The organism is Xanthomonas axonopodis pv. maculifoliigardeniae, assembly GCF_041519315.1.
Lineage (GTDB): Bacteria > Pseudomonadota > Gammaproteobacteria > Xanthomonadales > Xanthomonadaceae > Xanthomonas > Xanthomonas euvesicatoria.
In genome coordinates this window covers 1,490,388-1,546,534 of record NZ_CP167998.1, presented here as the reverse complement: position 1 = coordinate 1,546,534, position 56,147 = coordinate 1,490,388, and the positions used below count along the sequence as shown (strand labels likewise).

Here is a 56,147-nt window from a genome sequence, read left to right as displayed (position 1 = left end):
AGCAGCTGTATGCGCGCATCGTCGACCGGGCGCTGGCGTGGTCGGTGGTGTTGATCCACAGCGAAGAGATCGACCGCATCAATATCTACCAAGCGACCATGCTCGGCATGCGGCGCGCGGTGGAAGGCGTGGCGCATGTGGCCGGGTTCGCGCGCATCGATGGCAACCGCGTGCCCAAAGGCCTGCCCTGCCCGGCCGAGGCATTGATCGGTGGCGACGCGCTGGACCGCGCCATCATGGCCGCCTCGATCGTGGCCAAGGTGACGCGCGACCGGCTGATGCACGAACTGCACACGCGGCACCCGGAATATCGCTTCGATCAGCACAAGGGCTACAGCACGCCGGTGCATCTGGCCGCGTTGCAAACCCACGGGCCATGCCCCCAGCATCGGCGCAGCTTTGCGCCGGTGCGCCTGGCGCTGGAAGGCCGCAACCCGGGGCCCGGGACCCGGGACCCGGAACAGCTGCAAGTGGGCCGGTTGGTGGTGCCGCTTTAGAGGTCGGACCCGGGACCCGGAAAAGCACCAGCACAGCAACAGCAAAGAAACGACGAGTGGCGTCCCGCCACGTCTTCCCGCTTTGCTTTCCCGGACCCCCGGTGCCGGGTCCCGGCTCCTCAAGCCTGGCAGGCCCCCAGGTCCCGCCCCCAGCTGTCAAGCCTTGTTCGCCCCCGCCCCCGCCGGTACCCTGACCTCGCATTATTCCGGTCCCGCATGTCCACTTCCCGCTTCGTCCATCTGCACGTCCACACCGAGTTCTCGCTGGCGGATTCCACCATCCGTGTGCCCGAGAAACCGGATCAGGCTGACCCGAAAAAGGCCAAGCAGGCCAACCTGCTGAGCCGGGCAGTCGAACTCGACATGCCCGCGCTGGCGGTCACCGACCTCAACAACCTGTTCGCGCTGGTCAAGTTCTACAAGGCGGCCGAAGGAGTTGGCATCAAGCCGATCGCCGGCGCCGATGTGATGATCGCCACCCCGGACATGACGCCCTGGCGCATGACCCTGCTGTGCCGCGACCGCGAGGGCTACCTGAGCCTGTCGCGGCTGCTCACCCGCGCCTGGATGGAAGGCCACCGCCCCGAAGGCGGCGTGGCGATCCATCCGGAATGGCTGCAGGCCGGGCACGCCAACCTGTTTGCGCTGGCCGGCCGCGACAGCCTGGCCGGGCGCCTGTTCAACGAGGGCCGCGCGGACCTGGCCGAGCAACAGCTGGCCGACTGGCAGCGCGTGTTCGGCGATGGCCTGCACCTGGAGCTCACCCGCACCGGGCGCGAGGGCGAAGAACGCTTCAACCAATTCGCCCTGCACGCCGCCGGCGTGCGCGGGCTGCCGGTAGTGGCCAGCAACGACGTGCGTTTTCTGTACGCCAGCGACTTCAATGCGCACGAAGCGCGCGTCTGCATTTCCTCCGGCCGCGTGCTCGACGACCCCAAGCGCCCGCGCGAGTACAGCGACCAGCAGTACATGAAGTCCAGCGAGGAGATGGCGGCGCTGTTCGCCGACATCCCCGACGCCATCGACAACACCCACGCGCTGGCGCAGCGCTGCAACATCGAGATGCGCCTGGGCACCTACTTCCTGCCCGCCTACCCGGTGCCGGAAGACGAGACGCTGGACAGCTGGATCCGCAGCCAGTCGCGACAGGGTCTGGCCGCACGCCTGGAAAAGAACCCGATCGCGCCGGGCAAGACCCGCCAGGACTACGTGGACCGGCTCGAATTCGAGCTGGACACCATCATCAAGATGGGCTTTCCCGGCTACTTCCTGATCGTGGCCGACTTCATCCAGTGGGGCAAAAACCAGGGCATTCCGATCGGCCCGGGCCGCGGTTCCGGTGCCGGCTCGCTGGTGGCCTGGGCGCTGCAGATCACCGACCTGGACCCACTGCCGTACAACCTGCTGTTCGAGCGCTTTTTGAATCCAGAGCGCGTGTCGATGCCCGACTTCGACATCGACTTCTGCATGGACCGCCGCGACGAAGTCATCGACTACGTGGCGCGCAAATACGGCCGCGAACGCGTCAGCCAGATCATCACCTACGGCACCATGGCCGCCAAGGCGGTGGTGCGCGATGCCGGGCGCGTGCTGGGCTTCTCGTATGGGCTGGTGGACAGCGTGGCCAAGCTGATCCCCAACATCCTGGGCATCACGCTCAAGGACGCGATGGGCGAAGGCAAGGACTCGGAGATGGCCTCGCCGGACCTGATCCAGCGCTACCAGGTCGAAGACGACGTGCGCGACCTGATGGACCTGGCGCGCCAGCTCGAAGACCTCACCCGCAACGCCGGCAAGCACGCCGGCGGCGTGGTGATCGCCCCCGATCCACTCTCCGAGTTCTGCCCGCTGTTCGCCGAACACGACGAAGATGGCCGCGGCAAGAACCCGGTGACCCAGTTCGACAAGGACGACGTCGAAGCGGTGGGCCTGGTGAAGTTCGACTTCCTCGGCCTGCGCACGCTGACCATCATCGATTGGGCGGTCAAGGCGATCAACGTGCGCCACGCGCGCGCCGGCATCGACCCGGTCGACATCACCGCCATTCCGCTCGACGACGTGCCCACCTACAAGGGCGTGTTCGCCTCGGGCAATACCGGTGCGGTGTTCCAGTTCGAATCCTCGGGCATGCGCCGCCTGCTCAAGGACGCGCGCCCGGACCGCTTCGAAGACCTGATCGCGCTGGTGTCGCTGTACCGCCCCGGCCCGATGGACCTGATCCCGGACTTCAACGCGCGCAAGCACGGCCAGCAGGAGATCGTCTACCCCGATCCGCGCACCGAAGTCATCCTGAAAGACACCTACGGCATCATGGTGTATCAGGAGCAGGTGATGCAGATGGCGCAGATCGTCGGCGACTATTCGCTGGGCGGCGCCGACCTGCTGCGTCGCGCGATGGGCAAGAAGGTGCCGGCCGAAATGGCCAAGCACCGCGAAATCTTCCGCGAAGGTGCGGCCAAGGGCGGCGTGAGCGCAGCCAAGGCCGACGAAATCTTCGACCTGATGGAGAAGTTCGCCGGCTACGGCTTCAACAAGTCGCACGCCGCCGCCTACGCGTTGGTCAGCTACCAGACCGCGTGGCTGAAACGGCATTACCCGGCCGAATTCATGGCCGCCACGCTGTCCTCGGACATGGACAACACCGACAAGGTGGTCGGCTTTCTCGATGAGGTGCGCAACCTCGGCCTCACCGTCAAACCGCCGCGCGTCAACGAGTCGGCGTACATGTTCGAGGCCGCCAGCCCGGACACCATCCAGTACGGCCTGGGCGCGATCAAGGGCGTCGGCCAGGGCGCCTGCGAGGCGATCGTCGAAGAACGCCAGCGCGGCGGTCCCTACACCACGCTGCTGGATTTCTGCACGCGCGTGGGCACCGCAAAGCTCAACCGGCGCACGCTGGAAGCGATGATCAATGCCGGCGCGATGGATGGGCTGGGCAAGAACCGCGCCTCGCTGATGCTGCAGCTGCCCGAGGTGATGAAGGCCACCGAGCAGATGGCGCGTGAGCGCGCCTCCGGGCAGAACTCGCTGTTCGGCGGGCCGGACCCGAGCGCCCCGGCAATGCGCCTGGACCTGCCCGAAAGCAAGGAATGGCCGTTGGGCCAGCTGCTCACCGGCGAGCGCGAAACGCTGGGCTTCTACCTCAGCGGCCACCCGTTCGACCCGCACCGCGAAGAAGTGCGCGAGCTGGTTGGCTGCGACCTGGGTGCGCTGGAAAAGATCCTGGCCTCGCAACAACGTGGCGGCGGTGGAGGCGGCGACGGCGAAAAACGCGCCTGGCGCCCGGAAGTGAGCGCGATCCTGGCCGGCCAGGTGGTCGGCGTACGCCGCAAGGGCGACAGCCAGGTGTTCGTGCAACTGGAAGACGGCCGCGGCCGGGTCGAATGCAGCGCGTTTTCCGATGCGATGGCCGAGTTCGGCCACCTGCTCACCCGCGACCGCATCCTGATCGTCAAGGGCGGCCTGCGCGAGGACGAATTCAACGGCGGCTACAGCCTGCGCATCCGCCAGTGCTGGGACTACGAGCAGATCTGCGCCGACCACGCGCAGCGGCTGTCGCTGCGCCTGGACCTGCGCGAAAAGCAGGCCTTCAAGCGCATCGACGCCCTGCTGGCCAAGCACCGCCCCGGCAAGACGCCCCTGCGCCTGGACTTGCTGCTACGCGCGCCCAGCGGCGGCGTGGCCGGCATGCTCGACCTCAACGGCAACCACTCGGTGCGCATCGACCAGCAGCTGATGGACGGCCTGCGCGCAGACCCGGCGGTGCGGACGGTGAAGATCAAGTACAGCCCACCGTGGGCGTGAGGGGCCGGGATTGGGGATTGGAGATTGGGGATTTGTAACGGCAGTCTACTGGCACGTCGAAGCCGCGATAGTGCTCTTGCGAATCCCGGATCCCCAATCCCGGCCATGCAACCGCACGGCTGCGTACGGGCCAGCCACACCGCTTCAGCTACACTCCCCGCCTTACGTTGACGACGCCATTGCATGAATCCTAACTACCTCGACTTCGAGCAACCCATCGCCGATCTGGAAGCAAAGATCCAGGAACTGCGCAAGGCCAGCACCGGGCCTGCGGTCAACGTGGAGACCGAAGTGCGGGCGCTGCGCGACAAGCTGCGCGTGCGCACCGCGCAGATCTTCCGCGATCTGTCGGCCTGGCAGGTCTCGCAGCTGGCGCGTCATCCGCAGCGCCCGTACACGCTGGACTACATCGACACCATCTGCGACGAATTCCAGGAGTTGGCCGGCGACCGCGCCTATGCCGACGACAAGGCCATCGTCGGTGGCCTGGGCCGCATCGACGGGCGCCCGGTGGTGATCATCGGCCACCAGAAGGGCCGCGACACCAAGACCAAGGTGGCGCGCAACTTCGGCATGCCGCGCCCGGAGGGCTACCGCAAGGCCTTGCGCCTGATGAAGCTGGCCGAGCGCTTCCGCCTGCCGCTGCTGACCTTCATCGACACCCCCGGCGCCTACCCTGGCATCGGCGCCGAAGAGCGCGGCCAGAGCGAGGCGATCGCGCGCAACCTGCTGGAAATGGCCGAGCTGAAAATCCCGGTGATCTGCACCGTCATCGGCGAAGGCGGCTCCGGCGGCGCGCTGGCCATCGGTGTGGGCGACCGCACCCTGATGCTGGAATACGGCACCTATTCGGTGATTTCGCCGGAAGGCTGCGCCTCGATCCTGTGGAAGGACGCGGCCAAGGCCAAGGACGCCGCCGAACAGCTCGGCCTGACCGCCAAGCGCCTGAAGGGCCTGGGCCTGGTCGACAAGGTGATCCGTGAACCCACCGGCGGTGCGCATCGCAATCCCGAACAGATGGGCAAACGCCTGAAAGCGGTGCTGCTCAACGAGCTGGACGCGCTGGAAAAGATTCCAGTGGATGCGTTGCTGCAGCAGCGCTACGAGCGCCTGCGCAGCTATGGTGCCTACGAAGGGCATTGATTCGCACGATGGCCGGCCGCGCCCAGTGCGCGGCCATGGAAAGGACGCCACACCCGCATGTCTCCGCTCCTGCTGATCTCGCTGCTGCTGCAAGCCGCCTGCTGCGTCCACGTCGTGCGCAGCGGGCGGCCCCTGTACTGGATCTTCCTGCTGCTGGCGTTTTCGCTGCTGGCGGTGCTGGTCTATGTGTGCGTGGCGGTCATCCCCGATCTGCGCAACGACCCCAATGCACGCCGTCGCCTCAAGCGCGTGCGCAGCACCCTGGATCCGCAACGCGAACAGCGCGATGCCTCGCGCCGACTGGATGTGGCCGACACTCCGGAAAATCGCCGCCAGCTCGCAGAGACCTTGCTGGCGCGCGGCGATTACGCCCAGGCCGCCGAGCATTACCAGGGCGCGTTGCGCGGCTTGTATCGCGATGATCCGCACCTGATGCTCGGTCTGGCCAAGGCCCAGTTCGGGCTGGGCCAGCCACAGCAGACGCGGCAGACCCTGGATGCCTTGATCGCGGCCAATCCCAGCTTCCGCTCGCATGACGGGCATCTGCTGTATGCACGCGCGGTCGAAGGCAGCGGCGACACCGAGGCTGCGCTGCACGAGTACGAAACGCTGGCCCAAGGCTATTCGGGCGAAGAAGCGCGCGTGCGCTATGCACAACTGCTGCAGCGCATCGCACGCAATGACCAGGCCAGGGCGGTGTACGAACAGGTGCTGCGTCACGCCGCCGCCTCGCCCAAGCATTACCAACGCGAGCAACGCGCCTGGGTCGACCTGGCACGCAAGGGCCTGCGCGAGCTGGACACCAGCGCCTGAGGGCCGCCGACAAGACGCTCGCAGCTGCAGGTCACATGCATTGAATCGCTCGGCAACGAATCGCTCGGCACCTGATCAAGGCCATCAACGTGCAAAGGAAGCCTGAAATCGAGGCAGTTCTGAAAGCCGAGATCGATCATCTGCTGGAGCAATCCACACAGCGGTTTCGCAGCGGCGCCCTGGCGGAATCGCTCGCCCTGGGATTACAGGCGTGGGCGCTGATCCCCGAACCCAAGGCGAACTGGGACTATTACCCGCAAAGCCTGTCTGCAAGTTTCGTCAAGGATTACGCCGACCTGCACGATCAGGAAAACGTGCATCGATGGATCGAGGTGATGGCGCTGATGTACGACGACCCAGACCACACCGATCATCTTGTGCTGATGACCGAAGGCGAGGCGATGCTGCAGCTCGGCGATGAGGCACGTGCCTGCGCTGCCTTCGGCAAAATTCACGCGCTGTACGGCAAAAAGGGATTTGCCGGACACCAGAAACAGTATCTGGAGATGCTGCTCAAGCCACACCCGACCGGCGCATGAATTCATATCCGCTCTAGCGCGGCCTGCCGGATTCATCGACCCTTGCCCCGGTGCGCACATCGCGACGTCACTGGCCGTCCCATCATGAAGCACCGCAGGCATTCGCGGTGGGACACCGGAATGCCCCGCATTTTTAGCAGTGGCAGCTGTGGGCACCTGCGCGCCGAAGCCGTCGGGCGTACGTAGATGCGGTGCGCAATGCGCTCAGAACGGCTTGGCCAGCACCAGCCAGATCACGCCGACCAGCAGGATCACCGGTGCTTCATTGAACCAGCGCAACGCCCGCCCGCTGGGCACTGCACGCCCCTGTTCGGCGCCTTTGACCCAGCGGCCGGACACGATGTAGTGGGCCAGAATCAAGGCCACGGCAAACAGCTTGGCGTGCAACCAGCCGCCAGCGACCATCGTCGGGAAATCCGGAATGACCCGGTAGCCCTGCCATAGCACCGCGCCCAGCAGCAGCGCCAGACCGAGCATGCTGTGACCGAATGTGTAGAGCCGCCGCCCCATCAACACCAGGCGCGCGCGCACCGCGGTGTCGCTGCCGGCTTCGGCGATGTTGACCAGAATGCGCGGCAGGTAGAACACCGCGGCCATCCAGGCGATCACGAACAACAGATGGAAGGTCTTGATCCACAAATACAGGGTCATGCGCTGGCTCCGCTGGCTCGCGTAGGATGGCCCGCATTTTCACCTATCCGCGCGCGCGAAAGCAGCCAAGCCCATGCAGCAGTCCGCCTCCAAACAATACGACGCCCACTATTTCCGCCGCTGGTATCGCGATGCCGGCCTGGCCGATCCCGCGCGCCTGCGACGCAAGGTCGCACTCGCCGTCGCACAGGCCGAGTACTACCTGGAACGACCGATCCGCAGCGTGCTCGACGTCGGCTGCGGCGAGGCCGCGTGGCGCGCGCCGTTGTTGGCGTTGCGGCCGAAGCTGAGCTATCTGGGTTTCGACAGCAGCGCCTATGCGGTGCAGCGTTATGGCCGCAGCCGCCAGATCCACCCCGCCCGCTTCGGCGACTTCGCCTGGTTGCGCCCGTGCGCACCGGTGGACTTGCTGATCTGCTCGGACGTGCTGCATTACGTGCCCACCCGCGAATTCAACCAGGGCCTGCCTGGATTGGCCGAGATGTGCGCAGGCGTGGCGTTTCTGGAAGCCTTCGCCGAAGAAGATGCGTTCGAGGGCGATCACGACGGTTTCCAGGCGCGACCGGCGCGCTGGTATCGCAAGCGCTTCGCCAGCGTGGGCTTCGCTGCGCTGGGGTCGCACTGCTGGCTGTCGCCGCAGCTGGCTGACCAGGCATCGGCGCTGGAGCGCGGCTGAGCGGGATGGTGGCTGCCAGCGAGCAGCGCGTGGGGGTATCGCGTCGCCTGGAGCCATCGCTGCGTCGATCGCCCAGCACCTTCTCCCCCGCTCCGCGCCCTGCCCGCGCTTGCGGCGGGGCGCTCAAGGTACGCGTCAGGTGGTGCGCAAGGCCTGTCGTCGCGCCCCGCAGTCAAGGCGCTCGCCTTCCAGAAATCGCTGCCACAGCGCTGTGACAGCCTCAACCGTCCGCAGCCCCATTAAGGTGCAAATGCGCCAAAACCGGTATGCTGCGCGGCAGCAAAACCGCACGGATGGGTGGAATGCTTTATCAACTGCATGAGCTGACCCGCAATCTGCTAGCCCCCTGGGTGCATCAGGCCCAGGCGAACGCCAAGATGTTTTCCGACCCCGACAGCCTGTGGGCCTCGCTCCCGGGCGCCGAGCGTATGGCCGCCAGCAACGAGCTGTTCCACCGTCTGGGCAAGGAATACGAAAAGCCGGCCTGGGCGCTCGACGATGTCGAGGTCGACGGCCATTCGCTGCCGATCATCGAACGCGAAGTGCTGAGCAAGCCGTTCTGCCGGTTACTGCGCTTCAAGCGTTTCAGCGACCACGTCGAACTGATCGGCAAGATGAAGGAGCAGCCCGCCGTGCTGGTGGTTGCGCCGTTGTCCGGCCACCACGCCACGTTGCTGCGCGACACCGTGCGCACCCTGCTGCGCAACCACAAGGTCTACGTGACCGATTGGGTGGATGCGCGCATGGTGCCGCTGGAGGCCGGCGCGTTCCGGCTCGAGGACTACATCACCTACATCCAGGAGTTCATCCGCCACATCGGCGCCGAGCGCCTGCATGTGGTGAGCGTGTGCCAGCCCACCGTGCCGGTGCTGGCGGCAGTGTCGCTGATGGCCAGCAACGACGAGCCCACCCCGCGCTCGCTGGTGATGATGGGCGGTCCGATCGATGCGCGTCGTAGCCCCACCCAGGTCAACAACCTGGCCACGGAAAACGGCATCGAGTGGTTCCAGAACAACCTGATCCACACGGTGCCGTTCCCGTATCCGGGCCATGGCCGCCAGGTGTATCCGGGCTTCCTGCAGCACGCCGGCTTCCTGTCGATGAACCCCAACCGGCACGTGATGTCGCACTGGGATTTCTACACCGACCTGGTCAAGGGCGACCTGCAGGATGCGCAAGCGCACCGGCAGTTCTACGACGAATACAACGCCGTGCTCGACATGCCGGCCGAGTATTACCTGGACACCATCCGCGTGGTGTTTCAGGAGTTTTTGCTGCCCCAGGGCAAGTGGAAAGTGGACGGCCAACTGGTCAAGCCATCGGCGATCCGCAATACCGCGCTGCTGAGCATCGAAGGCGAACTGGACGACATCGCCGGCCTCGGCCAGACCGAGGCGGTGCACGATCTGTGCACCGGCATCGATGCGGCGCATCGTCGTCACCTGGTCGTGGAAGGCGCCGGTCACTACGGCATTTTCAGCGGCCGCCGCTGGCGCGAGGTGGTGTATCCGCAGGTGCGCGAATTCATCGCGCGCTACGATGCGGATCCGGTCGGTAGCCGCGACCTGGCCACCGTGACCCCGATCCGCAAGCGCGGCAAACGCGCCTGAGGTACCCAAGAAAATCCCCGGCAATGCCGGGGATTTTCATCTTGATCTGCGTGCAACCGCCACAGCGCGTCATGCCAGCGGCAAGTACCACCATCGACCTGCGCACGCTGACATCTAGGCAAGGCGCATCACGCAGCCGCCTCTCCGCTCCTGACCAGCAGTTGCTTGGCGAACATGCCGTGCAGCTTGCCGAACGCGCGTGCCAGATGCAGCGTAACGAACAACAACAGCACGCCCACCGCGAACAACGGCAGCGTCAGCCAGGCGCTGGTGATGTCCAGGCCATCCCACGTCAGCACGGCGACCTGGTCGAACAACGCCGCGATCGGTGAAGCGGCCAGGCCCAACGACAGCGATAGCAGCGTGCAAAACACGGTGAAATACACAATGCCCAGCGGCAGCATCAGCAGGAAGTACAGCATCGTGCTCCAGGTCCGAGCGTCGGTGAACATCGCGCCGATGCGCTGCAGCCAACCGCCTTGCAGGCCCGGGTGTTGGGGGCGACGCGGCATGCGCACGCCCAGCAACGTCTCGACCACGCGGCCTTCCACCAGCGACAACACCCGCACCGAGCCGAAGAACAACACCAGCAGCGGCACGCCGATGATCAGGATCAGCATCCCCACCGACAGGCTGGCGCCGGTCACGACCCAGGTGAAATAGAACACCCCGGTGAGCAGTGACAGCAGCATGTAGAACAATGCGCCATAGGTGCGCGGGTCGGCAGCCACGCCGAAGAACGTGCCGATCCACGATGCCCGCTGCGGTGGCACCGGGGGGCGCAGTGCGCGTGCCACGGTCACTTCGGTTTCGCGGTAGATCTCTGCCACTTCCTCCGGGGCGCCGTAGCTGCTGGCCACGCCGGCAATGACCTCGGCCTCGCTCTTGCCTTGCTGTTCTGCCAGTTCGGAACGCAGATACTCTTCGGCGTCGTACAGCGCGTCCTGGATCATTGCCGGATCTGCCCCGGACAGCGCCTGGCGCAGCTGCAGCAGATAATCGCCAATGGTGGTCGGCAACGGGTGTGCCTGTGCAATTGTGTTCATGAGTGGGTCCCCTCCAGCACGGAATCAACGGAATCTCGGGTGGCACGCCAGGCGGCGGTCCAGTCGCGCAGGCAGTCACGCCCGCTGTCGGTGATGCGGTAATACCGCCGCGGCGGCCCGGAGGCCGAGGGTTCGACATGGCTGTGCAGCAACCCGGCCCCTTCCAGATTGCGCAGCACCGGGTACAGGGCACTCTGCTTGCCGCTAAGCACGCCCTCCAGACGCTCGAGCCGCTTGGCGATGAGGTAGCCGTACAGCGGTGCATCGGCCTGCGCCAGGACGGCCAGCAAGGCCAACGACACGGTGCCCGCACTCAGTTCCTTCTGAAATTTGCGTAGGTGGATATCCGGCTCGCTCATCGGCCATCTCCGCTAGGTTGAAGGTGATGCTATGTAGAACCTAGCTATAGTGAATGTGCCGGTAGTCACGGGCGGGATTGGGGAGTCGGGATTGGAGATTCGCGAAAGCAAGAACAAAGGCGTGGTCGCCAGCTTGTGTGAGTAATTGTCAGCATCGCAGCGAACTCCACCGCAAAACGCAGCGCCGCCGTTGCGAATCCCCAATACCGAATCCCGACTCCCCGCCCCGCTAGCGCCCGCCTGCGTAAACCCAGTGCGTTCATGAGCTTAGAACCTTTGGGTTACTGCCTTTCTGGCACGGCTTTACTACAGTCGGTGTCCCCCCTGCCGATACCTTTCGCCTAGGGGTTTTCACTTTCGACGGGGAATACGATGCAAATGACACGCTTGGCGCAGCCGGCCATGGCTGATACTTCCTTTGGTGCCACACGGCGCCTGTGCCTTGCGATCGGGTTGGCGCTGCCGGGCCTTGGCCTGGCGCAGGTGCAGCCGGCGCCGACCAATGCCGAGCAGGCGGTCGCCGAGCCGGCCAAAGCGCCGGTCACCGCCGCACCGGCAACCGCCAAGGGCTATCCGCTCGAAGCGCAGGGTTGGGGTGCCAAACAAGGCGGCAACATGTGGCAGGTGCGCTGGGCCGAAGACTGGTCGTATCTGAAGGACCCGTCCAAGCGCAAGAGTCCGTTCGATCCGCTCAAGTACATTCCGCTCAACGACGACGGCGATGTGTACGTGTCGCTCAGCAACGAGTTGCGCGTGCGCAGCAATACCATCACCAATCCGGGCCTGATTCCCGGCAGCCATTCGCAGCAGCAATATCTGCTGCGCGCCTTCTTCGGCGCCGACTTCCATGTAGGCGAGCACTTCCGTCTGTACACGGAATTGGCGCATGGCAGCCTGGACGGGCGCAACGAAGGCACCAAGACCGGCACCCAGGAAAACAACGCGATCCTGCAGCAGGTGTTCTTCGACGTGAAAGGCCGGATCGGCAGCGCCGACACCGGCTTGCGCGTCGGCCGCCAGGTGTTCGTCGATGGCCCGACCACGCTGATGGCGCTGCGCGACAACACCGATATCTTCGTGACCTTCAACGGCGCGCGCGCCTGGGCAATTGGCGACAGGACACGTGTTGACCTGTTCGATTTCAATTTCAACATCGATGGCACCGAAGGCCTCGGCGATGATCGCATCGACCGCTCGCGGCACTTCCGCGGCGTGGTCGGTGGCTACCGCCTGGCGACTGCCAAGCCGATGTACCTGGAGCCGTTCTTCTATCAGTTCCGCAACGACAACCAGGTGTGGGGCCGCCAGACCGCGGAAGAAAACCGCAATTACTACGGCCTGCGCCTGTGGGGCAATGTGGGCAAGCTGCGCACCGATTCGTTCGTGACCGTGCAGCGCGGCAGCTTCGGTGGACGCGACCTGCGCGCCTACATGGCCAGCACCTCCAATGCCTGGTCGCTGAGCGAATCGGGCTGGAAGCCGCGCCTGGGCTTCCATAGCGAAATCGCGTCCGGTGGCGGCGGCACCTCCGGCACCGGCACATTGCGCAACAACAACTTCCTGTACGGCAACACGATCTACTTCAGCTGGGCCACGTTCTTCGGCCCGGTAAACCTGGTCACGGCTGCACCGACGTTGACGTTTTCGCCGACCTCCAAGCTCACCGTGAACCTGGAGTGGGAAACGCTGTGGCGCCAGACCACCAGCGATGCGATCTACAACAACCAGGCACGCGCCTACGCACGCACCCAGAACACCGGCGAGCGCCGCATCGGCACCATGCCGCGCATCAACGCCACCTGGAACATCGACCCGAACTGGTCGGTGACCTTCCGCGCCGAACATCTGATGGCCGGGCCGGCGTTGGAGAAGGCCGGCTACGGCGATTCGACCTTTGTGATGGGCTGGTTGAACTTCCGCTTCTGACCACAGCCGTTGGGTGCGTCATGCATCCCCAATAGGCAGTGGCGTCATCACATGCCGCGTCCCGCAAGGACGCGGCATGTTGTTTTTTACGTGCGGGCATGCCGATGACAGCGAACAAGGCAGACACAGACGCGCGCGCTGCATTCAAGGCGTAAGGTCGTCCTGACCTCCGGCCGCTTCAGGCAACCAACGCACCACTGCGCAGATACCAGGCAGGCGTGGCGGATGCTTCGCATCGGCATTGCCACGCACGCTGATACATGCGCGCCTCCGAGCGCACCTGGCGACTGCTCGATCCGATTGACTGCTATCCGTCGGAGGTCGCCAGGCAGCCGCTGCGGATGCAAGCATTGCGCATGCAAGCGCAGACCGCCTGCACCAGCGCTGCGACCTGCGCCTGGCGATGCGGAAGGCGTCTTGTTTTAGTGAGCCGCTGAGGCTGCCTGTGTGGCCGCGATCGCACTGCCTGGCAACGGCCAGCGATCATTGCCCGCCACGCCCTCCGGTCGTGCGTACTGCCGAAGCGTCAGGCTCTTGCCGTCGTTTCCGGTGCCTAGCGGGCGCACCTGTCCACGCAACGCAGGCGGTAGCGCGGCGATCTGCTGCGCCAGCGGCGTTGTCGGCGCAGGATGGTCGCGCAACCACTGCAGCGCCGACAGCGCGCGCAATGCAGCGGCGGTGTCCTGCATCTTGTGCTGATAGTTGACGTAGTCCGGATGCGACACGCTCGCCAGCAAACACCCGGTTGCATTGGCGATGCAGGCCACCGATGCGGTCTGGGGCAGCGGGATCAGCGTTTGCGGAACCGGCCGATCCTGCGCCAGCAAGGTCCGCACCCGCGCGCTGCAGGCCCAGGTAAAGGTGGGCGCCAGCAAGGCCTGGGTGCGTTCGTCGTCCAGCAACCGCAACGGGAAGCGGTCTTGCCAGGACGATTGGCTGCCTTGCGTCAACGCATCCTCCTGCAGCATCGCAAACACCATCCGCGATTCACCGTGCAATGCGTGACACAGCGCGATCTCATCCACCGGCAGCGGCGCAAAGGCAGCGGCGCATTGCGCGGGCAGCGGATGCTGCGCCGGCAATTCGGCCAGCATGTCGGCAAACAGGTGCGCATTGCCGCGCAACATCGCCGCGCCGATCATCGTGATCGCCAGATTGTCGCTACTGCGCATCAGGACACGGGCCACCTGCGCATCGGTGCAGACACCGGACAAGGCCTGGGTGGTGCGCCCCTGGACAAAGTCCAAGGCGCTGGCCGTCATCGACAAGGACATGCGCGGCAGTTCGGGCAACGGCGTATCGGCGCGTGGACGGAACGGGCTGCGGTAGTCGGCGTGTTGCGCCAACGCCCGCATCCGCGCCAGCATCGGTGCCTGTGCGGCCAGCGCAGCGGCATAGGCCTGCGGTTGTTCGCGCACGCGCTGCAAGCATCCGCCAGCGCTGGCCATGCATAGCGCAGGCGCGCCGGATGGCCAACCTGGCAAGCGCCGATAGCCTGCAGCGGCGCTTTGGAATGCCGCATGCTCCGGCAACCGATTGAATCGCGCGAGGTCTTGCGCCAGCACTGTCTCGCGCTGCGCCTCGGGAATCGCGTACGACAACGACCACAGCGCCCCGAACATGTTGCTCCCGCGCAACGGTGGAAGCGGCTGGCGCAGCTGCGCCAACGCCTCACGCTGCGATTCGGGAATCGGCCAATGCCTGGAGACCGTATACAGCGCCAGCACCGCTGCGATCAGGATGCAGACACCGAGCAAGGCGGCTTTGAGAAATTTGGCGAGCACGTGCGAAAGATCCATCCCTGGGAGCTGCGCATCTTAGTGCCATCTGCGCAGGCCTGCGATGGGCATAGACGCATCGCGTGCCTTGGGGCTACAGACCATCGGCAACCGTGTGTCTGGCGGCCCGCGCAACGTTGGGCAATGACACCGCGCGCTGGCGATGGGCGGTGGTCTCAATAAGTAGTTGAAAGAATCCGGGTGCTGGCAGACCTCGCCCCACCTTTCATCCGCGCTGCGCGCCATGGTTGCCAACGGCAGGAGGGCTGTACGAGCCGAACGGGTTGCCCGCTGCCGCTGGGCTGCGGGTACCGCCAGGTCGATGTCGAGGTAAGTACAGGAATCATGGGATTGCAGCGGATCGCGGCACGCGAAACACTCTTGCCAATCGCGAATGCCTGCTGCCAAACCCCGCCCCCAGCTCCACCGAGCATGGCCGAATGCCTACACTATGGCGATGTCCGAATCCCCCACTCCCCACGTCCGCCCTTCCCTGCAACGGGTCTTTCTGACCGGGTTGCTCACCTTGCTGCCGGTCTGGTTGACCTGGGTGGTGGTGAAGTTCGTTTTCTCGCTGCTTTCGGGCATCAGCAGCCCGTGGGTGGTGCCGCTGTCCGAACGCATCGCTGCCTCGTTCCCCGATTACCTGGGCTGGTTCAAGGCGCTGTGGGTGCAGAACACCATCGCGTTGATCGCCACGGTGGCAGTCATCCTGTTCGTCGGGATCCTGAGCCGGCGCGTGATCGGCCAGCGCTTGCTGCGCTGGTTCGAGGCCATCATGCGGCGCATTCCGCTGGCCAGCGTGGTCTACGACAGCGCGCGCAAGCTGCTGGACATTTTGCAGACCCAGCCCGGCAGCACCCAGCGCGTGGTGCTGATCGATTTCCCACATCGCGACATGAAATCGGTGGGCCTGGTCACCCGCGTGATCAAGGAACAGGGCACCGGCCGCGAGCTGGCCGCGGTCTACGTGCCCACCACGCCCAACCCCACCTCCGGCTACCTGGAAATCGTGCCGGTGGAACTGCTCACGCCCACCGACTGGAGCGTGGATCAGGCAATGAGCTTCATCATTTCCGGTGGCGCCGTGGCGCCCGAATCGGTTCCCTTCACCCGGACTGCGGATCGCTGACACCATGTCCCATGTGCGCACCCTCGACGATCGTGCGGTCCGCCTGTTCATCGCACTGGCGGCCTTCTTCTGCGTCAACGCGGCGCTGGCCGAGTTCATTGGCGTCAAGATCTTCGCGTTGGAAGACACGCTCGGCATTGCGCCACTGAACTGGAATCTGTTCGGCCAGCGCGGCTCGCTCAGCTTCACCGCCGGCACCTTGCTGTGGCCGATCGTGTTCATCATGACCGACACCATCAACGAGTTCTTCGGCAGCCGCGGGGTGCGTTTCATCTCGTGGGTGGCGGTGGTGCTGATCGGCTATGGCTTCGTGTTCGCCTTCGCGGCCATTGCGCTGGCGCCGGCGGGCTGGTGGGTCACTGCGGCGCAGAGCCAGGGGGTGCCCGATTACCAGGCCGCATTTGCGGCAGTGTTCGGACAAGGGCTGTGGACCATCGGCGGCTCGCTGGTGGCATTCCTGTTCAGCCAGTTGATCGATGTCTCGGTGTTTCACCGCATCCGTCGCGTCACTGGCGAAAAACACGTGTGGCTGCGCGCCACCGGCTCCACTGCGGTCTCGCAGGTGGTGGACAGCTTCGTGGTGATCTATATCGCCTTCGTGCTCGGCCCGCAGCATTGGTCGATCGACCAGTTCCTGGCGGTGAGCACGCTCAACTACATCTACAAGATGGGCTTTGCGATCTTGCTGATCCCGCTGCTGTATCTGGCACGCCGCGGCATCACCGCGTACCTAGGCGCCGAGCGTGCCGAGCAGCTGCGCGAAGAAGCCGCTGCCGACTGAGCCGGGCTGTCTCCCAGCCAGGGTCATCGCAACGCAATGGGTTGCGGCGGCAACGTCTGGCCGCCAGTGGTCCTGATCGCAGCGCTGCGAGCCAGCCCACCGCGGTGTGACTTGGACGCAGCCTTGCCGGTCATGTCGCAGCGCACCACATCACCCCAGGCGCAGCACCGCGCCCATGCGCCGCATGAATTGCCGATAGGCGGTATGCCCCCAATGGGTGGCCGTAACCGTGCGGATCGGGCAAGCTCCCCGCTCGCTTGTTTCCGGAGCCGGTAATGCCCCTCAGCTTTTCCCGCCTGCTGTCCCTGGCCATGGCCGCCCTCGTGAGCCTGTCGCTGGCGGCGCCGGCCGATGCTGCCAAGAAGAAGACCGCCAAGGCACAGACCACGCAAACGCGCGCGAAGGCGAGCAAAGGCAAGAAGACCGCCAAGCCGGCAGCCAAAAGCACCAAGGGCAAGGGCAGCAAGGCCGCCAAGGTCAGGCCACGCACGGTGGCCGCGCCGGTGGTGCTGACCAAGGCGCAGCAGCTCAACCTGCTGTACGACCAATACTGGGACGCCTCGCTCAAGCTCAACCCGCTGCAGGCCACCTTCCAGGGCGAGAGCCGCTACAACGACCAGTTGCCGAACTTCCTGTCGCCGGCATTCCGCCAGCAATCGCACGATTTCACCGTACTGTGGCTGGGCAAGGCCGAGGCGCTGGGGCCCGATGGGCTGAGTGGGCAGGACCTGCTCAGTTACCAGATCTTCGTGCGCGATGCGCGCAGCGCACTGGCCGCCGAGCAGTTTCCCAGCTGGATGCTGCCGATCAACCAGTTCTACAACATCGCCAGCATTGCGGTGGTGCTGGGCTCGGGCACCGGCGCGCAGCCGTTCAAGACGGTCAAGGATTACGACAACTGGTCGCGGCGTGCGCTCGGCATTCCCGACCTGTTCGAGCAGGCCATCGCCAACATGCGTGCCGGCATGCAGGCCGGCGTGGTGCAGCCCAAGGTGCTGATGCAGAAGGTGCTGCCGCAGCTGGACGCGATCATCGCGCGCAATGCCGAAGACAGCCTGTTCTGGGGGCCGGTGCGCAACCTGCCCGCCGACATGCCCGAGGCCGACAAGCAGCGCATCACTGCCGAGTACAAGCGCATGATCGAAGTGCGCATCATGCCGGCCTACCGCGCGTTGCGCGGCTTCATCGCCACCGAATACCTGCCCGCCTGCCGCGATAGCGATGGACTGGCGGCATTGCCCAATGGCGCGGCGTGGTACGCCTATGACGTACGCCAGAGCACCACCACGGATTTGACCCCGGAACAGGTGCATCAGATCGGCCTGGATGAGGTCGCTCGCCTGCAGGGAGAAATCCAGGCAGTGGCCAAACAGGTCAAATTCCGCGGCAACCTGCCCAAGTTCTACAAGTTCATGCAGACCGACCGGCGCTTCGGCTTCCGCAGCGACACCGAGTTGCTGGGCACGTACCGCAGCCTGCAGGGCCGCGTGCAGCTGGCGGTGCCGCGGCTGTTCAACACCCAGGGCATGCCGGCGCTGGAAGTTCGTGCGGTGGAACCGCAGCGTGCGCAATCGGCCGCCAGCGGCTCGTACATGCGCCCAAGCGGCGACGGCAGCACGCCGGGCATCTTCTACGTCAACACCTCGGACCTGCCTTCACGCAAGACCTGGGAGGCCGAGAGCCTGTACCTGCACGAAGCGGTGCCCGGCCACCACTACCAGCTGGGGTTGCAGCAGCAGTTGACCGACCTGCCCAAGTTCCGCCGCCTGGGCGGTGAGACCGCCTACATCGAAGGCTGGGGCCTGTATGCCGAATCGCTTGGCCGCGAGCTAGGGCTGTATGACGACCCCTACAACTACTACGGCTATCTGCAGAACGCCTTGTGGCGCTCGATTCGCCTGGTCACCGATACCGGCCTGCACAGCAAAGGCTGGACGCGTAGCCAGGCCATCGACTACATGGTGGACAACTCTGCCATGAGCCGTGCCGATGCCGAAGCCGAGGTCGACCGCTACATGGCCATCCCCGGCCAGGCGCTGGCCTACAAGGTGGGCGAGATGAAGATTGCGCAATTGCGCGAGCAGGCGCAGCGCGAGCTGGGCCCACGCTTCGATGTCCGCGCCTTCCACACCGAAGTACTCAAGGACGGCTCGGTGCCGCTGGATATCTTGCAGGACAAGATCCAGCGCTGGATCGCCACGCAGAAGGGATAAAGCGTACGGCTACGGTAGTTGGACGCTGCTGACCCGTTACTGCGGGTAGGCCTTCGATGCGCGCGCGTTCGCAGGTCGGGTCAGTCCAGCGCACGCGCCGCCGCCAGCGCGGCGATATCGCGCGGTGCGGTGCGGCAGCAGCCACCGATCAAGCGCGCGCCAGCCGCCAGCCAGTGCGCATGCTGGTCGGCCAACGTGAGCGCAGCCCCGTGACCGGCATGCCAGCGCTTGTCGCTGGCGTCGTAGTGCTCGCCCGAGTTCGGATATACCACCAGCGGCAGCGCAGTCAACGCCGCAAGGCTGTGCAATGCAGCGCTCGCCTGATCCAGTGCAATGCAGTTGATGCCCACCGCAATCACCTGCGCGCAGGCATCCAGCGCCGGCACCACCTGCGCCAGCGGCGTGCCGTCGCTCAGATGCGCCGCATCGCGCAAGGTGAAGGAAAACCAGGCATGCAGCTGCGGAAATTCGTGCTGCAGCAACTGCCGCAGGGCCACGATTTCGCTGGCCGATGGCAGCGTCTCGCAAGCCAGCAGATCCACGCCCGCCTCGGCCAGCGCGGCGATGCGCGGGCGATGGAAATCCATCAACTGCTCGATCGGCAGCACGTAGTCGCCACGATATTCCGAGCCATCGGCCAGATACGCGCCATACGGCCCCACCGAGCCGGCCACCCACAGCGGCGCCGCATACGGGTGCAGGGTCAGATGATCGGCACGCGCCTGCGCCGCCAGCGCCACGCTGCGAGCGATCAACGCCTGCGCTTGCGCAGCATCCAGTCCGCGTGCGGCAAATCCCAGCGGCGTGGCCTGATAACTGGCGGTGATCGCGCATTGCGCACCGGCAGCGAAGTAGTCGCGATGCACCTGATAGATCAGCTCCGGCTGCTCCATCAGCACGCGCGCCGACCACAGCGCATCGTTGAGATCGCAGCCGCGCTGTTCCAGCTCGGTGGCCAGCGCGCCATCCAGCACCACATAGCCATCGTGCTGCAAGGCCTGGCTGAAAGGTGCGTTGGCGCGCGGCTGGCGTGGAAGAATCGTCATGCGTGCAGTCTCCGGGCCGCAAGCCATTGAGTCAGTGCGTAGGCGCCATAGCACAGCGCGACGAACGGAACACCGCACCACAGCGCAATGCGCTGCTGCGGATCAAATGCCAGGCCGATGCAGGCGAGCAGACACAGCGAAAAGCCCAGAATTGGGGTCCATGGGTACCACGGCGCGCGATACGCCAACGTTTCCAGCGCAGCGCCATCGCGCAGCAGTTGGCGACGGAAACGGTAATGCGCCGCGCAGATGCTCAGCCACACCACCACGACCGCGAATCCCGAGACCGCCGAGATCGCAACGAACACCGTCTCTGGCGCATACACGCCGGTGAGCAGCGCCAGCAAGCCGCCCAGCATGCTCAGCGACACGGCACGCAGTGGAATGCCGCGGCCGGTCAGGCGCGCCAGGCCGCTCGGCAACGTGCCTTCGTTGGCCAACGACCACAGCATGCGCGCGGCCGCATACAGACCGGAATTGGCCGCCGACAGGATCGCGGTGAGGATCACCGCATTCAAGATGTCGGCTGCATATGGAATGCCCAACAGCTCGAAGGCGCGCACGAACGGGCTGGTTTCCACCGCCGCTTGTTTGGCGGGAAGCAGCGCCGCAAGCACCAGCACCGTGCCGACGAACAGCACCACCAGCCGCACCAGCGTGGTGCGGATTGCCAGCGGAATCGCGCGTGCAGGCTGGGCGGTTTCGCCGGCCGCCACACCGATCAACTCGGTGCCGGAAAATGCGAAATTCACCGCCACCATCGTCATCAAGATCGGCAGCGCGCCATGCGCAAACCAGCCCTCGGCGCGCAGATGGCGCAGCCCCGGTGCGGGCGAACCATCGGCCAACGGCAACAGACCGATCACCGCCGCGCCGCCAAGCACGATGAATACCAGGATGGTGACCACCTTGATCAACGAAAACCAGAACTCGCCTTCGGCAAACCAGCGCGCCGAGACTGTATTCAGGCCGAAGATCAGCGCGCAGAACAGCAGGCACCAGGGCCACGCCGGACTGTGCGGAAACCAGTACTGCATGCAGAACGCTGCGGCAGTCAGGCTCGAGCCCAATGCCACCGTCCAGGTCAACCAGTACAACCACGCCACCACGTAGCCGGTCGCCGGGCCGAGGTAACGCGCGGCATACACGTGAAACGCACCGGTTTGCGGCATCGCCACCGCCAGCTCGCCCAGGCATTGCATCACCAGGTACACCACCAGTGCGCCGATCAGATACGCCAGTACCGTGCCAAGCGCGCCGGTGCTGGCAATGATGTACCCGGTGTTGAAAAACAGGCCGGTGCCGATCACGCCGCCCAGCGACAGCATCACCAGATGGCGCACCTGCATGCTGCGCTGGAACTGCGGCGCGGTGGCAGACGACGATTCGGGCATGGGTGCATCTGATCGGGGGGAAGCTTTATCCTGCCACGCGCAGCCAGACGGGCACAGCCGTGCGCAAGCCAGCCGTGGGCGAGGGCCCGCCTCTGACTGGCGGGCGGTGATGCTGCCGATCGGTTCGTTCGCCGTGCCGGTCAGGGATCGAGCCGGCAATAGGCGCCCGGTATGTAGCCGAAGCTCTCGCTCATCGCTTTGCGAAACTCGGCGAATGTGAAGTCGGTCGCCACTCGCATCAACACGCCGGCATAGGCACCGCCGGTTTTGCCGTTGCTGCCGGTGCCCCACTGCACCTGCCAGGTTGCGTAGGTATTACCGTCGTGGGCCTGCGCGCGCTGCAGGTCCACACGCAGGCCTTTGACCAGTTCCATGCCCGAAATCACGCCTTCGCTGTTGGCGTAGCTGGCGGGGACCTGGATCACGGTACCGTCGTTGACATCGCTGCGGCGGATGCCGAGATGGTTGGCGATCTTCGCCGCCAGGTAGTCGTCGAGCACATGCTTGCGGATCGCGTTGCTGGCACTGCCGAACGTGCCGGTGCCGTTGTTGGTGTAGGTGGTCATGGAGAAAGTCCTCTGGTGTTGGGTGGATGACCGGATGGGCGACGGTGCCGGGCCGGTCAGAGTTGGTGCAGGCGTTCGATGAACCGCGTGCGGTCCTCGATGCGCTGGTCGGTGGCGATCAGCGGCCTGCCCTGCCAGGTCGCCTTGCCGACGCGGGCGAGGGTTACCTGGGCATCGGTGAGATCGGCGGCCTTAACCTCCACGCTCTCGGTCAACTGCGCATAGCGGATCAGCAACCGATCACGTGCGATGTAGACCACCTGGCTGGACGTCGCCGTGCCCATATTGATCTCGATCTGCTCCACCAGCGCCGGCAACCGGTGCGATGTCAGCAGTTCGAGGCGATTGACGCTGCAGATGCACGACCAGCCGGCAAACATGCCGTCCTCGGTGAGCAGGGGAGCAAATTGCGGCAGCCAGGCCAGCGAAAAGCAGCTATCGACGACCAGCGCCGGCGTGCGGATGCCGATGGTGACCAGATCCTCGATGAAGCTCGTGACCTTTTCGACACCTGTGCAGTCGTTTAACTTGGTCGGTGCTCCTTGGTTGTCGACATCGCCATGGCCGCCGCCGATCCACAGCGTGTCGTAATGCAACTGCGGCGTGCCCTGCTCGGTGCGCGGCAAGGCCGCGACGATGGCGTCGCGATCGGGCAGCGTGCCGGCCGGGTGCCGGATCACATGCACGCCCTGGGGGATGGATTTGAGATGCTGCGGCTGGAACGCAAGAATGGACATGGGCAGGCTCGGTTGGCATGGAAGGACGATGCCGCGGCGGCGTCATGCAAACGCACACCGGTACGACATCGGTGTCCAGCATCGGCGGCGGCGACAGTGCAACCCATCGGCAAACCCCTGACATCGGCCTGCCACGCGGAGGATGTGGGCGGACAGCGCCGCGCTGCCCTTCCGCATCTGCGGCCAGGAATCGCGCATGCGGCACTGCAGGTCCGTGCAGGGGCCGTTGGCAAATCAGCCGTGCTGTCGTCCTTGATGTGCACGCACGGGCGCCGCGTTACGCGCATTGCATCGCTCCCGCCGGATTTCGATTCGGCCATCCTGCGACCGTGCGCAAACGGGCACAGCCGTGCGCGCGCCGTGAACCAGGGCCTGCGGCTAACGAGCGGGCGGTTATGCTGCCGATTGGTTTCTGCTGGTCCTCTGACATGCCGCACCATTACCTTCCATCTGCGCAAGCATCCGTGCACTGCCTGCCCACAAATCTGCCAAGGCCACAGCACGCTGCGTGCGATAGCGGTGCTGCGTCCTGCATCGCGGACGGGCGCCTGCCATCTGCATGCGAGGCGCCGTCGAGCGCGCCGGCACTGCCCGGCCGGTCAACGTCAATGCGCCGGAGCGCGGCATGATGCTCGCCGGCATCCACCATGTGGCGATCATCGCCGGCGACTACGCGCGTTCCAAACGGTTCTATTGCCAGATCCTGGGCCTGCGCGTGCTCGACGAGCATTACCGACAGGCGCGCGATTCGTGGAAGCTGGATCTGGCGCTGCCCGATGGCGGACAGATCGAGTTGTTCTCGTTCCCCGCTGCCCCGGCACGCCCCAGCCGCCCTGAAGCCCAAGGGCTGCGCCACCTTGCGTTTCGCGTCGCAGATCTGGACAGCGCGGTTGCGCACCTCAATGCATCCGGCGTGGCCACCGAAGACATCCGCATCGACGAATACACCGGCCGCCGCTTTACCTTTTTTGCAGATCCGGACGAGCTGCCGCTGGAGTTGTACGAGGTCGGCTAGCGTATGCCTGACGGAACCGTAGTGCAGCGAGGCACGCGTACCCGTTGAGTCATACGCCGACCTTCGCCTCGCAAAGGTATCGACCGCGTGACTCAAGCGCAGGGACGAGCGGCCGTTATCAAGAGGCTGGCGTCATGTCGCCGCGGTGGCGTCGCAGGCATGGATGCGGCACAGACAACGTACGCCATGCCGGACCTGACGCATGTTTCATTTCATCTTGCGCATCGTTGTAGCCGTGGCGATCGTACTTGCCGGCTGCGGTTTTCTTTTCCCCAAGCGCTATGTCGCGCCAAAACCTGGCGAGCCGTTCGCCACCCTGTCGCTGGCCAAGCCCACCAGGCCCAACCCGATACCCATCGAGCCGGTCCAATACTTCGATGTTTTCGACGATGCCAGCTGCGCAAAGGGTGGCCATGGCGGATTTCTGGGCGCACTGACGCCGCCCGTCAACGGCGTGCTCGGGAAGTTGAGCAACAATCAGTCTCGCGAGGCGTATTCGGTTGTCCCCGACAGACAGCTGTTTTTACGTGCACGAATGGTGCAAACGCTCGACTCGCGTCGTCGGAGCCTGACCACAAACAATTGCACCAACCTGGTGACATTCACGCCCGCGCCTGGCGAGCACTATGTCGCTAGCCAGCTCTATGATGATCAACGCTGCCTGCTTACCGTCATCGACGAAAAGACCGGCCTTGCCCCGGCAGATTTGGAAGTTGTTCCGATTTCAGGCGAGTGCCATGCCGACTAGACGCATCCTGATCACGGCACTGGTCGCGCTTCTGGCCGGTTGTGGGATGACGCGCAGCGCGTCGATTTCCTTGTCGACCTTCGGTGAGCCACGCGATGGGCCGCGTGCGCGTATCCGCTTGGTCACCGAACGACCCGCACCCGTGCTTTATCCAAACCGCACATGCGTCGGCGGAGCGATCCGTGGCGCCGGAATTGCGCCAAGCTCGCGGCCCGGTCCGTTCGGCACGGGCACGGGGCAGAAGATAGGGATACCTGCCGTTGCCGTCAGCGGAGGACGCTACGTGACTGAAACGCAGATCAAGGCAGGCGAGCCGCTCACCCTGTCGCTGTCGGCAGGTGGCTGCATGGACAACCGCTGCGTAGTGAACGCACCGCTATGTACCGTAAGCCGCAGCTTTGTCCCTGAGGCCGGCCAGGATTATGTCGCCACCCTCCTGTTGCAAGGGCAGCAGTGCGAGGTGGAGATGTTCCGCATCGTCACCCAGCAGGGACGAACACGCCTCATGGCCGAGCAGACGGTGGCGGCATCGCGTTGCCCCGTTTCAAACTGAACGCCCTGACTTTCCCGCACCATACCCCACGGTATACATTCGCGATCAGGCCGCCGACGGCGGCCCTAGCAAACCCTGGGAGGGGAACCATGCGCAAGACCTTCAAGACCCTGTTGCTCGCGCTGCCGCTGGCGGCCGCTTCGCTGATGGCCCATGCGGCCGATTCGCCGGTGGGCCGCTGGACGACCATCGACGATGAAACCGGCAAGCCCAAGTCGGTGGTGCAGATCGAGCAGACCGCCAATGGCACGCTGAGCGGCAAGGTGGTCGAGATCCTGCAGTCGTCCAAGGGACCCAACCCGGTCTGCGACAAGTGCGACGGCGCACTCAAGGGCAAGCCGATCAAGGGCATGACCATCCTGTGGGGCCTCAAGCCCGACGGCACCGCAGTGTGGAGCGGTGGTTCGGTACTCGACCCGGCCAAGGGCAAGACCTACAAGTCCAAGATCACCCTCACCGACGGCGGCAAGAAGCTGCAGATGCGCGGCTACGTCGGCATCGAAGCGCTGGGCCGTACCCAGACGTGGGTGCGTGAGTAATCGGGATTCGAGATTGGTGATTCGGGATTCGCAAGAGCGGGCGTCCTTCGGGGCGCCCTTTTTTGTGCACAGGCGCATTTTGGGGCTTGCCTGCAAGCAGGATCAACGGCTGCCGCTGCTGCAGAGATGGCTAACGCCGCGCGGCTCGACAGGCAGGCGGCTTGATCCTGCTTTGACGAATCCCCAATCCCCAATCCCGGCTCACGACTAATGCGATAATCGCGCGTCCCCCGCATTACGCCCGCCATGACCCGCACCGCACTCGTCACTACTGCCCTGCCCTACGCCAACGGCCCGCTGCATCTTGGCCATCTGGTCGGCTACATCCAGGCCGATATCTGGGTGCGCGCGCGCCGGTTGCGCGGCGACAAGACCTGGTTCGTCTGTGCCGACGACACCCATGGCACGCCGATCATGCTGGCTGCAGAGAAGGCCGGGGTGACCCCGGAAGCCTTCATCGCCAACATCCAGGCCAGCCACGAGCGCGATTTCGCCGCGTTCGGCGTGACCTTCGACCATTACGATTCGACCAATTCGCCGGTCAATCGCGAGCTCACCGAAGCCTTCTACGCCAAGCTGGAGGCCGCCGGCCACATCAGCCGCCGCTCGGTGGCGCAGTTCTACGATACGGCCAAGGGCATGTTCCTGCCGGACCGCTACATCAAGGGCATCTGCCCCAACTGCGGCAGCCCCGACCAGTACGGCGACAACTGCGAAGTGTGCGGCGCCACCTATGCGCCCACCGAGCTGAAGGAACCGAAGTCGGTGATTTCAGGTGCCACCCCGGAACTGCGCGATTCGGAGCATTTCTTCTTCGAAGTGGGCCATTTCGACGGATTCCTGCGTGAGTGGCTGGCTGGCGACGTGGCATTGCCCGGCGTCAAGGCCAAGCTCAAGGAGTGGCTGGATGCCGAGGGCGGCCTGCGCGCCTGGGATATTTCGCGCGATGCGCCGTATTTCGGCTTCCAGATTCCCGGACAGCCTGGCAAGTATTTCTACGTGTGGCTGGATGCGCCGATCGGCTACCTGTGCAGCTTCAAGACGCTGTGCGCGCAGATGGGCGAGGACTTCGCCTCGCATCTGGTGGCCGGCACCCAGACCGAGCTGCATCACTTCATCGGCAAGGACATCGTCAATTTCCACGGCCTGTTCTGGCCGGCGGTGCTGCACGGCACTGGCCACCGCGCGCCGACCCGCCTGCACGTCAATGGCTACCTGACGGTGGACGGTGCCAAGATGTCCAAGTCGCGCGGCACCTTCGTCATGGCGCGGACCTTCCTGGATGTCGGCCTGGAGCCGGAGGCGCTGCGTTACTACTTCGCGGCCAAGTCTTCCGGCGGCGTGGACGACCTGGACCTCAACCTGGGCGATTTCATCGCGCGGGTGAATGCGGACCTGGTCGGCAAGTTCGTCAACCTGGCCAGCCGCTGCGCGGGCTTCATCGGCAAGCGCTTCGACGGCAAGCTGGCTGATGCGCTACCCGATGCCGACCAGTACGACCGCTTCGTCGCCGCGCTGGCGCCGATCCGCGAGGCCTACGAGCGCAACGACGCGGCCAGCGCGATCCGCCAGACCATGGCGCTGGCCGACGAGGCCAACAAGTACATCGACGACACCAAGCCGTGGGTGATCGCCAAGCAGGACGGCGCCGATGCGCAGCTGCAGTCGGTCTGCACGCAGGGCCTGAACCTGTTCCGCATCCTGGTGGCCGCGCTCAAGCCGATCCTGCCGCGCACCTGCGCCGAAGCCGAAGCCTTCCTGTCGGCGCCGATGACCAGTTGGGAAGACGTGGTCCGCCCGCTGACAGCGCACACGATCCAGCCCTACACCGCCCTGTTTACCCGTATCGACCCCAAACTGATCGACGCCATGACCGACGCTTCCAAAGACACGATGGCCGCACCTGCGGCACCGGCTGCAACCACCAAGCCCGCACCGAGCAGGGCCGACGCAAAGCCTGCCGCCGTTGCGAATCCCGAATCCCAAAGCACCAATCCCGGCTTCATCAGCATGGATGACTTTGCCAAGCTCGACCTGCGCATCGGCAAGGTGCTGGTGTGCGAATTCGTGGAAGGCTCGGACAAGTTGCTGCGTTTCGAACTGGACGCCGGTGAATTGGGCAAGCGGCAGATCTTCTCCGGCATTCGCGCCAGCTACGGCGAGCCGGACGCACTGGTCGGCCGCAGCGTGGTGTTCATTGCCAACCTGGCCCCGCGCAAGATGCGTTTTGGCATCAGCGAAGGCATGATCTTGTCGGCCGGCTTCGACGGCGGCGCGCTGGCGCTGCTGGATGCCGACAGCGGCGCACAGCCGGGCATGCCGGTCAGGTAATGGGATTGGAGAGTTGGGAGTTGGGAGTTGGGAATCGGGAATCGTAAAAGCGGAGTCTGCAAGGTCTGCTGATTGCGAGCTTGAGAATCGCCGCACCCGACATCCACACAGCGATTTGCGCTTGAGAGGCTGACAAAACATATTGGAAACACGAACCGATGAGGGATGCGCGAACAGCGCGCTCTCAAGCCCCTCTCCTGCGGGAGAGGGGCTGGGGTGAGGTCGGGGCGAAGCTCTGGTGTGGTTGTCGCTGCACGTGGCTTCGCTCGTACCCTCATCCGCCGCTGCGGGGCACCTTCTCCCCCCATGAAGGAGGACAATGTCCCGGTGGGAGAAGGGACATCCGGCACAGCTTCAACCAACTCCAATCCACCATCCACGCCCCAATGCACCTGGCCCTGTTCGACTTCGACCACACCATCACCACCTGCGACAGCTATGGCCGTTTCCTGCGCAAGGTGGCAACGCCGGCGCAGGTTGCCGCGGCCAGATGGCAGGCGGGGCCATGGGTGCTGGGGTTCCGGATGGGCGTGGTGTCTGCCGCCGCACTGCGCGCGCGGGTGACGCGACTGGTTTTCAGCGGCCGCTCGCTCGATGAGATGGACGCGCATGGCGCCGAGTACGCGCGCACCGCGCTGCCAGGCATGCTGCGCGACGAGATGATGCAACGTATCGACTGGCATCAAGCGCAGGGACATGAAGTGGTGCTGGTGTCGGCATCGCTTGATCTGTATCTGCAACCGTGGTGTACCCAGCATGGGTTGTCGCTGATCTGCAATCGGCTGGAACACGCTGCAGATGTGCTGAGCGGGCGCTATGCCGACGGCGATTGCGGGCCGCACAAGGTCGCGCGGATTTGCAGTCAATACGACTTGCATCGGTACGACTGCGTGCACGCCTATGGCGACAGCCGCGAAGACAAACCGATGCTCGCGCTTGCGCAACAACGCTGGTATCGCGGGCATCTGCTGCACTGAAATGGCCGCGACGTCCGCCCCTGCACCCGATCTGGTCGAACGCCTCGACCGCCTGCTGCCGCAGACCCAATGCGGGCAATGCGGGTATGACGGCTGTCGTCCGTACGCGCAGGCGATGGCAGATGGCCAGGCGACGATCGATCACTGCCCGCCCGGCGGCGATGCCGGGGCACGCGCCTTGGCGCAGGTGCTGGGCGTGCCTGCACGTCCCTACGATCGCAGTCGCGGCGCACACAAACTGCCGCAGGTGGCCTGGATCGTGGAAGCCGACTGCATCGGCTGCACCAAGTGCATCCAGGCCTGCCCGGTGGATGCCATCGTCGGCGGCGCCAAGCACATGCACACGGTGATCGCGCCGTTGTGTACCGGCTGCGAACTGTGTCTGCCGGCCTGCCCGGTGGATTGCATCGAGTTGCATCCGACCGGCTGAGGCTGCGGTCAGCGCGATACCGCGTCCAGTCGATGCCTGCATGCTCATGGATTGGCGCGCAGTCCAGCATGACCGCCTGCTGCGAAAGGCGGATTTCGAACTGCGCGACAGGCAGGCGATGCCCCGATCGATCAGTGGCCTGCCGCATGCAGGTTGGAAGGCAGGCACCAAGAACATCGGCACCGCCGCAAGCGGGTTGGCATTGGTCCGAATCTCCGGATTACAACCGCGTTTGGCTGCGCGCCAGTCGCATGCGCATGCAAACGTGTGCCACCGACATGTCGATGCGCTACGCTGCGGAGCGGTGGCCGCAAGCCACCGCGGACTGCGCGACCTGATCGCGCTGCGCGGGCATGCGCCCACCGTTGGAAACGTTGCACCACGCGCGCGCCCTGGCATATGCCACCACGCCTGCCGTCACTCTCGCTCGCCCAATGGCGGCAAGACCACCGGTTGCCACACGAGGCCGTGCCGCTGCAGCACCGTCGCTAACCACTCCCAAGTCAGCCACGCCAGCGCCCACCACCGCGCCGTCAGGAACGTCCTGACGCAGCCGGCGCATCCGTGCTGCGGCCGCGCCCGTATTGGTAGGCACCCCATCGAGGATCTGCCGATGCGTCCACTTGCCGCCACCCTCGCCGCGCTCACCGTCCGTTGCCGGCCGATTCGGCCGTTGTTGCTGCTGGTACTCGGCAGCCTGCCGCTCGGCGCAGGCGCGGTGACGCGGGTGGACGGCGATGCCTTCGATGGCGACAACGGCGCGTTGCGGTATCGCGAGTCGCACTGGTTGCTCGACGATGGCGGGCGGCTGGTGCTGTACCGCTGCCCGGACGGGCGGGCGTTTGCGCGCAAGCAGGTCGACGGCGGCGGCAGCTCGCCTGATTTCAGCCTGATCGATGGACGCGACGGATATCGCGAAGGCGTGCGCCAACGCGACGGCGTCCGCGAAATGTACCAGCTCGCCCCCGGCAAACCCGAACGCCGCACCACGCTGCCGTCTGGCGGCGGCGCGCGGGTGATCGATGCCGGGTTCGACGCCTACCTGCGCGAGCACTGGGACGCCATTGCGCGTGCGCCGCAACAGGTGGACTTCGTGCTGCCCAGCCTGCAGCGGCAGTTGGGCTTCCGGGTCGAACGCCTGGGCGATGCTGCCGGCCAGCGGCGCTTCCGCATCAGCCTGGATGCCTGGTATGGGGCGGCAGTGCCATCGCTGGAGGTGCGTTATTCGCTCGCCGACAAGCGGCTGCTCGAGTTCCGCGGGGTCGGCAATCTGCGCGATGCGAACGGCCGCTATCCGCGCGTGCGCATCGTCTTTCCGGACACCCCCGCGCGGACGGCCAGTGCCGAGGAATTGCGCGACGCGCGCGAGCAGCCGCTGGCCACCTCGTGCAGCGCCCCATGAACCACGCCCGCGCCATCTTCACGTCCGACCACGCGCGCTTGCGTACAACGGCCCGGGCACCCATTCCCGCTACAGGAGCACCGTCGTGGCAAAAGCCTATCTCTGGATCAATGCAGTGCTCTACGTCGTCCTGGCGGTGTGGTGCACGCTCTCTCCGGCCAAGACCGCAACGGCAGTGGGCTATACCCAGCTCTCGCCGGCCGGGCAATCGGAGTATCTGGTCATCTACGGCGGGTTGCAGCTGGGCATGGCGTTCCTGTTCGGCTACTTCGCCTGGATCGACCAAGCCCGCACCGGCCTGGTGGTCGCCCTGGCGTTCTATGTTCCCATCGTGCTGTTCCGCAGCGTCTCGCTCTCGCGCTTGTGGCCGGTCTCCGCACCCACTGTTGCGCTTGCCGGGGTGGAGATCCTGTTGTTGCTCGCCGCGGTGCTGCTGTGGTTCCAGCGCAAGTGAAAGACACGCTCGGCCCAGTCCGGTAGCATCGCCCCCACCTCACCCAACGCCCGACCGCATGAGTGCCATTCCTGGCCACGACGACGATGAGACCGGACGCCTGCTGACCGCCACCGCGGGCGGCGACCGGCATGCTTTCGAAGCGCTGTATCGGCAGACCTCCGCCAAGCTGTTCGGCGTGTGCCTGCGGATGATCCCGCAACGTGCCGAAGCCGAAGAGGTGCTGCAGGACGTGTTCACGCTGATCTGGCACAAGGCCGGGCAGTTCGACCCGAACCGCGCACGCGGGCTCACGTGGCTGGCGATGATCGCGCGCAACAAGGCCATCGACCATCTGCGCGCCAACGCGCCGCAGCGCCGCAACGTGGCGCTGGACGATGCCGGCGAACTGCGATCCAGCGATGCCTCGCCGCTGGATCGCACCGAGCGCGCCAGCACGCGCCGGCGCATCGATCACTGCCTGGCCGAACTGGAACCGCCACGCAGCGAGTTGATTCGCACGGCGTTCTTCGAAGGCATCACCTACGAAGAACTCGCCGCGCGCACCGATACGCCGATCGGCACGGTCAAGAGCTGGATCCGTCGGGGTCTGGCCAAACTCAAGGCATGTCTGGAACGATGAGTACGCCCTTTCCCATCGACCAGGAACCGCCACGCGACGTGCTGGCTGGCGAATACGTGCTTGGCCTGTTGAGCGCAGAAGAACGCCTGGCGGCCGAACAACGCATTGCCACCGACGGCCAGTTCGCCCAGGCAGTGCTGCAGTGGCAGGAACTGCTGGCGCCGCTGCTGGAGGAAATCGTGGCGCAGACGCCACCGGATCAGGTGTGGGTACGCGTACGCCAGGCGCTGGGCTTCGATACGCCCTTGCGCGCGGTGCCGTCTGCAGCGCCGGTCAGCACGACCGCGCCCGCGGCCCCGTTGTGGAACAACGTGCGGTTCTGGCGCTGGGCCAGCGTCGGCGGCCTGGCCACTGCCGCGGTCTGCGTGCTCGCCCTGCTCAACGTGCGCACGCCGCCGGCACCGGTGCAGCCGCCGTCAACCGGCGAAGTGGTGCAGACCCCGGTCACCCCGCCTGCGACCAATCCGCCTGCCGCGACCGGGATCGCCATGACCTCGACCCTGGCCACCGAAGACGGTCGCCCGGGTTATGTGGCCTTGATGGACGCCGACAAGCACACCATCACGGTGACGCCGCTGGACCGCACCGCCACCGCTGACAAGGTGCCGGAGCTGTGGCTGATCACCCCCGACGGCAAGGCGCATTCGATGGGCACCTTCGACGATCAACGTGCACGCCGTGCGCAGATTCCCGATCAGTTGATGCCCATGTTGAGCAACGAGGCCATTCTGGCCGTCACGCTGGAGCCGCCGGGCGGCGCGCCCGGTGGCGTTGCCACCGGCACCGTGGTGGCCAAGGGCGGCATCAGCACGCTGGCGATGGCTCCCTGATCCAGCGCGCCTAACCTCGCCTGCGGGCACTCGCAGGCGGGGCTCTGCAAAACAGCCTCATCCGCGCCGGACGTCTCTGGCGCGGGCAATGTGTGCGCAGCTGCGCGATTCATTCGCGACGCCAAGCGAACCCCACCCATGCGTGCGACGATCAAGCGGGCTGGTGCATCTGTTTGCCGGCAGCGTCCGTACTGGGTCACGACTACTTATGGAGAATCACGCGTGCCGAGCACTGGCCTGGACCCTCACGCCGCAGCGCCCCAGCCCGCCACCGCACCACCGCGTGGCGGCCTGGCCGCACGCGTCGGCAGTCTGCGTCGCTGGGTGGATTCGCAAGCCGACGAGCCCCTGGACGAAGCGCGTGCCGATCGCATCGACTGGCTACGTGCCGTGCCCTTCATCGCCCTGCACCTGGCCTGCCTGGCGGTGTTCTGGGTCGGTGCATCCTGGTTCGCGGTGGGCATGGCGGTGGCGCTGTACGCGCTGCGCATGTTCGCCCTCACCGGCTTTTATCACCGCTACTTCTCGCACCGCGCGTTCAAGACGTCGCGCGCACTGCAATTCGTCTTTGCCGCCATCGGGGCCACCTGCGTGCAGCGCGGGCCGTTGTGGTGGGCGGCGCATCATCGCAACCACCATCGGCATACCGACACCGGCCGCGATCCGCATTCGCCGGCGCAGCACGGCTTCTGGTGGAGCCATACCGGCTGGTTCCTGACCCCGCGCAATTTCCGCACCGACTGGGAAGTGATCCCCGACCTACGCCGTTTCGCCGAACTGCGCTTTCTGGACCGCTTCGACATCGTAATGCCGGTGCTGCTGGCGCTGGGGCTGTACCTGCTCGGCGACTGGCTGGCAGTGGCTGCGCCCGCGCTGAAGACCAGCGGTGCGCAGTTGCTGGTGTGGGGCTTTGTGATCTCCACCGTGGCGTTGTTCCATGCCACCTTCACCATCAACTCGCTGGCGCATCGTTTCGGCAGCCGGCGCTTCGACACCCGCGACGACAGCCGTAACAACTGGCTGCTGGCGTTGCTCACCTTCGGCGAAGGCTGGCACAACAATCACCATTTCTTTCCCGGCTCGGCGCGTCAGGGATTGCGATGGTGGGAATACGACGCGACCTGGTACGGACTCACCGCGATGTCGTGGGTGGGGCTGGTGTGGGACCTCAAGCCGATGCCGAAGCTGCTCACCCAGCGCGCCGAACGGGTGAAACGATGAGCGAGGGCAGGATTGCCGTGGTCGGCAGCGGAATCGCCGGCCTCGGCGCGGCGTGGCTGTTGTCGCGGCGCTACGAGGTGACCCTTTTCGAGGCAGCCGATTATCTGGGCGGGCATACGCACACGCACGACATCGAGCTGGAGGGGCAGCGTTACGCGGTGGATAGCGGTTTCATCGTGTTCAACCCGCAGCATTACCCGCTGCTCACGCGCATGTTCGCCGAGCTGGACGTGGCCGCGCAGCCGACCACGATGAGCTTTTCGGTCCACGACGCGCGCAGCGGGCTCGAATACAACGCCGGCACCTTGAACGGGTTGTTCTGCCAGCGCCGCAACCTGCTCAGCCCGCGCTTCTGGGGCATGCTGGCCGACCTGCGCCGCTTCTATCGCCAGGCACCGGCGGTGCTGCACAGCGACGAGCGTTTCAGCACGTTGGGCGCGTATCTGCAGCGGCACGGCTATTCGGATGCATTCCGCGACCAGCACCTGGTGCCGATGGCGTCCGCGCTGTGGTCCTCGCCTTCGCAGACCATTCTCGAATTTCCCATGGGCCAGTTGATCGGCTTCATGGCCAATCACCACATGCTGCAACTGAGCGGGCGCCCGCAGTGGCAGGTGGTGCGGGGCGGGTCCAACAGCTATGTGCGTGCGCTGCGGCGGCGCTGGCAGGTGATCGAGCGCCTGTCCACGCCGGTCCAGGCAATCCGCCGCACGCCCAATGGCGTGGTGCTGAAGGCCTCGCGTTGCGAGGAACATTTCGACCACGTGGTGCTGGCCTGCCATGCCGACGATGCGCTGGGTTTGCTCAGCGACGCCACGCCGGCCGAACGCCACATCCTCGGTGGCATCACCTACCAGGACAACGACACCGTGCTGCACACCGATGCCAGCGTGCTGCCGCGCGACCGGCGCGCCTGGGCAGCATGGAACGCGCACGTGCCGGCCGACCCGGATGCCGCCTGCACGGTGAGCTACTGGATGAACGCACTGCAGTCGATCGCGTCACCGCAGCCATTCATCGTCAGCCTCAATCGCAATCACGAGATCGACCCGGGCAAGGTGCTGCGGCGCATGCGCTATCGCCACCCGGTGCAGAACGCCGCAGCAGTGGCAGCACAAGCGCGCAAGGCCGAGATCCAGGGTGTGCAACACACCTGGTTCGCCGGGGCCGCATGGGGCTTCGGTTTCCACGAAGACGGCCTGCGCAGCGGCGTGGACGTCGCGCATGGCCTGGGAGTGCATTGGTGATGCAGTTGCTGCGCGACGCCCACCACGACGCGGTGCCGTTGCCCCCTGCCGAGGGCAGCGGCGCCGGTCGCGTGGAGGCGCCGTTGCGCAGCGCGATCTACACCGGCTGGGTGCGGCACCGGCGCTTCATGCCCAAGGCGCTGTACTTTCGCCATCGCCTGTTCCTGATGTACCTGGATCTGTCCGAGCTGGATCAGGTGTTCGCACGACGCTGGTTGTGGTCGGTGGGGCGCGCCAACCTGGCGCAGTTCCGGCGCAGCGACTATCTGGGCGATGCGCGCATTCCGCTGGACCAGGCCGTGCGCGACTGCGTGCAGACGCACACCGGCGAGCGCCCCGAGGGCGCGATCCGGCTGCTGACCCATCTGCGTTACTTCGGCCACGTGTTCAACCCGGTCAGCTTCTACTATTGCTTCGATCGCCACGACGGCCTGCGCTGGATCGTGGCCGAAATCACCAACACCCCCTGGCAGCAGCGCCACACCTACGTGCTGCCGGTCGCGCAGGCGCGCACGCATCGCGACGTGCATGCGTGGCGCTTCGACAAGCGCTTCCACGTTTCGCCGTTCATGGGCATGCAACACCGCTACGACTGGCGCTTCAGCGTGCCGGATGCGCAGTTGCGCGTGCACATGGATGTGCTGGACGCCGTTGGCGACGATGCTGGCGGTGCCCTCGACAACAGCGGCACGCGCCGCTTCGACGCCACCCTGGTACTGCAACGTCAACCGCTCACCGCGCGCAACCTGGCGCGCACGTTGCTGGCTTATCCGCTGATGACGGTGTGGGTGGTGATTGCCATCCACTGGCAGGCCTTGCGCCTGTGGCTGCGCGGCAACCCCGTCCACGACCACCCTCACCCGCCTGTGCGAGAACCCCGATGAACGCCACGTCCCTGCCCGATCACGCTGCGCCGCGCGCGGCTTCCTGGACGGACCGCCTGCTGCGCAAGCGCCTGCTGGCCACGCTTGGGCAATTGCGCGACGGGCAGCTGCAGCTGCATGAAGCCGGCACCGTCACCACGCTTGGCACGGCCACGGGCGCGCAGGCCTTGCAGATGCAGCTGCGCGTGATCGACCCCGGCTTTTATCGCCAGGCGGCGCTCAACGGCAGTGTCGGTGCAGGCGAGTCGTATATGGACGGGCAGTGGCAGTGCGACGACCTGGTGGCGTTGATGCGGCTGCTGCTGCGCAACCGCGAGCGGCTGGACGCGATGGAGACCGGCACCGCACGTCTGGGCGGCTGGGCCATGCGCAGCCTGCATGCGTTTGCGCGCAATACCCGCAGCGGCAGCCGGCGCAATATCGCCGCGCACTACGACCTGGGCAACCCGCTGTTCAAGCTGTTCCTGGATGAAAACCTGATGTACTCGTCGGCGATCTTTGTCGACGGCGAAGAGGCGCAGGGGGAGGCGGCACTGGAGCGCGCGGCGACCCGCAAGCTCGAACGCATCTGTCAGAAACTGCGCCTGGCGCCGCACCATCATGTGCTGGAGATCGGCACCGGCTGGGGCGGCTTTGCGCTGCACGCCGCACGCGAACACGGCTGCCGCGTCACCACCACCACCATTTCGCGCGAGCAGTTCGAACTGGCCAACCAACGCATCGCCGCGGCAGGCCTGAGCGATCGGGTGACGGTGCTGTTGCACGACTACCGCGACCTGGAAGGCCGCTTCGACCGCGTGGTCTCGATCGAGATGATCGAAGCCATCGGCCACCAGTATCTGGACACCTACTTCGCCAAGGTCGGCAGCCTGCTGGCCGACGATGGCGAAGCGCTGATCCAGGCCATCACCATCGAAGACCACCGCTACAAGCAGGCGCTGCACTCGGTGGACTTCATCAAACGGCATATCTTCCCGGGCAGCTTCATTCCTTCGGTTGCGGCGATGACCGGCGCGATCGCGCGCGCCAGCGATCTGCGCCTGTTCAATCTGGAAGACATCGGCCCGAGCTATGCGCTGACCTTGCGCGCGTGGCGCCAGCGCTTCATGGCGCAGTTGCCGCAGGTGCGTGCGCTGGGCTACGACGAGCGCTTCATCCGCATGTGGGAGTTCTATCTGGCCTATTGCGAGGCCGGCTTTCTGGAACGCTCGATCGGCGATGTGCATTTGTGGCTGAGCAAACCCGCTGCACGCCCGCCGCAGTTCGTGCCTGGCCTCACTGCCGGCGCATGAAGCAGCTCGGCAACTACCTCGGCCTGCAGGTGCTGTGGCTGGTCGCGGTCGGTTCCGCTGCGCATGCGCGCATCTGGCCGACGCTGCTGGCGCTGGCGGTCTTCGCGCTTTACCAGCTGTGGCCTTCGCGACGCGCGCCCGGCGACGTGCAGTTGATGGTGGCGGCCTTGTCGCTGGGATTGCTGCTGGACACCACGCTGGCAGCGGGCAATTGGGTGCGCTACGCCGCGCCGTGGCCGGGCAGCCTGCTGGCGCCGCCGTGGATCCTGGCGTTGTGGCTGGGCTTTGCGCTCACCCTCAACCATTCGCTGGCCACGGCAATGCAGCGGCCGTGGCTGGCGGTGCTGCTGGGCGCGATCTTCGGGCCGTTTTCGTACTGGCTGGCGCAACGCAGCTGGCACGCGGTGGAATTTCAATCGCCTTACCTGCATGCCGTGCTTGCCGTGGGCATCGGCTGGGGCGTGGCCTGCGGCGTGTTGTCGCTATATGCACGCCGGCTGGCGCGACCATTACCCGATGACCCCACTGGAGAACTGCAATGAATGCCTGGCCGCTGCTGCATGTGGGCGTGTTCGCAAGCGTGGTGATGGTGATCGGCTGGCTGTGGCAGCGTCGCAGCGGCAACGCCGGCCCGGTCGATGTGTTGTGGGCGGGCTGCCTGGCGGTGGCTGCGCCGTACTGTGCGTGGATGTCCGAGGGCGCACTGCTGCCGCGCGTGCTGGTGGCGGTGCTCGGGGGCGTGTGGGGCGCGCGTCTGGCGCTGCACCTGGGCGTGCGCGTCTTCGGCGACCCGCATGAAGACGGCCGGTACCGCGCGTTGCGCGAACATTGGAACGGCAGCCAGAGCAAGTTCCTCGGTTTTTTCCTGGCACAGGCCGGGGTGGTGGTGCTGTTCGCGGTGCCGTTCCTGGCCGCGGCGAGCAACCCAAACGCGGAATGGAGCGCATGGACAGCCATCGCGATCGTCGTGTGGTTGATCGCGGTCGGTGGCGAGGCGTTGGCGGACCGGCAGTTGTCGGCGCACAAGGCCAACCCGGCCAATCGCGGCAAGACCTGTCGCGCCGGGCTGTGGCGTTATTCGCGCCACCCCAATTACTTTTTCGAGTTCGTGCACTGGTTCGCGTATCTGGCGCTGGCCGTCGGTGCCGGCCCGTGGCCGGTGGCGCTGTGCGCGCTCGGGCCGGTGGTGATGTTCGTGTTTCTGTATCGCTTCACCGGCATTCCTTACACCGAGCAGCAGGCGCTGCGCTCGCGTGGCGAGGACTATGCCCGGTACCAGCGCAGCACCAGCGCGTTCTTTCCGCTTCCCCCTTCGTCCTGATTTGCCTGGAGAGTTGCATGTCTACCGTTATCGTCCCGCCCTCCGCGCAGCCCGAAGAAGCCTTCGCCACGCGGCTCGCCGAATCCGGTGTGCTGCCCGACGCCGTCTTGCGCCACGGCATCCGTCGCCTGTGCGCGCAGCGCCTGCGCGATGAGCGCGGCAACGATGCCGATGCCAACGGCGAGCGGCAACGCGCCTTCATCGACAGCCTGCGGGCCAGCGCGATCGCGATCGAAACCGATGCGGCCAATCGCCAGCATTACGAATTGCCGCCGCAGTTCTTCACCCTGTGCCTGGGCCGCCGGCTCAAGTACAGCAGCTGCTACTGGGATGCCACCACGCCCAATCTGGATGCCGCCGAAGAACGCATGCTGGCGCTGTACGGCGAGCGCGCCGAACTGGCCGATGGTCAACGCATCCTGGAACTGGGCTGCGGCTGGGGCTCGTTGACCCTATGGATGGCCGAGCGCTATCCGAACGCCAGCATCACGGCGGTGTCCAACTCGCGCCCGCAGCGCGCGCATATCCTGGAGCAGTGCCGCGTGCGCGGGCTGAGCAACGTGCAGGTGATCACTGCCGACGTCAACGCGCTGACCCTGCCACCGGGCGACTTCGATCGCGTGGTGTCAGTGGAAATGTTCGAGCACATGCGCAACTACCGCGACCTGCTCGCACGCGTCGGCAGCTGGCTGGCACCGGGCGGCAAGCTGTTCGTGCACATTTTTTGCCACCGCGATCTGGCCTACCCGTTCGAAGTGGCCGGCGAAGACAACTGGATGGGCCGGCATTTTTTCACCGGCGGGCTGATGCCGGCGGCCGATACCCTGCTGCACTTCCAGCAGGATGTGGTGATCGAACAACGTTGGCTGCTGTCGGGCGAGCATTACGAGAAGACCGCCAACGCCTGGCTGGAAAACCAGGACCGCCACCGCGACCAGATCATGCCGCTGTTGAAGCAGACCTACGGCGACGACGCGCAGCGTTGGTGGCAGCGCTGGCGGATGTTCTGGCTGGCCTGCGCGGAATTGTTCGGCTACGACCACGGCCGCGAGTGGGGCGTGGCGCATTACCGCTTCGTCAAACGTTGATTGCACCGCCGGCAGCCGTTGCGAACATGACTGCCGGCCACCATGCACCGCGCGTGCTTGCGTGCACTGCGATAACCGCGCAGCAGTCACTTGGTTGCGCTGAAGCGCTGCGTGAAATCGCGCGTACCGCTTCAAGCGCCGCACCCAGTGGCGCGATCAACCCGCCGCAGCGGTCACCACGATTTCCACTTTCCACTCCGGCCGCGCCAACTTGGCTTCAACGGTGGCACGGGCAGGCGTGAAGCCGTGCGGCACCCACTCGTCCCAGGCCTTGTTCATGCCATCGAAATCGGCGATGTCGGCGAGGAAGATCTCTGCACGCAGGATCTTGGTCTTGTCGCTGGCCGCCAGCGCCAGCAGCTTGTCGATCTCGCCCAGCACCTGCCGGGTCTGCCCAGTGATGTCCTGGCTGGTGTCCTCGGCAATCTGGCCGGCCAGGTAACACACGCCGGCATGGACGGTCATTTCGGACATACGCGGACCCGCATCGAATCGCTGCAGCATTTCAGGCTTCCTACGGTTGATTGACCCCTGCATTGTCCCGCGAATGCGGCAGACGTGCAGCCCCGTCGCGCTCGCAGCGCGCCAACACGGTGCCCGCGCGCACCATCCAGGCCACGATCAGCACGATGGCGATCTTCTGGCTGATGCCCAGGGGTGCGCTGGTCACGGTGACATGGAACAGCAACACCGCAAACGCTGCCCAGCCCAGCAGGAAGGCCGAAGGAAAGTGTGCACGCCACCGCACATCGGCCCGGAAGTACCACGCCTGCAGCAATACCGCGGCAATCACGCACAGAAACGTCGTATCCGCCGACAACACATGCACCATCGCGGCCGCCTCCGGCGCCAGCTCGGGCATCCAGCTGTCGCCGATCGAGACCATGCACAGCCCCACTGCCGCCATCCAGAACAAGCCCAGCACGGTGCGGCTGCGCGCGGCCGGCGCCAACGCCGCATACAGCCCCAGCGCCAGCCACGCCATGCTGGCGGCCAGCAGGCAGTAGGCGGTGCGCAGCAACAGGCCATACGGACCGTGCAGATAGGCGCTCAGTTGCGCATCCACCCACCAGAGATCGCGGCGCAGCCATTGCAACACCAGCACCAGCCCGATGAAGACCATGCCAGCGGCGGCGGCGATGCGGCCGGCGTAGCCGCTCCAGCGCGGCGGCATGGCCCGCGCGTGCGGCGCAAACGTTGGGGAATCGGGTGGAGTGCGCATCAGCAGCCTGTCTGCCTTCCAACTGTCATGGCGGTCCTGTCGTGTTCGTTCGGCACGCGTGTGCGGCTTTGCCCTATGATGCGCGCGGCCGGCCCGCACGGACACTGTGTCGGTACGATCGAACCACGCGTTCACTGGATGTCGGCACCTTCGCAACCACGCTGCATGCACCCTCAACCCGACCGGCCCATGCATTGCAAACGCGCGCGCGGCACACCTCGTGCATGCACCCTCCTTCCCTTTCAGCAGATCCCGTTGCCCTCATGACGGATACCCCCGCGTCTTCCGAAACGTCCGCCAGCGGTTGGCGTCGCGCCTTGCCGGTCATCATCAGCCTGGCGATCCTGGCGATGGCCCTGCATGCGCTGTCGTCGCAGTTCACCGACCACGGCTACCGCCAGATCCGGCATGCGTTCCGTGCGCTGGGCGCGGGGCAGATCGCACTGACGCTGCTGCTCGGCCTGAGCAGCTACGCGTGCCTGGTGGGCTTCGACTGGGTGGGGCTCAAGCGCACCGGCAAGCAGCTGCATCCGGCACGGGTGGGCATCACCGCCTTCATGGCGCATGCGGTCGGGCAGACATTGGGCTTTGCCGCACTCACCGGCGGCGCCGTGCGACTGCGCGGCTACGGCAGCGTGGGCCTGACCCTGGCCGAGATTGGCCAGGTGGTGCTGATGAGCACCCTGGGCTTCATCTTCGGGGCCTGGGTGCTGCTGGGTCTGGCATTGCTGCTGGAACCGGAAGCGGCCGCGCGCGCGTTGCCGATCACTGCGCAGGCCATCCGCATTGCCGGCATCGCCCTGCTGGTCGGCTACAGCACCATGCTGGCGCTGGTCGGCAAACAGGGCCGCGAGTTCGGCATCCGCACCCACCGGTTCTGGTTACCGGACCGCACCACGGTGCTGGGCGTCACCGCACTGAGCGTGGTGGAACTGGGCCTGGCCGCGGCCGCGTTCTACGTGCTGCTGCCGCCGGACCCCGGTACCGGCTACTTCGGCTTCATCGGCATCTGGCTGGTGGCCGTGGTGGCCGGGCTGATCTCCACCGTGCCGGCCGGCCTGGGCGTGTTCGAGTGGAGCCTGCTCAAACTGCTGCCGCACGTGACTCCCGCCGCGGTCCTGGCCGCGGCGCTGGCCTACCGCGTCACGTACTACATCGTGCCACTGCTGATCTCGGTGGCCATGGCGGCCGCCTCCGGGCTGCGCGCGCCGGTACGCGTCGGCGCCAGCACCGCGCGCACCGTGTGGAAGACCCTGCGCCCGTGGCTGCCGCAGATTCTGGCGTTGGCGGTGTTTGCAGTGGGTGCCGCGCTGGTGATCGACGGCACCCTGCCGACACCGCGCGCGCGCCAGGAAGTGGCGCCGCTGCCGCTGATCGAAACCTCGCATCTGCTGGTCAGCCTGGGCGGCATGATGCTGCTGCTGATCGGCCAGGGCCTGCAGCGCCGCAGCCATGCGGCCTGGGTGCTGGCGCTGGGCGTGTGCTTGCTGCTGCCGCCGTTGGCGCTGCTGCGCGGCAGCCATATCTCGGTGTCGTTGTCGGCGGCGCTGGCAGCGGTTGCGCTGTGGGCGGCGCGACGCGAGTTCTATCGCCAGGGCGCGCTGCTGGACGAAGCCTGGTCGTGGCGCTGGCTGAGCAACCTGGGCCTGGTGCTGGTGGCCACGTTCTGGCTGCTGTTCTTCGTCTACAGCCATGTCGAATACAGCAACGATCTGTGGTGGCAGTTCGCCACCTCGGCCAATGCGCCGCGTGCATTGCGCGCCGCGCTGATCCTGTGCGTGGGCGTGATCGTGTTCGGCATGGCGCGCCTGCTGCGTGGTGGGCGCAGGCCGATGCCGGCGGCCGATGCGCAGACGCTGCAGACGCTGGCACCGATCCTGGCCACCAGCACCGATACCCAGGCCTGCCTGGCGCTGACCGGCGACAAGGCGTTTTTGTTGGATGAGCAGCGCCGTGGCTTTGTGATGATGCAGCGCTATGGGGGTTCGTTGATTTCCATGGGCGACCCGGTCGGTCCGCCGGAGGTGGCGTGCGCGCTGATCTGGCGCTTCCGTGAAGAGGCCGACCACATGGGCCTGCGCCCGGTGTTCTACCAGGTCGGCGAACGGTACTGGCAGACCTATCTCGACATGGGCCTGACCCTGGTCAAGCTGGGCGAAGAGGCGATCGTGCCGCTGGAGGGTTTCACCCTGGAAGGCCGCGACCGTGCCGACCTGCGCCAGGCCTGGAACCGCGGCAAGCGCGGCGGCCTGAGCTTCCGCATGCTGCCGCCCGAACAGGTGGAGGAGGTATTGCCGCGCCTGGCCGAGGTGTCGGAACAATGGCTGGAAGAAAAATCCGGCGAAGAGAAAGGCTTTTCGCTGGGCAGCTTCGATCCGGATTACCTGCGTCGCTTCCCGGTGGCGGTGGCCGAGGTCGAAGGCCAGATCGTGGCATTTGCCAACGTGTGGTGGGCACCGGCCGGCGGCGAACTGTCGGTGGACCTGATGCGGCACAGCGCGCAGGCACCGAAGGGCACTATGGACTTCCTGTTCATCGAGTTGTTCCTGTGGGGCCAGGCCAACGGCTACACGCGGTTCTCGCTGGGCATGGCACCGTTGTCGGGCCTGGCCGAACATCGCCTGGCCGGGCGCTGGAACCGCTTCGCCAGCCTGGTCGCGCGGCACGGCGAGCGTTTCTACGGATTCAGCGGCCTACGCCGCTTCAAGTCGAAGTTCGCCCCGACCTGGCGTCCACGCTATCTGGTCGCCCCCGGCGGCATGCATCTGCCGGCCGCCTTGCTGGATGTCACCCGCCTGATCTCGGCCGATCCTGGGCGGCAGGAGTAAGCCCGCGCGCGACGCTGGCGCCGAACATGCAGGTCCGGCCGCCTTTGCTGGCGCCCACCGGAGCGGATTGACAACGCAGGAGCACGCCGTTTCCGGCAATCCTGGTGTGCGGAGCAGCGGTCGCAGACCGTGAAAGCGCGGTGCCACCTCCGCGGGCCAGCGCATGTGGGGCGGCATGGATGCCGCCATCGAGCTTCCAGGACGGGTTTACAGCGTGTCGCGATTCCGGACCCGGCACCGCGCCGCCGACCAGGACACGGTCGGCGCACTCAGATCAAACACTGTCCGGCCTTACGGCTTCGACAGCGTGTGCAACTGGTCCATGATCGTCTTGGCCAGGGTCGTGTAATCGCCCTTGAAATGGTGATCGCCTGGCAGTGCGACCCGCTTGGCCACGTTTGCGGGCAGGTTCGGGCAAAGCGCATCGTCGTCGTCCTGGCCGTAGATGCACACCGTCGTGCCGGCCGGCAGACGCTGTACTTCCGGCGCGATCGGCAGGCCCTCGTCGTCCGAGCCCAGCCAGTTGCTGACGTGGAACTCGTAGTCGGCCAGCTTGCCGACCGACAGCAGCGCCGTCATACGCAGGTTCTGCTTGGTCGCAGCGGGCAGTTTATTGATGGCCGCCGGCAGCACGTCGGCGCCCTGCGAAAAGCCGATCAGTACCACGCGCTGGCGATCCCAGCGCTGCGCATAGATGCGGGCAATGCGATCCAGGTCGTCGGCAAAGCCTTGCGGGGTGCGCTCGGTCCAGAAGTAACGCAGCGAATCCAGGCCGACCACCGGAATGCCTTGCGCGGCGAGTGCATCGGCTACCTCTTCGTCCAGGCCTGCCCAACCGCCATCGCCGGACACGAAGATCACGAAGGTGTCGTCGTCGCTGTCGCCATCGGGCTTGGCCGGCAGTTCCACCACCGGCAGATCCGCCAGACCGCCCGGCGGCGGCGGCAACGCCACGCCCTTCTGTTCGCCCAGCGAACGCACCGCGGCGCGCAGGCCGGGCAGGATGTCGCCTTTGGCAGAGCGCCGGAAGGTTCGCGCCTGCGGCACCTGCTTGAGGAAACCCTCTTCGGCAACCGCCGGGCAGCGTTTGTCCTGGCTGGCGGCAAGCACCCAGGGAATCTGCAACGGCACCGGCAACAGCGTGTTGGTCCCCGGGCGTACACCCGGCTGGCAGATTGCCTGGTTGGACACGGTGGCCGGGCAGAGCCCGTCGGTGAGCACGCCGGCCAGGACGTGCGGCTTGGCCTGAGCCGCGATCGCGTAGGCCAACGCGGCGCCCTCGCCATCGCCCACCAGCAGCGGCAGACGATAGGTGGGGATGTGATAGAAGGCCTGCACGTAACGCGAGAAATTTTCCACGTCGCCGACCGAGAACGTGCAGGTGCCGCCAGCCTTGCGCAGCACTGCGTACAGGTGCGCGGTGTCCACCACCGCCACCATCGCACCGTCGGCGCGCAGGCTTTCTGCCTGGGCCTGGCGCTTGGCGGCATCGCCCGCACCGGCCAGCCAGATCACCACCCGTTGCGGCTCGCCCTTGGGCATCAGCACCGGCACCTGCTCGAAACGGCCGTGGCTGACCGGTTCCGGCGCCTGCGCGGCGGCCATGCCCGACAGCGTCAACATCGCCGCGCCGCAGAGCGCGCTCCACATTTCAAGTCGTCGCATGTCGCACCATCGGGAAAAGTGGTTCAAAGATAATCGTTCCGGACTGCAGCGCGAAGCGCAGGACCTGGCTCATTGCGCCTCGGGGCGGCTGACCGCCGGCTGGCGCGCTTCCCACGCTGCCAGGGCCTGGCGGTAACGCGTCAGCTCCTCGGCATACAGATCGTGCACGCACAGCGGGCAGCCGCTCTCACAGCATTCGTTGGGCGCAGGCGGCTGCGGGGCGATCGGGCGTGGGTCTGGGCGGGAAGCAGCGCTGTCGTGCATGCGGCCATTGTAGCGTGCGCATCGGACTCAGCCGGACATGCAGCCGGCTGGGGCGTAGGCTCAGCGCCCCAGCCGCCGGCGCAGATTGGCGCGCGCCGCGGTGTCGTAATGGGTATGGAAGTAGTCGCTCAGGAAGATGCGCGGCTGCTTGAGCACACCGGCCAGGAACCGGCGGCGATTGACCCGGAACAGCACGCTGGGCACGTGCCCGCGATACTCCTCGGCGATGGCCTGATCGTAGGCATCGAACACCGCTGCGGGCGCGGCCAGGATCGCCATGTCGCAGTCCAGGAACAGCGCGGCGTCTTCATCCACGTCCTGCGGCAGCACGTGCCCGTGCCGAGCCGTGAGCAGGATCAGCGCCTGCACCCGCTCGACATCCACCCGCGCCTGCGGCCACCAGCGCGGGATGGCTTCGGCCGCCATCAGTGCCGATTGCGCCTCGTTGTCACGGCGTCCGGGCTGATACACCGCATCATGGAACAGCACCGCCAGCCAGACTTCTGTCGGCTGGCGCCAGCCCGGCCCGGCCGCGACCTCGGCGTAGTGCTGCAGCACCGCGCGAACGTGGCCGAAGTGGTGGTAAGCGCGCGGCGGGGCGGCATAGGCCTGTTCGAGCGCGGCCAGGTGGTCGGCGTGCAATGGCAGTGGCGTGGCGATGTCCATGTCCGCAGGCTACCGCGTACGCGCGGCCATGCACATCAGCGCAGCGACCAGCGGCCTTCGATCTGGTAGCGCGACTGGCCAAGAAAGCTGCGCACCAGCGCGAAGTCGCGCACGGTCCAGGCAAGCGCATCGCAGCGCCGCTGCGGCACCGCCTGATTGCAGTACAGCAGCGTCATGTGCGGCGTGTATTGCGCATCGCCGGCAATGCCCACATGCGCCAGCTGCTTTCCCAATGCGCCCTGCAGCTCGTAAAGCCCACGCACCTGCTCTTCGCCACGCAGCACGCAGGGAAGTTGCGAGCGCCTACCGCCGAAGGTGCCGACGCGATCGAACTCCACCTCGAACGCGTCCATTTGCACGCGCGTCGCGGCCTGGCTGGCGCGGCTCACCAACGATGGCGGCAGACCACCGGCGTAATCGCCCAGATGATGCAGGGTCACATGCAGCCGTTCGCGCGCAAGCGCCTTGCCTTGGGCGTGCCCGCCTTGCAACAGGCGGTCGGCAATGCGCGCTGCATGCTCGGCAGTGGACGTATCGGCCATCACCGCGAAAAACAGACGTTCGGTGGTCTTCTCTTCTCCAAGCCCGAGCGACAGCTGTGCCTCGGCCGATGACAGATACAGGAACTGTTGCTTCATGGATGGATGCCACGACCGCGCAACGCGGGCCTGCCTGAAGAAGGGCGGCGGATACTAGCAGACCCGACGCGTGCCGGACATGCCGGCATGCATGGCGTGGATGTGGAACCTCGTGCATTGCGTGGAACTGCGATTGCGGCCTTGCGCCATGCATGCGCGCCTGCGGCGACACACAAAGAAACGGGCAGCATGCGCTGCCCGTTTCCGCCTTTATCGTCTTACTCCGGAGCTGCATCGGATCGGTGACGATGCACTCGGTTCAACGCGCAGCTTATGCGGCGCTCTTCATCGCATGCTTGCGGTTGCGCATGACGTCATGGCAAGCGCGTACCTCAGGCAGCAGGCGCAGCGCGGCTTCGCGTGCAGCGGCCGGGGTGTCCTGGTCGGCGATGGTCTCGTCGAACGCCTTCAACAGACGGTCTTCGGACTCTTCCAACTCGGCCACATAGCCGTACTTGGTGTCGCCCAGGGTTGCGCGAACCTTGCCGTAGAACTGCTGCATGCTGCCCACCATGGTGCCGTGCTGTTCCGGCGTGCCACCGGCGGCGGCGACCACACTGCTCAGGCTGCTGACGATGTCGGTCTTGACGCCGGCGATGCGGCGGAACAGCGTCGCGAGCTCCGCGTCGCCCACCTTGGCCGCGGCTTCTTCGTAGAAGTCCTTGCCGTCGCGCGAGATGGCGATGAGGTCGTTGAGGCTATGCTCAGTTTTGCTCTGAATGCTCATGTGTGGCTCCTTGTTTGGATGGACCGACGCCGCGCGGTGCGATGACTGCGCGTGCGGCGGGTTGAGTCAATCGATGGGTTGATTGCAGTGCCGTCGCGTTGTGTACGGCCTCATCCTCGCGTCGCCCGCATAATCGATATGTGAGCGATGTGGGCATCGTCCTCACGCCATCATGCAGGCGATGAATTGCAATTCATCCATGCCAACAGCGGATCAAGATCACTTCGGCTGGCGACTGGCCCACATGTTGTCGACCAGATTCGGATACGGCCGCCCCGCCTCTTCGGCGCGCTGCTTGGCGGCTGCTTTTTGCGCATCGGTCAACGGTGTCGACTTCGCCTTGCCCTTGGGATTGGAGCGCTTCCACGGCGGTGGAGTGAACTCGTTCATGGCACTGTTCGGTCCGCTTGATGGAACGCGAAGTCTCGCCGGCGCCCCGTGAGATGGCTGTCGTGATGGCACATGGGCCGTGCGAATCGCTGCATGGCGGCGCAAGCTGCCACCGGAGCGAAACGGCGCCGCGGGCGCTTGACGCATTGCGGCACCGGCAACTCAGCAATTCGTCAGCACTGCACGTTGCTGATGGCGTTCCTGCCACACCGCCGCTGCATAGACCAGCAACCCGCCGAGCGCGGTGGCCGCGCCGACGTAGCCGGTGGAGGTCCAACCCCAGCCTGCCGTGATCGCCATGCCACCCAGCCATGGACCCAATGCATTGGCCGTATTGAACGCTGCATGGTTGGACGCTGCGGCCAGGGTCTGCGCTTCTGCCGCCACGTCCATCAAGCGCGTCTGCAAGGCCGGCGCCAACGCCCCCATGGTGCCGACCGCCACGATCGAGACGAACACCCACACGCCTGACTGCGCTGCCAGCGGAAACGTCAACATCACCACCACCGACCACAGCAGCAACACCGGTACGGCGCGGAACTGCATGCGATCGAACAACCAACCGCCCAGGATGCTTCCCAGCACCCCGCCCACGCCGAACGCCACCATCGCCAACGGGATGCGCGCTGCGGTTACGCCGGTCACCGCAGTCAAGGTCGGCGCAAGGTAACTGAAGACGCAGAACATGCCGGAAAAACCCACCGCCCCGATCGCCAATGCCAGCCACACCTGCGGCTGATTGAACGCGCGCAATTCGCGCAGCGGCTGCTGGCGCGGCTCCTCCGGCTGCGGCGGCAACAGGACCGCCACGGCGGCGACCGTGCCCAGCGCAATCACCGACACCGACGCATAGGCCCAGCGCCAGCTCACGATTTGCCCCAGCCAGGTTGCCAGCGGGTTGCCCACCAGCAGCGCAACACTCAGACCCAACAACACGCGCCCCACTGCAGTGGCACGTTGATTGGGCGGGCTGATCGATGCGGCCACCAGCGACGCAACGCCGAAGTAGGCGCCATGCGGCAGTCCGGCGATAAAGCGGCACAGCAGCATGGCGTGGTAGCTCGGTGCCAATGCGCTGGCCACGTTGCCCAGCGCATAGAAGACCATCAACAGCAGCAACAAGGTGCGCCGTGGCCAGCGCGCGCCCAGGATCGCCAGCAAGGGCGCACCCACCACCACGCCCAACGCATACGCGCTGATGACGTGACCGACCTGCGGCTCGGTGATCTGCAAGCCCTGCGCAATCTGCGTCATCAGGCCCATGGTGGAGAATTCGCTGATGCCGATCGCAAAGCCGCCCATCGCCAGCGCAAGCAGGATCAGCACGTAATCGCGCCGGGACACGCGTGGCGAAGAAAGGTCGGTATCGGTCATGCCCGACTCCAGAGTGGCGGGGCGGCCTATTATTGTGCAATGCAGCACGGCAGGAAAGTGCGACACCAGGGGCGGTTCAGCGCCAGCGCCCACTCCATCACAGTTGCCACGCTTTCGACGCGACAGGGACGCTGTGTCCTATCTGCATCGCTCGAATCTGCTTGAGTCCGCCACCATCGCTACCGGGCACCGCGATCGGCGCGGCGTCGCGCCTGGCGCGTGATCAATTTCGACTGGTTGCTGATGTCCAAATCCACACAATCCCCCTTGTTCTCGCCGGTGCGCCTGGGCGCGCTGGAGCTTGCCAACCGCGTGATCATGGCCCCGCTGACGCGCAACCGCGCGGTCGCCGGCCAGGTGCCCTCGCCGCTTGCCGCTGAGTATTACGGCCAACGCGCCACCGCCGGCCTGATCGTGGCCGAAGGCACCCAGATCAGTCCGCTGGGCCAGGGTTACCTCGATACGCCCGGCATCTACACCAAGGAACAAATCGAGGGCTGGCGCGCCGTCACTGACGAAGTGCATCGCCGCGGCGGCAAGATCGTGCTGCAGCTGTGGCACGTTGGCCGCGTCTCGCACACCAGTGTGCTGCCGCCGGGCGAAGTGCCGGTTGCGCCCAGCGCCATTCGCGCCGAAGGCAAGACTTTCACCAAGAATGGATTCGAGGACGTGTCCGAGCCGCGCGCGCTGGCATTGGATGAAATCCCCGGCTTGATCGAGGACTACCGCATCGCGGCGCGCAACGCGATCGATGCCGGCTTCGACGGCGTGGAAGTGCATGCGGCCAACGGCTATTTGTTGGACCAGTTCCTGCGCGACAGCTCTAACCAGCGCACCGATGCCTACGGTGGCGATATCGAAAACCGTACCCGCCTGCTTGCCGAAGTGGTGCAGGCGATTGCCGATGAAATCGGCGCCGAGCGCACCGGCGTGCGCTTGTCGCCGGTGACCCCGGTGTACGGCGCGCACGACTCCGACCCGCAGCCGCTGTTCGAACGTGCGGTCGAGCGCCTGAACCTGATCGGCGGGCTGGCCTTCGTGCACGTGATCGAGGGCGCCACCGGCGGCCCGCGCGACAACATCGCCTTCGACTATGCCGCGCTGCGCGCCAAGTTCGACGGCGCCTGGATCGCCAACAACGGCTACGACCGCGGCATGTCCGAACAGGCCATCAGCAGCGGCTACGCCGATGCGATCGCCTATGGCCGCCCGTTCATCGCCAATCCGGACCTGGTGCGTCGCCTGCGCGAGAACGCGCCGCTGGCCGAGATCGACCAGGCCACCATGTACGGCGGCGGTGCCAAGGGTTACACCGACTACCCCGCTTTGCCGGAGTAATCGCCTGATCGGCCGCTGACCAGGCGACCGCACCTGCCGGCTGGCACGGTGCGGTTGCCGTGGGTGACGCCGATGCACTGCATGCTTGCTGTTGGCCGATAAGCAGCGACCGGTCTTGCATGCGCGCCGCTGGCCATGCGGCCGCTCGGTGATTGCCAGGCGGACCGCTGCCGGCATCCTGCACATCGCCTGCGCGCACCTGGTCGTGCGTTATTGGCATCGAGTTTTTTGCCGGTTGCCATGCGCGCCCGACACTCGTCACCCTGCATCATCTGATCCGCAACGCCACCCCATCACCACACGTGATTTCGCAGCGGCGCATGCGCGCTAACCGTCGCGATTGCCAGTACGCCAACGCTGCCGATGATGCAGCTATCTCATTGCCAAGGCTCTCGCGCATGCGACAGGGCTGCATGGTGGCGGCGGTGTATCCGCGCGATTAGCGCAACGGGCCTGCACTGCCCATCCGCAGGTGCGCTGCGCATTGGGGCCATAGCGCGCGCCAGCTTCGCGCCAACGCACACTGCCGCGCCACAGGGTCACCGCGCTTACGCCTTGCGCAGGAAACAGGTCTTCAACACCAGGCCCTTGATCTTTTCCGAGTTGCCCTCGATGTGCTCGGCATCGTCTTCGACCAGGCGAATGTTGCGGATCACCGTGCCCTGCTTGAGCGGGATCGAAGAGCCCTTGACCTTGAGATCCTTGATCACGGTCACCGTGTCGCCGGCCTGCAGCACGTTGCCGTTGCTGTCGCGCACCACCGTCGTGTCTGCCGCGGCATCGCCTGCGCTCCATTCGAAGCCGCAGTCGGCGCAGATCGACATCGCGCCGTCGGCATAGGTGTTTTCCAGTCCGCATTGCGGACAGGCGGGGACGGTAGGCATGCAATTCCTTGATCGAAGCGGGCGTGGATTGTAGCCGCCCGGGTGCGCGATCACGCACCCGGCACGGGGATGGGGCGATAGTGCGGCGCTTGTCGAATGCCCCGCAGGTCGCGCGTGTCCAATCAGCCAGTGTCCACTCCCCCGCGCACAACGCCGCCCTCCCCTCACACCCAACAAAGCGACCCCGCCGCCAGCGACAATGGCCCAGGCAAGCCCAAGGGTTCGCACGTGGTGGTGTACGTGGCACTGGCGGGCAATCTGGCCATTGCCGTGGCCAAGTTCATCGCCGCCGGCATTTCCGGCAGCTCGGCCATGCTCAGCGAGGGCGTGCATTCGCTGGTGGACACCGTCAACGAAGTGCTGCTGTTGTATGGCTTGCGCCGCGCTGCGCAGCCGCCCACCCCGACCCATCCGTTCGGTTACGGGCGCGAGCTGTATTTCTGGAGTTTCATCGTCGCCCTGCTGGTCTTCGCGATGGGTGCAGGCGTGTCGCTGTACGAAGGCATCGTGCATTTACGCAACCCCGAGCCGGCCAAGAGCCATCTGATTGCCTACTGCGTGCTCGGCGTATCGATCGTGTTCGAAGGCATTTCATGGGTGGTGGCGGTGCGCGAATTTCGCTCCAAGAAAGGCCGCATGGGCTATTTCCAGGCATTTCGCCAGAGCAAGGACCCCACCACCTTCACCGTGTTGCTGGAAGACAGCGCTGCGTTGATCGGCCTGCTGATGGCACTGCTCGGCCTGGCCGGAGCGCAATTGTTCGACATGCCCGAACTCGACGGCATCGCCTCGATCGGCATTGCCGGCGTGCTGGCGTTTACCGCGTTCCTGCTGGCGCGCGAAACCAAGGGCCTGCTGATCGGCGAGCCGGCGCATGCGCATGTTACCGACTCGCTACTGCGCATCGCCGCCAGCGACCCGGACGTGCGTGCGGCCAATGGCGTGCTCACCATGCAAATGGGCCCCAACCAGGTGGTGGCGGCGTTGAGCGCCGAGTTCGAAGACAGCCGCACCACACCGCAGATCGAGGCCTGCGTCGGGCGGATCGAAGCCGCCGCCAAGCAGCAACATCCCGAGCTCACCGCACTGTTCATCAAGCCGCAGACCCCGGAAACCTGGCGTGCACGGCGTGCGCAGATCGAGAGCGGAGCAGCGCCGGACTGAGGGAGACCGAAGCGTGCGGCATGCAGATGTCGTGAAGCATGCCCGTGGGTCACCGCGTCGCTGCGCGTTAGTCCATCGAACGCAGCGCCAACGCCGCAATCGCCGATCGCGCCGCGGACGGTCGGCCCAACGCACTCCACGCTCCACTCCGTCTTCGCGCTGAGGCAGCCGGCGCGAGCCTGGCCGTGGCGGTTGTGCCGCCAAGCTGATCCCCGCCTCAACCGCAAACCTGGCTGCGGTTGCATGATCCGGTGCGATTGCCTACGGTGTGCGTGCGGCACCTCTTCGCATCGTGAATCAGCCGATGCATTCCCCTCGATCACCCATTCATGGAGGTTTCCAATGGAAATCAGCCAGGGTCGCGTTGCGACCATCCACTACACCCTTTCCGACGACAACGGCCAAGTGCTGGACCGCTCCACGCCCGACACTCCGCTGAGTTATCTGCATGGCGCCGGCAACATCGTGCCCGGCCTGGAGCAGGCACTGGAAGGCAAGCGGCTGGGCGATACGTTCACCGCCGACGTCGTGCCCGAACAGGGCTATGGCCCGCGCCACGAGCAGCTCATCCAGCAGGTACCGCGCGATGCGTTTCCGAGCGATGTCGACGTGGTACCCGGCGTGCAGTTCGAGGCGCGCACGCAGCAGGGCCCGGTCCTGGTCACGGTGACCGAGGTTGGCCCCGATCAGGTCACCGTGGACGGCAACCACCCGCTCGCCGGGCAAACCCTGCACTTTGCGGTCGAGGTGGTGGCAGTGCGCGAGGCCACCACGCAGGAATTGAACGACGGTCACGTGGCCGAGCTGGCCGCCTGACCCGGCGCGCGCCGCGCGCCCTCCTGGCTGCGGCGCGGGCCAGTGCGCAACACAGCGCTCGCGCTGGGCCATGGCGTCACCGACGCTGCCGATCTCGACGGCAGGTGCGGCGGGCGTAGTAAAGTGCGCGGCCCGCTCCCAGGCCTGTCTGCATGAAACTCGGCATCGACTTCGGTACCAGCAACTCCGCCGCCGCGGCGATCGTCGATGGGCAAGTGGTGCCGGTGCGCTTCGGCGAGGCCTTGCAGTTCCGCACCACGGTGTATTTTCCCGAGACCATGCGCGACCCGGACGATTTCAGCCTGACGCCAGCGCTGGAGTACGAGGTAGAGCGGCTCATTGACTCGGGCCGCCGCGATGCATTGGCCGCCGGCCGCACCCCCAACACCGACAGCCTGCGCCGCGATGCGATCCGCATCGTGCGGCGGCAGTGGATGGAAGAGCAGGTGCGTGAGCCACGCAGTTCCGCCGCCCTGCTGCAAAACGCCGTCTACGGCGACGAAGCGCTGGATGCGTATTTTCTCGAAGGCGAAGGCAGCCTGGTGCAAAGCCCCAAGTCGATGCTGGGCTACAACCTGCATCCGCGCGCACGCCAGACCATTACCGGCATCGCCACCCATGTGCTGGAACACATCCGGCTGACAGCCTCGCGCCAGTTCGACATCAACATCCGTCACGCCACGCTGGGCCGGCCGGTGCAATTTCGCAGTTCGATCGGTGAGGCCGGCAATGCGCAGGCGCTGGAGATCCTGCAGACCGCCGCGATCGCCGCCGGTTTCGACAGCGTGGACTTTCTCGAAGAACCTGCAGCGGCGGCGATGCATTACCACGTCAGCCATGACAGCCGCCACGACACCGTGGTGGTGGATATCGGCGGCGGCACCACCGACATTGCCCATGCCAGCGTCGGCGGCAGCGCTGCGCCGCAGGTACACCGTGCCTGGGGCATCGCGCGTGGCGGCACCGATATCGATCTGGCGTTGAGCCTGGCGGCCTACATGCCCCTGTTCGGCCGCGGCATCACGCGCGTGCCCACCCACCATTACGTGGAGGCGGCGATGGTGCAAGACATGACGCGACAGCGCGAATTCCGCCTGCACAAGTACCAGGAGGTGCCCGCCCCCTTCGACAAGCGTCTGCAGGCCTTGCAGGACACCGGCAACACCGCGCGCCTGTACCGCGGCGTGGAAGCCTGCAAGATCGCGCTCAGCGAGCTGGATCGGCACCAGGCCGCGCTCGACTTCATCGAGCGCGGCCTGAGCGTGGAGGTGCAGGCCGATGCATTGGTTGGGTCCGCTTCCAGTTATCTGGGCGAACTGGCAGGGCTGCTGGCACAGGTGCGCGCCGACATGGCCGCCGCACCGACGACGGTGTTCCTCACCGGCGGCATGTCGCGGGCGGGCTACATCCGCGAGACCGTGGCCGCTGCGTTCCCCGAATCGCGCCTGGTGCATGGCGATCCGTCATTCGGTGTGGTCCAGGGATTGGCCTGGGCTGCCGCGCAGGTAGTCCACTCGTCGGACGATTAACACGCGCTGCAACGTCATCCCCTATAATGCGCGGTTGCTGCTCGACGCCCCGTCGTCTTGCCTGCAACGGCACGTACACCGTGCCGCCGCGACGGCGCACCGAACGCCGCCGCACTCTCGACACCGCTTCCGCGCGCGCCACCCTAGCCGCACGCGGTGTCACCGCACTTCCCCGCTACAGGAGGCCACATGGCACGTCCCGCGACCAAGCAGAAATCCCAGCCCAGCATCGCTCGCAGCGAAGGTAAGTCGCAGCCGCTCAGTCGTGAGCGCATCGCTGCCGACATCGCCGCGTTCCGCAAGACCGGCGGCCGGATCGAAGTGCTCACCACCAACTTCGGCCCGGCGCGCAACGACGGCGACAAGAGCGCCTAACGCCACCAACACCGCGGCAGGTTTGCAATGCATGTTGCCGCGAAGTTGGATTGTTGTATCAACGTGCCACCGCAAGGTGGCATGTTTGTGTCTGGCGTCCGCCGATGTCATTCATACGCATCGCGCAGGACTGCAACTCCAATGCGACCTCGTGTCGCTTCTGGCGATGACCCGCACAATGACTTCGCACAGGCCGCCGATGCGTGGCAACCGAACGCTGCGGACGCGTCGGCGCCTTGCACTGCATCCGCGCAAAAACTCCAGGCGTGTACCCACGACTCCATCCGCATGCGCGCGTAGGCATGCATTGAACGCATGCAATCTGCCGCACTTCTGCGTTCGCAGACGAGCATGCATTCACTCTGCACACCGACAGCGCAGAGTTGGCCCGCTACAATGGATTCCCCTTTGATTCTGCACGCCGTGATGCCTGCCTCCGATGCGTTGCCCGCCATGATCCGCAGCCTGTTGCCCCATTGGAATCCCGAATGGCTGGCGATTGCGGTACCGACGGTCAAGATCGTGCTGATCCTGGCAGTTGCCGCGTTGGTCCGCCTGCTGCTCCGGCAGTTGCTGCGGCGGCTGTGCACGCGTTACAGCGT

53 protein-coding genes and 1 pseudogene (2 of these 54 cut by a window edge) are annotated in these 56,147 nt (G+C 65.8%); 36 read left to right on the top strand and 18 right to left on the bottom strand.

All coding sequences use genetic code 11. From position 1 onward, the window contains the following. The 5 genes and pseudogenes from ACDH77_RS06805 to ACDH77_RS06785 form a co-directional block, all read left to right on the top strand. On the top strand, positions 1–497 hold the 3' portion of the coding sequence (locus ACDH77_RS06805) for a ribonuclease HII (RefSeq protein ID WP_051876393.1). The gene continues 241 nt to the left of window position 1, outside the view; 497 of the gene's 738 nt are visible here — the last part of the coding sequence; the start codon falls outside the window, past its left edge; its stop codon occupies positions 495–497. 216 nt (positions 498–713) lie between these two features. After that, complete coding sequence (gene dnaE / locus ACDH77_RS06800) at positions 714–4,301, top strand: DNA polymerase III subunit alpha (protein WP_031421843.1); 3,588 nt, start codon at positions 714–716, stop codon at positions 4,299–4,301. Between the two features lie 183 nt (positions 4,302–4,484). After that, a complete protein-coding gene (locus ACDH77_RS06795) occupies positions 4,485–5,444 on the top strand; it encodes an acetyl-CoA carboxylase carboxyltransferase subunit alpha (RefSeq protein ID WP_008578271.1) in 960 nt (319 codons plus the stop codon). A 57-nt stretch (positions 5,445–5,501) separates the two neighbouring features. Next, entirely contained in the window at positions 5,502–6,257 is a 756-nt protein-coding gene (locus ACDH77_RS06790) for a tetratricopeptide repeat protein (RefSeq protein ID WP_031421842.1), read from the top strand. A gap of 24 nt (positions 6,258–6,281) precedes the next feature. Then, positions 6,282–6,796, top strand: a pseudogene (locus ACDH77_RS06785) (hypothetical protein). 204 nt (positions 6,797–7,000) lie between these two features. Here the strand turns inward: ACDH77_RS06785 and ACDH77_RS06780 are convergent. Beyond that, positions 7,001–7,447, bottom strand: coding sequence for a CopD family protein (locus ACDH77_RS06780; RefSeq protein WP_008578268.1), 447 nt, complete (start codon positions 7,445–7,447; stop codon positions 7,001–7,003). 73 nt (positions 7,448–7,520) lie between these two features. Here ACDH77_RS06780 and ACDH77_RS06775 point away from each other — a divergent pair, with 73 nt between their 5' ends. Then, positions 7,521–8,123 carry a class I SAM-dependent methyltransferase gene (locus ACDH77_RS06775; RefSeq protein WP_031421839.1) on the top strand — a complete coding sequence of 201 codons (603 nt, stop codon included), beginning with the start codon at positions 7,521–7,523 and terminating at the stop codon, positions 8,121–8,123. A gap of 266 nt (positions 8,124–8,389) precedes the next feature. Further along, positions 8,390–9,733, top strand: a complete 1,344-nt coding sequence (locus ACDH77_RS06770) for a polyhydroxyalkanoate depolymerase (RefSeq protein ID WP_008578266.1) — start codon at positions 8,390–8,392, stop codon at positions 9,731–9,733. 128 nt (positions 9,734–9,861) lie between these two features. On the opposite strand, the gene ACDH77_RS06765 is transcribed toward ACDH77_RS06770, so the two are convergent. Both ACDH77_RS06765 and ACDH77_RS06760 read right to left on the bottom strand, forming a co-directional pair. Beyond that, the gene (locus tag ACDH77_RS06765; protein ID WP_011346882.1) at positions 9,862–10,779 is read right to left on the bottom strand and encodes a sensor domain-containing protein; all 918 of its coding nucleotides are present in this window, start codon (positions 10,777–10,779) and stop codon (positions 9,862–9,864) included. Further along, complete coding sequence (locus ACDH77_RS06760) at positions 10,776–11,138, bottom strand: PadR family transcriptional regulator (RefSeq protein ID WP_008578264.1); 363 nt, start codon at positions 11,136–11,138, stop codon at positions 10,776–10,778. Before ACDH77_RS06760 ends, ACDH77_RS06765 begins: the two co-directional genes overlap by 4 nt. A 372-nt stretch (positions 11,139–11,510) precedes the next feature. Between ACDH77_RS06760 and ACDH77_RS06755 the strand changes: the two genes are divergently transcribed. After that, positions 11,511–13,064 (top strand): alginate export family protein, encoded by a 1,554-nt coding sequence (locus ACDH77_RS06755; protein WP_008578263.1) that lies wholly within the window; start codon positions 11,511–11,513, stop codon positions 13,062–13,064. 422 nt (positions 13,065–13,486) lie between these two features. Here ACDH77_RS06755 and ACDH77_RS06750 read toward each other — a convergent pair whose 3' ends face one another. Further along, entirely contained in the window at positions 13,487–14,863 is a 1,377-nt protein-coding gene (locus tag ACDH77_RS06750; protein ID WP_031421835.1) for a hypothetical protein, read from the bottom strand. 436 nt (positions 14,864–15,299) lie between these two features. On the opposite strand from ACDH77_RS06750, the gene ACDH77_RS06745 reads away from it, so the two are divergent. From ACDH77_RS06745 to ACDH77_RS06735, 3 genes are all read left to right on the top strand, one after another. Further along, entirely contained in the window at positions 15,300–15,974 is a 675-nt protein-coding gene (locus ACDH77_RS06745) for a DUF502 domain-containing protein (RefSeq protein WP_011050890.1), read from the top strand. 4 nt (positions 15,975–15,978) lie between these two features. Then, entirely contained in the window at positions 15,979–16,755 is a 777-nt protein-coding gene (locus ACDH77_RS06740; RefSeq protein WP_008578260.1) for a queuosine precursor transporter, read from the top strand. Positions 16,756–17,030: 275 nt separating this feature from the next. After that, positions 17,031–18,968 (top strand): DUF885 domain-containing protein, encoded by a 1,938-nt coding sequence (locus tag ACDH77_RS06735; RefSeq protein WP_008578259.1) that lies wholly within the window; start codon positions 17,031–17,033, stop codon positions 18,966–18,968. A gap of 80 nt (positions 18,969–19,048) precedes the next feature. Here ACDH77_RS06735 and mmuM read toward each other — a convergent pair whose 3' ends face one another. From mmuM to ACDH77_RS06715, 4 genes are all read right to left on the bottom strand, one after another. Further along, on the bottom strand, positions 19,049–20,014 hold the full coding sequence (mmuM, locus tag ACDH77_RS06730; protein ID WP_031421831.1) for a homocysteine S-methyltransferase: 966 nt from the start codon (positions 20,012–20,014) through the stop codon (positions 19,049–19,051). After that, positions 20,011–21,408, bottom strand: a complete 1,398-nt coding sequence (gene mmuP, locus ACDH77_RS06725; RefSeq protein WP_011346876.1) for an S-methylmethionine permease — start codon at positions 21,406–21,408, stop codon at positions 20,011–20,013. The genes mmuM and mmuP overlap by 4 nt, the downstream gene beginning before the upstream one ends. Positions 21,409–21,548: 140 nt before the next feature. Further along, positions 21,549–21,974, bottom strand: a complete 426-nt coding sequence (locus tag ACDH77_RS06720; protein WP_338338678.1) for a hypothetical protein — start codon at positions 21,972–21,974, stop codon at positions 21,549–21,551. A gap of 56 nt (positions 21,975–22,030) precedes the next feature. Beyond that, a complete protein-coding gene (locus ACDH77_RS06715; protein WP_033837270.1) occupies positions 22,031–22,711 on the bottom strand; it encodes a hypothetical protein in 681 nt (226 codons plus the stop codon). A gap of 625 nt (positions 22,712–23,336) precedes the next feature. On the opposite strand from ACDH77_RS06715, the gene ACDH77_RS06710 reads away from it, so the two are divergent. The 18 genes from ACDH77_RS06710 (at position 23,337) to ACDH77_RS06625 (ending at position 39,665) form a co-directional block, all read left to right on the top strand. Then, the gene (locus ACDH77_RS06710; RefSeq protein WP_008578253.1) at positions 23,337–23,726 is read left to right on the top strand and encodes a VOC family protein; all 390 of its coding nucleotides are present in this window, start codon (positions 23,337–23,339) and stop codon (positions 23,724–23,726) included. 202 nt (positions 23,727–23,928) lie between these two features. Beyond that, positions 23,929–24,474: a hypothetical protein gene (locus ACDH77_RS06705; RefSeq protein WP_041469517.1), complete on the top strand. Its 546-nt coding sequence runs from the start codon at positions 23,929–23,931 to the stop codon at positions 24,472–24,474. Further along, positions 24,464–25,027, top strand: coding sequence for a hypothetical protein (locus tag ACDH77_RS06700; RefSeq protein ID WP_031421824.1), 564 nt, complete (start codon positions 24,464–24,466; stop codon positions 25,025–25,027). Before ACDH77_RS06705 ends, ACDH77_RS06700 begins: the two co-directional genes overlap by 11 nt. Before the next feature lie 89 nt (positions 25,028–25,116). Then, on the top strand, positions 25,117–25,566 hold the full coding sequence (locus ACDH77_RS06695) for a DUF2147 domain-containing protein (protein ID WP_031421823.1): 450 nt from the start codon (positions 25,117–25,119) through the stop codon (positions 25,564–25,566). Between the two features lie 246 nt (positions 25,567–25,812). After that, entirely contained in the window at positions 25,813–27,897 is a 2,085-nt protein-coding gene (gene metG, locus ACDH77_RS06690; protein WP_014089726.1) for a methionine--tRNA ligase, read from the top strand. A 386-nt stretch (positions 27,898–28,283) separates the two neighbouring features. After that, on the top strand, positions 28,284–28,874 hold the full coding sequence (locus ACDH77_RS06685; protein ID WP_031421821.1) for an HAD family hydrolase: 591 nt from the start codon (positions 28,284–28,286) through the stop codon (positions 28,872–28,874). A 1-nt stretch (position 28,875) separates the two neighbouring features. Further along, positions 28,876–29,304, top strand: coding sequence for an Rnf electron transport complex subunit RnfB (gene rnfB, locus ACDH77_RS06680; RefSeq protein WP_008578248.1), 429 nt, complete (start codon positions 28,876–28,878; stop codon positions 29,302–29,304). 613 nt (positions 29,305–29,917) lie between these two features. Continuing rightward, positions 29,918–30,706, top strand: coding sequence for a hypothetical protein (locus ACDH77_RS06675; protein ID WP_031425292.1), 789 nt, complete (start codon positions 29,918–29,920; stop codon positions 30,704–30,706). 85 nt (positions 30,707–30,791) lie between these two features. Further along, on the top strand, positions 30,792–31,160 hold the full coding sequence (locus ACDH77_RS06670; RefSeq protein WP_008578245.1) for a hypothetical protein: 369 nt from the start codon (positions 30,792–30,794) through the stop codon (positions 31,158–31,160). A gap of 58 nt (positions 31,161–31,218) precedes the next feature. Further along, positions 31,219–31,782 (top strand): sigma-70 family RNA polymerase sigma factor, encoded by a 564-nt coding sequence (locus ACDH77_RS06665; protein ID WP_008578244.1) that lies wholly within the window; start codon positions 31,219–31,221, stop codon positions 31,780–31,782. After that, on the top strand, positions 31,779–32,612 hold the full coding sequence (locus ACDH77_RS06660) for an anti-sigma factor domain-containing protein (protein ID WP_008578243.1): 834 nt from the start codon (positions 31,779–31,781) through the stop codon (positions 32,610–32,612). The genes ACDH77_RS06665 and ACDH77_RS06660 overlap by 4 nt, the downstream gene beginning before the upstream one ends. A 222-nt stretch (positions 32,613–32,834) precedes the next feature. Then, a complete protein-coding gene (locus ACDH77_RS06655; RefSeq protein ID WP_008578242.1) occupies positions 32,835–33,833 on the top strand; it encodes an acyl-CoA desaturase in 999 nt (332 codons plus the stop codon). Then, a complete protein-coding gene (locus ACDH77_RS06650) occupies positions 33,830–35,080 on the top strand; it encodes an NAD(P)/FAD-dependent oxidoreductase (RefSeq protein WP_008578241.1) in 1,251 nt (416 codons plus the stop codon). Before ACDH77_RS06655 ends, ACDH77_RS06650 begins: the two co-directional genes overlap by 4 nt. Further along, the gene (locus ACDH77_RS06645) at positions 35,080–35,964 is read left to right on the top strand and encodes a DUF1365 domain-containing protein (protein ID WP_031421817.1); all 885 of its coding nucleotides are present in this window, start codon (positions 35,080–35,082) and stop codon (positions 35,962–35,964) included. Before ACDH77_RS06650 ends, ACDH77_RS06645 begins: the two co-directional genes overlap by 1 nt. Next, the gene (locus ACDH77_RS06640; RefSeq protein WP_008578239.1) at positions 35,961–37,256 is read left to right on the top strand and encodes an SAM-dependent methyltransferase; all 1,296 of its coding nucleotides are present in this window, start codon (positions 35,961–35,963) and stop codon (positions 37,254–37,256) included. The genes ACDH77_RS06645 and ACDH77_RS06640 overlap by 4 nt, the downstream gene beginning before the upstream one ends. Beyond that, positions 37,253–37,798 (top strand): DUF2878 domain-containing protein, encoded by a 546-nt coding sequence (locus ACDH77_RS06635; protein WP_008578238.1) that lies wholly within the window; start codon positions 37,253–37,255, stop codon positions 37,796–37,798. The genes ACDH77_RS06640 and ACDH77_RS06635 overlap by 4 nt, the downstream gene beginning before the upstream one ends. After that, positions 37,795–38,577: a DUF1295 domain-containing protein gene (locus tag ACDH77_RS06630; RefSeq protein WP_014089721.1), complete on the top strand. Its 783-nt coding sequence runs from the start codon at positions 37,795–37,797 to the stop codon at positions 38,575–38,577. Before ACDH77_RS06635 ends, ACDH77_RS06630 begins: the two co-directional genes overlap by 4 nt. Positions 38,578–38,594: 17 nt before the next feature. Then, the gene (locus tag ACDH77_RS06625; protein WP_029819003.1) at positions 38,595–39,665 is read left to right on the top strand and encodes a cyclopropane-fatty-acyl-phospholipid synthase family protein; all 1,071 of its coding nucleotides are present in this window, start codon (positions 38,595–38,597) and stop codon (positions 39,663–39,665) included. Positions 39,666–39,821: 156 nt separating this feature from the next. On the opposite strand, the gene ACDH77_RS06620 is transcribed toward ACDH77_RS06625, so the two are convergent. Further along, positions 39,822–40,169 (bottom strand): RidA family protein, encoded by a 348-nt coding sequence (locus tag ACDH77_RS06620; protein WP_008578235.1) that lies wholly within the window; start codon positions 40,167–40,169, stop codon positions 39,822–39,824. A 10-nt stretch (positions 40,170–40,179) separates the two neighbouring features. Continuing rightward, complete coding sequence (locus ACDH77_RS06615) at positions 40,180–41,058, bottom strand: DUF998 domain-containing protein (protein WP_338338722.1); 879 nt, start codon at positions 41,056–41,058, stop codon at positions 40,180–40,182. 92 nt (positions 41,059–41,150) lie between these two features. On the opposite strand from ACDH77_RS06615, the gene mprF reads away from it, so the two are divergent. After that, the gene (gene mprF / locus ACDH77_RS06610) at positions 41,151–43,715 is read left to right on the top strand and encodes a bifunctional lysylphosphatidylglycerol flippase/synthetase MprF (RefSeq protein WP_372353774.1); all 2,565 of its coding nucleotides are present in this window, start codon (positions 41,151–41,153) and stop codon (positions 43,713–43,715) included. A 291-nt stretch (positions 43,716–44,006) separates the two neighbouring features. Here the strand turns inward: mprF and ACDH77_RS06605 are convergent, their stop codons facing one another. From ACDH77_RS06605 to ACDH77_RS06575, 7 genes are all read right to left on the bottom strand, one after another. After that, positions 44,007–45,380 (bottom strand): virulence factor, encoded by a 1,374-nt coding sequence (locus tag ACDH77_RS06605; RefSeq protein ID WP_218534242.1) that lies wholly within the window; start codon positions 45,378–45,380, stop codon positions 44,007–44,009. 69 nt (positions 45,381–45,449) lie between these two features. Beyond that, positions 45,450–45,644 carry an oxidoreductase-like domain-containing protein gene (locus ACDH77_RS06600; RefSeq protein ID WP_008578230.1) on the bottom strand — a complete coding sequence of 65 codons (195 nt, stop codon included), beginning with the start codon at positions 45,642–45,644 and terminating at the stop codon, positions 45,450–45,452. 60 nt (positions 45,645–45,704) lie between these two features. Then, positions 45,705–46,310, bottom strand: coding sequence for a hypothetical protein (locus ACDH77_RS06595; RefSeq protein WP_338338679.1), 606 nt, complete (start codon positions 46,308–46,310; stop codon positions 45,705–45,707). 35 nt (positions 46,311–46,345) lie between these two features. Continuing rightward, positions 46,346–46,948, bottom strand: a complete 603-nt coding sequence (gene thpR, locus ACDH77_RS06590) for an RNA 2',3'-cyclic phosphodiesterase (protein ID WP_136732507.1) — start codon at positions 46,946–46,948, stop codon at positions 46,346–46,348. 271 nt (positions 46,949–47,219) lie between these two features. Beyond that, positions 47,220–47,675, bottom strand: a complete 456-nt coding sequence (locus ACDH77_RS06585) for a PA2169 family four-helix-bundle protein (RefSeq protein ID WP_014089716.1) — start codon at positions 47,673–47,675, stop codon at positions 47,220–47,222. A 219-nt stretch (positions 47,676–47,894) separates the two neighbouring features. Beyond that, positions 47,895–48,065: a hypothetical protein gene (locus ACDH77_RS06580; protein WP_014089715.1), complete on the bottom strand. Its 171-nt coding sequence runs from the start codon at positions 48,063–48,065 to the stop codon at positions 47,895–47,897. Positions 48,066–48,227: 162 nt separating this feature from the next. Continuing rightward, complete coding sequence (locus ACDH77_RS06575) at positions 48,228–49,439, bottom strand: MFS transporter (protein WP_031421810.1); 1,212 nt, start codon at positions 49,437–49,439, stop codon at positions 48,228–48,230. Between the two features lie 219 nt (positions 49,440–49,658). Here ACDH77_RS06575 and ACDH77_RS06570 point away from each other — a divergent pair, with 219 nt between their 5' ends. After that, positions 49,659–50,777 (top strand): alkene reductase, encoded by a 1,119-nt coding sequence (locus ACDH77_RS06570; RefSeq protein WP_031421809.1) that lies wholly within the window; start codon positions 49,659–49,661, stop codon positions 50,775–50,777. A gap of 548 nt (positions 50,778–51,325) precedes the next feature. Here the strand turns inward: ACDH77_RS06570 and ACDH77_RS06565 are convergent. Next, complete coding sequence (locus ACDH77_RS06565; RefSeq protein ID WP_011346848.1) at positions 51,326–51,661, bottom strand: zinc ribbon domain-containing protein YjdM; 336 nt, start codon at positions 51,659–51,661, stop codon at positions 51,326–51,328. Between the two features lie 114 nt (positions 51,662–51,775). Between ACDH77_RS06565 and ACDH77_RS06560 the strand changes: the two genes are divergently transcribed. The 5 genes from ACDH77_RS06560 to ACDH77_RS06540 form a co-directional block, all read left to right on the top strand. Next, complete coding sequence (locus tag ACDH77_RS06560) at positions 51,776–52,825, top strand: cation diffusion facilitator family transporter (protein ID WP_071117412.1); 1,050 nt, start codon at positions 51,776–51,778, stop codon at positions 52,823–52,825. Between the two features lie 342 nt (positions 52,826–53,167). Further along, positions 53,168–53,641 (top strand): peptidylprolyl isomerase, encoded by a 474-nt coding sequence (locus ACDH77_RS06555; protein WP_031421807.1) that lies wholly within the window; start codon positions 53,168–53,170, stop codon positions 53,639–53,641. A 152-nt stretch (positions 53,642–53,793) separates the two neighbouring features. After that, a complete protein-coding gene (locus ACDH77_RS06550) occupies positions 53,794–55,170 on the top strand; it encodes an Hsp70 family protein (protein ID WP_372353773.1) in 1,377 nt (458 codons plus the stop codon). A 189-nt stretch (positions 55,171–55,359) separates the two neighbouring features. Continuing rightward, a complete protein-coding gene (locus ACDH77_RS06545; protein WP_008578219.1) occupies positions 55,360–55,545 on the top strand; it encodes a hypothetical protein in 186 nt (61 codons plus the stop codon). A 426-nt stretch (positions 55,546–55,971) separates the two neighbouring features. Continuing rightward, a protein-coding gene (locus tag ACDH77_RS06540) for a mechanosensitive ion channel family protein (protein ID WP_029818992.1) crosses the window boundary here: on the top strand, positions 55,972–56,147 show its start. It continues 418 nt past the right edge of the window; the window shows 176 of its 594 coding nt (coding positions 1–176); its start codon is at positions 55,972–55,974; its stop codon lies beyond the right edge, outside the window.

What these genes read in the sequence shown, in the direction of transcription:
- dnaE (WP_031421843.1), top strand. Translation starts at nt 714, where the DNA reads ATGTCCACTTCCCGCTTCGTCCATCTGCACGTCCACACCGAGTTCTCG.
- ACDH77_RS06795 (WP_008578271.1), top strand. Translation starts at nt 4,485, where the DNA reads ATGAATCCTAACTACCTCGACTTCGAGCAACCCATCGCCGATCTGGAA.
- ACDH77_RS06790 (WP_031421842.1), top strand. Translation starts at nt 5,502, where the DNA reads ATGTCTCCGCTCCTGCTGATCTCGCTGCTGCTGCAAGCCGCCTGCTGC.
- ACDH77_RS06780 (WP_008578268.1), bottom strand. Translation starts at nt 7,447, where the DNA reads ATGACCCTGTATTTGTGGATCAAGACCTTCCATCTGTTGTTCGTGATC.
- ACDH77_RS06775 (WP_031421839.1), top strand. Translation starts at nt 7,521, where the DNA reads ATGCAGCAGTCCGCCTCCAAACAATACGACGCCCACTATTTCCGCCGC.
- ACDH77_RS06770 (WP_008578266.1), top strand. Translation starts at nt 8,390, where the DNA reads ATGCTGCGCGGCAGCAAAACCGCACGGATGGGTGGAATGCTTTATCAA.
- ACDH77_RS06765 (WP_011346882.1), bottom strand. Translation starts at nt 10,779, where the DNA reads ATGAACACAATTGCACAGGCACACCCGTTGCCGACCACCATTGGCGAT.
- ACDH77_RS06760 (WP_008578264.1), bottom strand. Translation starts at nt 11,138, where the DNA reads ATGAGCGAGCCGGATATCCACCTACGCAAATTTCAGAAGGAACTGAGT.
- ACDH77_RS06755 (WP_008578263.1), top strand. Translation starts at nt 11,511, where the DNA reads ATGCAAATGACACGCTTGGCGCAGCCGGCCATGGCTGATACTTCCTTT.
- ACDH77_RS06750 (WP_031421835.1), bottom strand. Translation starts at nt 14,863, where the DNA reads ATGGATCTTTCGCACGTGCTCGCCAAATTTCTCAAAGCCGCCTTGCTC.
- ACDH77_RS06745 (WP_011050890.1), top strand. Translation starts at nt 15,300, where the DNA reads ATGTCCGAATCCCCCACTCCCCACGTCCGCCCTTCCCTGCAACGGGTC.
- ACDH77_RS06740 (WP_008578260.1), top strand. Translation starts at nt 15,979, where the DNA reads ATGTCCCATGTGCGCACCCTCGACGATCGTGCGGTCCGCCTGTTCATC.
- ACDH77_RS06735 (WP_008578259.1), top strand. Translation starts at nt 17,031, where the DNA reads ATGCCCCTCAGCTTTTCCCGCCTGCTGTCCCTGGCCATGGCCGCCCTC.
- mmuM (WP_031421831.1), bottom strand. Translation starts at nt 20,014, where the DNA reads ATGACGATTCTTCCACGCCAGCCGCGCGCCAACGCACCTTTCAGCCAG.
- mmuP (WP_011346876.1), bottom strand. Translation starts at nt 21,408, where the DNA reads ATGCCCGAATCGTCGTCTGCCACCGCGCCGCAGTTCCAGCGCAGCATG.
- ACDH77_RS06720 (WP_338338678.1), bottom strand. Translation starts at nt 21,974, where the DNA reads ATGACCACCTACACCAACAACGGCACCGGCACGTTCGGCAGTGCCAGC.
- ACDH77_RS06715 (WP_033837270.1), bottom strand. Translation starts at nt 22,711, where the DNA reads ATGTCCATTCTTGCGTTCCAGCCGCAGCATCTCAAATCCATCCCCCAG.
- ACDH77_RS06710 (WP_008578253.1), top strand. Translation starts at nt 23,337, where the DNA reads ATGATGCTCGCCGGCATCCACCATGTGGCGATCATCGCCGGCGACTAC.
- ACDH77_RS06705 (WP_041469517.1), top strand. Translation starts at nt 23,929, where the DNA reads ATGTTTCATTTCATCTTGCGCATCGTTGTAGCCGTGGCGATCGTACTT.
- ACDH77_RS06700 (WP_031421824.1), top strand. Translation starts at nt 24,464, where the DNA reads ATGCCGACTAGACGCATCCTGATCACGGCACTGGTCGCGCTTCTGGCC.
- ACDH77_RS06695 (WP_031421823.1), top strand. Translation starts at nt 25,117, where the DNA reads ATGCGCAAGACCTTCAAGACCCTGTTGCTCGCGCTGCCGCTGGCGGCC.
- metG (WP_014089726.1), top strand. Translation starts at nt 25,813, where the DNA reads ATGACCCGCACCGCACTCGTCACTACTGCCCTGCCCTACGCCAACGGC.
- ACDH77_RS06685 (WP_031421821.1), top strand. Translation starts at nt 28,284, where the DNA reads ATGCACCTGGCCCTGTTCGACTTCGACCACACCATCACCACCTGCGAC.
- rnfB (WP_008578248.1), top strand. Translation starts at nt 28,876, where the DNA reads ATGGCCGCGACGTCCGCCCCTGCACCCGATCTGGTCGAACGCCTCGAC.
- ACDH77_RS06675 (WP_031425292.1), top strand. Translation starts at nt 29,918, where the DNA reads ATGCGTCCACTTGCCGCCACCCTCGCCGCGCTCACCGTCCGTTGCCGG.
- ACDH77_RS06665 (WP_008578244.1), top strand. Translation starts at nt 31,219, where the DNA reads ATGAGTGCCATTCCTGGCCACGACGACGATGAGACCGGACGCCTGCTG.
- ACDH77_RS06660 (WP_008578243.1), top strand. Translation starts at nt 31,779, where the DNA reads ATGAGTACGCCCTTTCCCATCGACCAGGAACCGCCACGCGACGTGCTG.
- ACDH77_RS06650 (WP_008578241.1), top strand. Translation starts at nt 33,830, where the DNA reads ATGAGCGAGGGCAGGATTGCCGTGGTCGGCAGCGGAATCGCCGGCCTC.
- ACDH77_RS06645 (WP_031421817.1), top strand. Translation starts at nt 35,080, where the DNA reads ATGCAGTTGCTGCGCGACGCCCACCACGACGCGGTGCCGTTGCCCCCT.
- ACDH77_RS06640 (WP_008578239.1), top strand. Translation starts at nt 35,961, where the DNA reads ATGAACGCCACGTCCCTGCCCGATCACGCTGCGCCGCGCGCGGCTTCC.
- ACDH77_RS06635 (WP_008578238.1), top strand. Translation starts at nt 37,253, where the DNA reads ATGAAGCAGCTCGGCAACTACCTCGGCCTGCAGGTGCTGTGGCTGGTC.
- ACDH77_RS06630 (WP_014089721.1), top strand. Translation starts at nt 37,795, where the DNA reads ATGAATGCCTGGCCGCTGCTGCATGTGGGCGTGTTCGCAAGCGTGGTG.
- ACDH77_RS06625 (WP_029819003.1), top strand. Translation starts at nt 38,595, where the DNA reads ATGTCTACCGTTATCGTCCCGCCCTCCGCGCAGCCCGAAGAAGCCTTC.
- ACDH77_RS06620 (WP_008578235.1), bottom strand. Translation starts at nt 40,169, where the DNA reads ATGCTGCAGCGATTCGATGCGGGTCCGCGTATGTCCGAAATGACCGTC.
- mprF (WP_372353774.1), top strand. Translation starts at nt 41,151, where the DNA reads ATGACGGATACCCCCGCGTCTTCCGAAACGTCCGCCAGCGGTTGGCGT.
- ACDH77_RS06605 (WP_218534242.1), bottom strand. Translation starts at nt 45,380, where the DNA reads ATGCGACGACTTGAAATGTGGAGCGCGCTCTGCGGCGCGGCGATGTTG.
- ACDH77_RS06600 (WP_008578230.1), bottom strand. Translation starts at nt 45,644, where the DNA reads ATGCACGACAGCGCTGCTTCCCGCCCAGACCCACGCCCGATCGCCCCG.
- ACDH77_RS06595 (WP_338338679.1), bottom strand. Translation starts at nt 46,310, where the DNA reads ATGGACATCGCCACGCCACTGCCATTGCACGCCGACCACCTGGCCGCG.
- thpR (WP_136732507.1), bottom strand. Translation starts at nt 46,948, where the DNA reads ATGAAGCAACAGTTCCTGTATCTGTCATCGGCCGAGGCACAGCTGTCG.
- ACDH77_RS06585 (WP_014089716.1), bottom strand. Translation starts at nt 47,675, where the DNA reads ATGAGCATTCAGAGCAAAACTGAGCATAGCCTCAACGACCTCATCGCC.
- ACDH77_RS06580 (WP_014089715.1), bottom strand. Translation starts at nt 48,065, where the DNA reads ATGAACGAGTTCACTCCACCGCCGTGGAAGCGCTCCAATCCCAAGGGC.
- ACDH77_RS06575 (WP_031421810.1), bottom strand. Translation starts at nt 49,439, where the DNA reads ATGACCGATACCGACCTTTCTTCGCCACGCGTGTCCCGGCGCGATTAC.
- ACDH77_RS06565 (WP_011346848.1), bottom strand. Translation starts at nt 51,661, where the DNA reads ATGCCTACCGTCCCCGCCTGTCCGCAATGCGGACTGGAAAACACCTAT.
- ACDH77_RS06555 (WP_031421807.1), top strand. Translation starts at nt 53,168, where the DNA reads ATGGAAATCAGCCAGGGTCGCGTTGCGACCATCCACTACACCCTTTCC.
- ACDH77_RS06550 (WP_372353773.1), top strand. Translation starts at nt 53,794, where the DNA reads ATGAAACTCGGCATCGACTTCGGTACCAGCAACTCCGCCGCCGCGGCG.
- ACDH77_RS06545 (WP_008578219.1), top strand. Translation starts at nt 55,360, where the DNA reads ATGGCACGTCCCGCGACCAAGCAGAAATCCCAGCCCAGCATCGCTCGC.